This is a genomic window from Xanthobacter sp. (assembly GCF_041911315.1).
Classification (GTDB): domain Bacteria; phylum Pseudomonadota; class Alphaproteobacteria; order Rhizobiales; family Xanthobacteraceae; genus Xanthobacter; species Xanthobacter aminoxidans.
This window is the reverse complement of record NZ_JAYRPE010000002.1, coordinates 1-43,992: the sequence shown is the minus strand read 5'-3', so window position 1 is coordinate 43,992 and position 43,992 is coordinate 1. Positions and strand designations below refer to the sequence as shown.

Annotated in this window: 37 protein-coding genes and 1 pseudogene; 23 read left to right on the top strand and 15 right to left on the bottom strand. The window is 68.1% G+C overall.

Going from position 1 to position 43,992, the window contains the following annotated elements; genetic code table 11:
• Positions 1-58: 58 nt before the first annotated feature.
• The 4 genes from ACE3QW_RS00730 to ACE3QW_RS00715 form a co-directional block, all read right to left on the bottom strand.
• Complete coding sequence (locus ACE3QW_RS00730; RefSeq protein WP_374250030.1) at positions 59-2,074, bottom strand: MacB family efflux pump subunit; 2,016 nt, start codon at positions 2,072-2,074, stop codon at positions 59-61.
• A 13-nt stretch (positions 2,075-2,087) separates the two neighbouring features.
• A complete protein-coding gene (locus ACE3QW_RS00725; RefSeq protein WP_374250029.1) occupies positions 2,088-3,374 on the bottom strand; it encodes an efflux RND transporter periplasmic adaptor subunit in 1,287 nt (428 codons plus the stop codon).
• A 10-nt stretch (positions 3,375-3,384) separates the two neighbouring features.
• Positions 3,385-4,911: an efflux transporter outer membrane subunit gene (locus ACE3QW_RS00720; RefSeq protein ID WP_374250028.1), complete on the bottom strand. Its 1,527-nt coding sequence runs from the start codon at positions 4,909-4,911 to the stop codon at positions 3,385-3,387.
• A gap of 193 nt (positions 4,912-5,104) precedes the next feature.
• Complete coding sequence (locus tag ACE3QW_RS00715) at positions 5,105-7,318, bottom strand: PepSY domain-containing protein (RefSeq protein ID WP_374250027.1); 2,214 nt, start codon at positions 7,316-7,318, stop codon at positions 5,105-5,107.
• A gap of 272 nt (positions 7,319-7,590) precedes the next feature.
• On the opposite strand from ACE3QW_RS00715, the gene ACE3QW_RS00710 reads away from it, so the two are divergent.
• Positions 7,591-8,310: a response regulator gene (locus tag ACE3QW_RS00710; RefSeq protein ID WP_024281143.1), complete on the top strand. Its 720-nt coding sequence runs from the start codon at positions 7,591-7,593 to the stop codon at positions 8,308-8,310.
• A complete protein-coding gene (locus ACE3QW_RS00705; RefSeq protein WP_374250026.1) occupies positions 8,307-9,746 on the top strand; it encodes an ATP-binding protein in 1,440 nt (479 codons plus the stop codon). Before ACE3QW_RS00710 ends, ACE3QW_RS00705 begins: the two co-directional genes overlap by 4 nt.
• Positions 9,747-9,785: 39 nt before the next feature.
• On the opposite strand, the gene ACE3QW_RS00700 is transcribed toward ACE3QW_RS00705, so the two are convergent.
• The 7 genes from ACE3QW_RS00700 to ACE3QW_RS00670 all read right to left on the bottom strand — a co-directional run bounded on the left by ACE3QW_RS00700 (position 9,786) and on the right by ACE3QW_RS00670 (position 19,452).
• A complete protein-coding gene (locus ACE3QW_RS00700; RefSeq protein ID WP_374250025.1) occupies positions 9,786-11,255 on the bottom strand; it encodes a sulfatase-like hydrolase/transferase in 1,470 nt (489 codons plus the stop codon).
• A gap of 11 nt (positions 11,256-11,266) precedes the next feature.
• Positions 11,267-12,184: a formylglycine-generating enzyme family protein gene (locus tag ACE3QW_RS00695; protein WP_374250024.1), complete on the bottom strand. Its 918-nt coding sequence runs from the start codon at positions 12,182-12,184 to the stop codon at positions 11,267-11,269.
• A gap of 219 nt (positions 12,185-12,403) precedes the next feature.
• Positions 12,404-13,441, bottom strand: coding sequence for an AraC family transcriptional regulator ligand-binding domain-containing protein (locus ACE3QW_RS00690; protein ID WP_374250023.1), 1,038 nt, complete (start codon positions 13,439-13,441; stop codon positions 12,404-12,406).
• 218 nt (positions 13,442-13,659) lie between these two features.
• On the bottom strand, positions 13,660-14,514 hold the full coding sequence (locus tag ACE3QW_RS00685) for an alpha/beta fold hydrolase (RefSeq protein ID WP_374250022.1): 855 nt from the start codon (positions 14,512-14,514) through the stop codon (positions 13,660-13,662).
• A 73-nt stretch (positions 14,515-14,587) separates the two neighbouring features.
• Positions 14,588-17,122 carry an alpha/beta hydrolase gene (locus ACE3QW_RS00680; protein WP_374250021.1) on the bottom strand — a complete coding sequence of 845 codons (2,535 nt, stop codon included), beginning with the start codon at positions 17,120-17,122 and terminating at the stop codon, positions 14,588-14,590.
• 134 nt (positions 17,123-17,256) lie between these two features.
• Positions 17,257-18,507 carry an Hsp70 family protein gene (locus ACE3QW_RS00675; RefSeq protein WP_374250020.1) on the bottom strand — a complete coding sequence of 417 codons (1,251 nt, stop codon included), beginning with the start codon at positions 18,505-18,507 and terminating at the stop codon, positions 17,257-17,259.
• A 123-nt stretch (positions 18,508-18,630) separates the two neighbouring features.
• Positions 18,631-19,452: a hypothetical protein gene (locus tag ACE3QW_RS00670; protein WP_374250019.1), complete on the bottom strand. Its 822-nt coding sequence runs from the start codon at positions 19,450-19,452 to the stop codon at positions 18,631-18,633.
• Positions 19,453-19,941: 489 nt separating this feature from the next.
• Between ACE3QW_RS00670 and ACE3QW_RS00665 the strand changes: the two genes are divergently transcribed.
• Positions 19,942-20,982 (top strand): helix-turn-helix domain-containing protein, encoded by a 1,041-nt coding sequence (locus ACE3QW_RS00665; RefSeq protein WP_374250018.1) that lies wholly within the window; start codon positions 19,942-19,944, stop codon positions 20,980-20,982.
• A gap of 3 nt (positions 20,983-20,985) precedes the next feature.
• On the opposite strand, the gene ACE3QW_RS00660 is transcribed toward ACE3QW_RS00665, so the two are convergent.
• Positions 20,986-21,489 (bottom strand): helix-turn-helix domain-containing protein, encoded by a 504-nt coding sequence (locus ACE3QW_RS00660; RefSeq protein WP_374250017.1) that lies wholly within the window; start codon positions 21,487-21,489, stop codon positions 20,986-20,988.
• A gap of 65 nt (positions 21,490-21,554) precedes the next feature.
• On the opposite strand from ACE3QW_RS00660, the gene ACE3QW_RS00655 reads away from it, so the two are divergent.
• A complete protein-coding gene (locus ACE3QW_RS00655; RefSeq protein ID WP_374250016.1) occupies positions 21,555-23,843 on the top strand; it encodes a heavy metal translocating P-type ATPase in 2,289 nt (762 codons plus the stop codon).
• A 9-nt stretch (positions 23,844-23,852) separates the two neighbouring features.
• Here the strand turns inward: ACE3QW_RS00655 and ACE3QW_RS00650 are convergent, their stop codons facing one another.
• Positions 23,853-24,596: a TrmB family transcriptional regulator gene (locus ACE3QW_RS00650; RefSeq protein WP_245279313.1), complete on the bottom strand. Its 744-nt coding sequence runs from the start codon at positions 24,594-24,596 to the stop codon at positions 23,853-23,855.
• A 292-nt stretch (positions 24,597-24,888) separates the two neighbouring features.
• Between ACE3QW_RS00650 and ACE3QW_RS00645 the strand changes: the two genes are divergently transcribed.
• The 6 genes from ACE3QW_RS00645 to ACE3QW_RS00620 all read left to right on the top strand — a co-directional run bounded on the left by ACE3QW_RS00645 (position 24,889) and on the right by ACE3QW_RS00620 (position 29,620).
• Positions 24,889-25,707 (top strand): ABC transporter permease, encoded by an 819-nt coding sequence (locus ACE3QW_RS00645; protein ID WP_250164857.1) that lies wholly within the window; start codon positions 24,889-24,891, stop codon positions 25,705-25,707.
• Positions 25,708-25,717: 10 nt separating this feature from the next.
• Entirely contained in the window at positions 25,718-26,560 is an 843-nt protein-coding gene (locus tag ACE3QW_RS00640; protein ID WP_029556543.1) for an ABC transporter ATP-binding protein, read from the top strand.
• Positions 26,561-26,562: 2 nt separating this feature from the next.
• On the top strand, positions 26,563-27,615 hold the full coding sequence (locus ACE3QW_RS00635; RefSeq protein ID WP_374250014.1) for an ABC transporter substrate-binding protein: 1,053 nt from the start codon (positions 26,563-26,565) through the stop codon (positions 27,613-27,615).
• A 98-nt stretch (positions 27,616-27,713) separates the two neighbouring features.
• A complete protein-coding gene (locus tag ACE3QW_RS00630) occupies positions 27,714-28,400 on the top strand; it encodes a flavin reductase family protein (RefSeq protein ID WP_029556545.1) in 687 nt (228 codons plus the stop codon).
• 5 nt (positions 28,401-28,405) lie between these two features.
• Entirely contained in the window at positions 28,406-29,338 is a 933-nt protein-coding gene (locus ACE3QW_RS00625; protein ID WP_374250013.1) for a carbon-nitrogen hydrolase family protein, read from the top strand.
• A 90-nt stretch (positions 29,339-29,428) separates the two neighbouring features.
• Positions 29,429-29,620 (top strand): hypothetical protein, encoded by a 192-nt coding sequence (locus ACE3QW_RS00620; RefSeq protein WP_374250011.1) that lies wholly within the window; start codon positions 29,429-29,431, stop codon positions 29,618-29,620.
• Here the strand turns inward: ACE3QW_RS00620 and ACE3QW_RS00615 are convergent.
• On the bottom strand, positions 29,604-30,173 hold the full coding sequence (locus ACE3QW_RS00615) for a TetR/AcrR family transcriptional regulator (RefSeq protein WP_374250010.1): 570 nt from the start codon (positions 30,171-30,173) through the stop codon (positions 29,604-29,606). The genes ACE3QW_RS00620 and ACE3QW_RS00615 overlap by 17 nt on opposite strands.
• Before the next feature lie 264 nt (positions 30,174-30,437).
• Here ACE3QW_RS00615 and ACE3QW_RS00610 point away from each other — a divergent pair, with 264 nt between their 5' ends.
• The 6 genes and pseudogenes from ACE3QW_RS00610 (at position 30,438) to ACE3QW_RS00585 (ending at position 35,966) form a co-directional block, all read left to right on the top strand.
• Positions 30,438-31,259, top strand: a complete 822-nt coding sequence (locus ACE3QW_RS00610) for a phytanoyl-CoA dioxygenase family protein (RefSeq protein ID WP_024278070.1) — start codon at positions 30,438-30,440, stop codon at positions 31,257-31,259.
• A 93-nt stretch (positions 31,260-31,352) separates the two neighbouring features.
• Positions 31,353-32,516: an ABC transporter substrate-binding protein gene (locus tag ACE3QW_RS00605; protein WP_250164862.1), complete on the top strand. Its 1,164-nt coding sequence runs from the start codon at positions 31,353-31,355 to the stop codon at positions 32,514-32,516.
• 47 nt (positions 32,517-32,563) lie between these two features.
• Positions 32,564-33,472 (top strand): annotated as a pseudogene (locus ACE3QW_RS00600) (branched-chain amino acid ABC transporter permease); the annotation flags it as partial.
• A 165-nt stretch (positions 33,473-33,637) separates the two neighbouring features.
• Positions 33,638-34,540 (top strand): branched-chain amino acid ABC transporter permease, encoded by a 903-nt coding sequence (locus ACE3QW_RS00595; RefSeq protein WP_374250031.1) that lies wholly within the window; start codon positions 33,638-33,640, stop codon positions 34,538-34,540.
• Positions 34,507-35,265 (top strand): ABC transporter ATP-binding protein, encoded by a 759-nt coding sequence (locus ACE3QW_RS00590; protein ID WP_029556551.1) that lies wholly within the window; start codon positions 34,507-34,509, stop codon positions 35,263-35,265. The genes ACE3QW_RS00595 and ACE3QW_RS00590 overlap by 34 nt, the downstream gene beginning before the upstream one ends.
• Positions 35,265-35,966: an ABC transporter ATP-binding protein gene (locus tag ACE3QW_RS00585; protein ID WP_374250009.1), complete on the top strand. Its 702-nt coding sequence runs from the start codon at positions 35,265-35,267 to the stop codon at positions 35,964-35,966. Before ACE3QW_RS00590 ends, ACE3QW_RS00585 begins: the two co-directional genes overlap by 1 nt.
• A 160-nt stretch (positions 35,967-36,126) precedes the next feature.
• Here ACE3QW_RS00585 and ACE3QW_RS00580 read toward each other — a convergent pair whose 3' ends face one another.
• Positions 36,127-36,942 carry a GntR family transcriptional regulator gene (locus tag ACE3QW_RS00580; protein WP_081837540.1) on the bottom strand — a complete coding sequence of 272 codons (816 nt, stop codon included), beginning with the start codon at positions 36,940-36,942 and terminating at the stop codon, positions 36,127-36,129.
• Positions 36,943-36,987: 45 nt separating this feature from the next.
• Between ACE3QW_RS00580 and ACE3QW_RS00575 the strand changes: the two genes are divergently transcribed.
• From ACE3QW_RS00575 to ACE3QW_RS00545, 7 genes are all read left to right on the top strand, one after another.
• Positions 36,988-37,803 (top strand): ABC transporter permease, encoded by an 816-nt coding sequence (locus tag ACE3QW_RS00575; RefSeq protein ID WP_374250008.1) that lies wholly within the window; start codon positions 36,988-36,990, stop codon positions 37,801-37,803.
• Positions 37,800-38,555, top strand: coding sequence for an ABC transporter permease (locus tag ACE3QW_RS00570; protein ID WP_250164866.1), 756 nt, complete (start codon positions 37,800-37,802; stop codon positions 38,553-38,555). Before ACE3QW_RS00575 ends, ACE3QW_RS00570 begins: the two co-directional genes overlap by 4 nt.
• A gap of 30 nt (positions 38,556-38,585) precedes the next feature.
• A complete protein-coding gene (locus ACE3QW_RS00565) occupies positions 38,586-39,641 on the top strand; it encodes an ABC transporter substrate-binding protein (protein ID WP_374250007.1) in 1,056 nt (351 codons plus the stop codon).
• A 1-nt stretch (position 39,642) separates the two neighbouring features.
• Positions 39,643-40,398, top strand: coding sequence for an ABC transporter ATP-binding protein (locus ACE3QW_RS00560; RefSeq protein WP_374250006.1), 756 nt, complete (start codon positions 39,643-39,645; stop codon positions 40,396-40,398).
• An 8-nt stretch (positions 40,399-40,406) separates the two neighbouring features.
• A complete protein-coding gene (locus tag ACE3QW_RS00555) occupies positions 40,407-41,819 on the top strand; it encodes an MmgE/PrpD family protein (RefSeq protein WP_374250005.1) in 1,413 nt (470 codons plus the stop codon).
• Positions 41,816-42,910, top strand: a complete 1,095-nt coding sequence (locus tag ACE3QW_RS00550) for a DSD1 family PLP-dependent enzyme (RefSeq protein ID WP_374250004.1) — start codon at positions 41,816-41,818, stop codon at positions 42,908-42,910. Before ACE3QW_RS00555 ends, ACE3QW_RS00550 begins: the two co-directional genes overlap by 4 nt.
• A 33-nt stretch (positions 42,911-42,943) precedes the next feature.
• On the top strand, positions 42,944-43,992 hold a 1,049-nt coding region (locus ACE3QW_RS00545), incomplete at its 3' end, for a hydantoinase/oxoprolinase N-terminal domain-containing protein (protein ID WP_374250003.1).

Genomic DNA, 43,992 nt, shown 5'->3' with positions numbered 1-43,992 from the left:
CGCTGCCCGCGCTGCCCGCCCGCGCCGCGGCTTCGGGCGCTGGCTGCGCAGGCGCTGATCAGTCCCGCGCCAGCGCCGCCACCGGGTCGAGGCGGGAGGCGTTGCGCGCCGGCAGATAGCCGAAGCCCACCCCGATCAGGCTGGAGCACACCACGGCGGCGATGATGGAGCTGGCCGAATAGATCAGCGTGAAGTTCGAGCCCGAATAGGCGAACAGCACCCCGAACCCCAGCGCCAGCGCGATGCCGGTGACGCCGCCCACGAGGCACACCAGCACCGCCTCGATGAGGAACTGGTTGAGGATGTCGCTCTGCCGCGCCCCCACCGCCATGCGCACGCCGATCTCGCCCACCCGCTCCGACACCGACACCAGCATGATGTTCATCACCCCGATGCCGCCGACGATGAGGGAGATGACCGCGATGGCGGCGATCAGCACCGTCATGGTCTCGGTGGTGGCGGTGATGGTGTTGCGAATGTCGTCGGTGTTGATGATGAAGAAGTCCTTGGTGCCGTGGCGCTGCAGGAGGAAGCGCGTCACCTGCTGCTCGGCGACATCCATGGGCGCGTCGTCGGCCACCTTCACGGTGATGGAGCGCAGCGAGGTGGAGCCGACGAAGCGGGACTGCACCGAGGTGTAGGGCAGGTAGACGGAGAGGTTCTGGCTGGAGCCGAACCCGCCCTGCTGCGGCGCCGCCACCCCCACCACGCGGGCGAACACGTCGCCGATGAGGATGACCTTGCCGAGCGGGCCGCCGGGCACGTCCGCGAACAGGGTCTTGCGGGTGTTCTCGTCGATCACCGCCTCGAGGGTACGGGCGCGCACGCTGTCGGCGTCGAACAGCCGGCCCTGCGTCAGCCGCACGCCCTTGGCGGCGAAATAGCCCTCGCCGACGCCGTTGATGAGGGCGCTGGCCTCGGTGCCGCCGAAGCGCACGGTGGTGGATTTGGAGACGGTGGGCGTCACCGCCGCCACGTAATGCTGGCGGGCGAGGGCATCGGCATCCGCCACCACGAGCGTGGTGATCTTGCCCGATCTTGTATCGCCGAAGGTGCGGCCGGCGAAGATCTCCAGCGTGTTGGTGCCGAGGCTGGAGATGTTGGCGAGCACCTTCTGTCGCGAGCCCTCGCCCAGCGCCACCACGCACACCACCGAGGCGATGCCGATGATGATGCCGAGCATGGTGAGGAAGGTGCGCAGCCGGTGCGCGTTCATGGCCAGCAGCGCCATGATGAAGGCCTCGTAGAGCCGGTCGCCGAAGGCGCGCCAGCGGGCGATGCGCGAGGGCGGCGCGGCGGCGGCCCTGGGCACGCTCACCATGCGGGTGCGGGCGGCGGCAGAGGGGCGGTCGGCGACGATCTCGCCGTCGCGGATCTCGATCACGCGCTGGGCCCGCTCGGCCACCTTCATGTCGTGGGTGACGATGATGATGGTGCGGCCTTCCGCGTTCAGCTCGTCGAGGATGCGCAGCACCTCGGCGCCGCTCCGGGAATCGAGCGCGCCGGTGGGCTCGTCGGCGAGGATCACGTCGGCGCCGTTCATCAGGGCGCGGGCGATGGAGACGCGCTGCTGCTGGCCACCGGAGAGCTGGCCCGGCCGGTGGCCGGTGCGGTCCGCCATGCCGAGCCTAGCGAGAATGGCTTCGGCCCGCTCGCGCCGCGCCTCGGCATTGGCGCCGGCATAGACGGCGGGGATCTCCACATTGCCGAGGGCGGAGAGTTCGCCGAGCAGGTGGTAGCGCTGGAAGATGAAGCCGAAATGCTCGCGCCTGAGCGCCGCCAGCTCGTCCGGCTCCAGCGCCGCCGTCTCCTTGCCGCTCACCCGGTAGCTGCCGGAGGTGGGCCGGTCGAGGCAGCCGAGGATATTCATGAGGGTCGACTTGCCCGAGCCCGAGGCGCCGACGATGGCCACCATCTCGCCGCGGGCGATGTCGAGGTCGATGCCCTTGAGCGCGGCGATGGTGCCCTCGCCGGAGGGATATTCGCGCCACACGCCCTTGAGCTGGATCAGCGGCGCTTCGCCGGTTTCCGCCAGAGGCGGAGCGAGGGATAGGTTCATATTGGGCGCGTTCATGCCCGCCGCTCCCTCACAGCCCGCCCATGGGCGGGCGGCGGGGCGGGCCGCCGGCACCGCTGCCGGACGCGCCGGCCACGGCCTCGCCCGTCACCACCCGCTCGCCCTCGGAAAGGCCGGAGCGGATCTCCGCCGTCACCTTGTCGTTGAGGCCCACTTCCACCGGGCGGCGCTCCACCGTGCCGTCGCCATGGAGCACGCGCACGCGCCAGCCCTTGCCGGCCCGCTCCAGCGCGGTGGAGGGCACGGTGAGCACGTTCTCGGCGCGGCCGAGGATGATGTGCACCTCCGGCGTCATGTAGGTGCGCAGCCGGCCCTTGGGGTTCGGCACGTCGAACACGCCGATATAGTAGATGGCCACGGAGGTGGTGGCCGACGAGGAGGACGACGAAGAGCTGCTGGTGGTGGAGAAGCTGCTGTCGTTCTTCAGGCTCTCCGGCGCTGGCTCGATGAAGCCCAGCTTGGCATTGTGCCGTTCGTCCGGCGCGCCCACCACGGTGAACCACAGGGGCATTCCGGGCGCGACCTTGATGATGTCGGCCTCGGAGATTTCAGCCCGCACGGTCATCACGTCGAGCTGGCCGAGGATGGCGACGGTGGGCGCGGTCTGCGTGGCGTTCAGCGTCTGGCCCTGCTGCGCCACGAGGGCGAGCACGGTGCCGTCCGCCGGGGCGGTGATCTGCGTGTAGCCGAGATTGGCGCGGGCGGTGTCCACCGCCACCTGCGCCGAGATGATCTGCGCATCCAGCGCCGCGAGCTGCGCGCGCGTCACCTTCACCGCGGAATCGGCCGCCTCGAAATCCGCCTGCGAGACCGCCTTCTGCGCCACCATGGTCTTCTGGCGGGCCAGCGTCTGCTCGTTCAGCACGAGGGTCGCCTCCTTCTCCGCCTTCTGCGCGCGGGTGTTGGCCAGCGCCGCCTCGGCGGTGCGCAGGGAATTCTCCTGGGTCACGGAATCGATCTGGGCGATGAGGTCGCCCTTCTTCACCTCATCCCCCAGCTTCACCTTGATGGAGAGGATGCGGCCCGAGGCCTGGGAGCCCACCGCCACGAGGTTGGAGGGCTTCAGCGTGCCGGAGGCGAGTACCGTCTCCTCCAGATTGCCGCGGGTGACGGGCGCGGTCATCAGCCCGGTGCCGGGCACCGGGGCGGTGTAGCGGCTGTAGCCGTAGGCGCCGGCGGCGATCAGGAGCGCGAGCAGTCCCCAGCGCCACAGCCGGCGGCGGGGCTTCTTCTTCGGGCGGGTCGCGCCGGCGGCCGGCGCCGTGCGGGTTTCGTCGAGGGGAGGCAAGGCGTTCACGGCAGCACCGTCATGGCTGGGCGCTCCCGTCGGGGCGCGCGAGTGGCGCGATGCGGGCGAAGTGGGGGCCGGTGTTCTGGTCCACCACCTCAGGTCTGGAGGTGTCGATCCCCCCGTCCCAGCCGCCGCCGAGCGCCTTGTTGAGGGCGATGTAGTATTTCGTGGTCGCGACCCGGCTCTGGATGAGCTGGGTCTGTGCGGAATAGAGCGAGCGCTCCGCGGTGAGCACGTCGAGGAAGCTCGTGGAGCCGTTCTCGTAGAGCGCGCGGGAGAGCCGCGCCGCCTCCCCGTAGGAGGTGACGGCGATGGTCAGCTTGCCGGTCTTGAGGCGCTGCTGGGAGGGCGACACGGAGGCGTTCTCCACATCCTCCAGCGCCGTCAGCACGCTCGCCTTGTAGGCGATGAAGGACACGTCGCGATTGGCCTCCGCGAGGTCCACCAGCGCCTTCAATTGCCCGCCGGTGAAGATCGGCACCGTGAGCGTCGGCCCGAATGCCCAGCTGATGGACGAGGCGCGGCCGAGATCGCCGAGCCGCGAGCCGGTGGCGTTGATGTTGCCGGTGATGCTGATGGAGGGATAGCGGTTCGCCTCCGCCTGCCCGATGAGGGCGGTGGACTGGCCGAGCGCGCGTTCCGCCGCCCGCACGTCCGGCCGGTTGGTCAGAACGTCGGCGGGAATGCCGCGCGGCACCGGCAGGCGTGGGGTCGGGACCGGCTTGACCCGTGACAGGCGCAGCATGAGCGCCGCCGGCGGCTGGCCGGTGAGCACCGAGATGCGGTGGATGGCCGCCGCGAGGGAGGCCTCCAGCTCCGGGATGTTGGCCTCGGTGGAAGCGACGAGGCCGGAGGCGTTGGCGAGGTCCACGGCCGAGGCGGCGCCGGCATCGAGCTTGCGCCGGGTCAGCGCCTCCGTCTCCTTCTGCGAGGCGGCGGTGCTGCGGGCCAGGGCGATCTGCGCCTGATAGCCGCGCACGTCCGCATAGTAGGAGGCGACATCGCCCACCAGCGTCAGCAGCACCGCGTCGAGGCTGTTGACCACCGCATCCACATTGTAGGCCGCCGCCTCCACCCCGCGGCGGTTGGCGCCGAACAGGTCGACCTCCCAGCTGGCATCAAGGCCCGCCTGATACTGGCCGTAGCCGTTGGAGACGGTGATGTCGCCATTGGGGCTGACCCCGCCGCCGCTGTCGCCCCGCGTGCCGGAGGCATTGCCGGTGATCTCAGGGAACAGCGTTCCCATCTGCTGGTGGTAGGAGGCGCGGGCGGCCCGCACATTGGCCTTGGCGGTGGCCACATCGAGATTGCCGGCGACCGCTTCCGTCATCAGCGCATCGAGCATGGGATCGCCCATGCGCCGCCACCACGCCTTCAGCTGTGGCGCCGCCTCCGCCCGCTTCGCCGTCGCCCCCCAGTGGCCGGGGAGGGTCAGCTCCGGCGTGTCGTATTCCGGCCCGACCGCGCAGGCGGAGAGGGTGAGCGCGACCAGGACGCCCAGGGTCGCCCGCAGGGATCCCGCCCGCTGAGGCCGCCACCCCACCGGTCTCTCCCCCACGGGTCTCGCGACCGGGGGACATCCGGCCGGAGAGGGGGCCGCCGGGTCGGTCTGGCCGTCTAAACCATGCACGCGCAACCTGCCTTCCCGCCCCGAAATTGAATCTCGTCCCGAACCTGCACCGAATGCCGTCCTGACACCCACCTGACACCTGGTGAAAGTGCGCCAATATGCGCCATCAGTTGAACGTGTCCACGCGGACCCGCCCTTCGGCGACCCACTGCCCGATCTCCGCCCGCGCGGCCTCCGGCTTCAGCCCGCCCTCCGTCACCAGCACCTGCGCAAGGTTTTCCAATACCGCCTCCGCCATGGCCCGGCGACCGCAGATATAGACGATGGCCTTCGTCTCAACGAGCCATTCAAATACCTCCGCAGCATGCTGCCAAAGCCGGTCCTGCACCCGCGCGCCGTCGTCGGAATCGCGCGAGAATGCAGTGTCCATGCGGGTCAGCGTGCCATCGGCGAGGGCCGTCTCGAACATATCGCGCCACAGGAAATCGCCGGCACGATGGCGGTTGCCGAAGATCAGCCACGCCGGCCCCGCCCGCCCCGAGGCGCGCCGTTCCGCGATAAAGCCGGGGAAGGGCGCGATGCCGGAACCGGCGGCGATCATCATGATGGGCCAGGAGGGATCGGCCGGCGGGTTGAAGCCGGGATGCGGATCAAGCCGGGCCTCGACCATAACCCCTTGTTCTGCTTCACGTAACAGGAACCCGGAGACCCGCCCGAGATGCCGCCCGCCATCCTCTGCGGTCCATTCATGCAGCCGGACGGTGAGGGCGAGCCGGCGCGGATCGACCCGGCTGGAACTGCCCACCGAATAGGAGCGCGGCCGCTCTCCCGCACCCGCCGCGATCCGTACCAGATCGCCGGGACGGAAGGCGAGATCTTCCGCGCTCTGCAGAAAAATCTTCCATGTTTCTCGCGTGTTGTCGGTGCCGGGCACATCAAGGCGCTGGCGGTCGGCGACGGTGAGGGCGAGCGGCGGCGAGACCGCCGGCAGGCCGGCGATGGTGCAGTTCAGGGCGAGTTCGCCACGCACCGCGTCCACCCAGGCGCGGAAGGCGCCGGACGGATCGCCATCGGCCTCCCGAAGCGGCAGCGCCTCGACCGCACCCGCCGCCAGCAGAGCCTCCCGCAGGCGCCGGCCACCACCGCAGAAATTGGCGTAGCTGCGGTCGCCCAGGGCAAGCAGAGCGAAGCGTATCCCATTGAGATCACTGGCTTTCAGGCGCTTCAGCAAGGCCCGCGCGCCGTCCGGCACCTCGCCCTCGCCGGTGGTGGAGGCCACGATGAGGACCAGGGGAAAGCGGGCGATGTCGGCCGGCTTTAGCGCGCCGAGGGGCGCCAGCGTCGCCTTCTCCCCACCAGCGATCAGCCCCTCGAACACCGCCCCCGCCAGACGCGCGGCGGTGCCGGTCTGGCTGGCGTGCGCGACGAGGATATCGCCGCCGGCCGCCACCGGCCGCACCCGGTTGCGGGCCTTGCGTCGCACCCAGGAATACACCCCGGTGATGGTAAGGCCCAGAAGAACCAGTGAAATTCCGAAATTGAGCGCCCCCGACCACGCCCCGCCCCAGGTGCCCTCATGGATCTGCTTGACGAGGCCCGGGCCGCCGACAAGCGGCGTGACGCCGGTATCGGTGACCACAAAGCCGCCCCCGTTCCGGCCGGTCGCATCCGGCGCAATCTGCAGCATCACCGTGCCGCCCCGGAACCGGCGGGCTCCTGCGAGACGGCTCAGGTCGAGATCTGGCCCGGCGATGGCGAGCGCCTGGGTGATGCTCACCGGGCGTTTGGCACGCGGCAGTTCGGGCCGCGATCCGGTGCCGATGTGCAGCGAGAGCATCACCGCCGTCACCGGCGATGTCAGCGTGAGCGGCAGCAGGAGCCAGCCCATGGCGGTGTGCCAGCCCATCAGGCTGTTGCGGAAGCGCAGCCACGCCAGGAAGGGCCCGGCCACCATGATCCCGAGCATCAGGAAGCTTGCGATCTCCACCACGATGCCGAGGCCGAGCAGCAGCGTCTTGTGCAGTCCCTCGGCGGTGCGGAAGATGTCGATGCCGCCGGACGGCGCTGGGGTGTGGGCGCCGCTGGCGACGTCCCAGCGGCCCGCGACGGCCGGGTCCTGCGACAGCACCTGGAGCGCGCGGCCGCCCTCCACCACGCTGATTGCGCCGGGTTTTCCGGTCCTCTCGATGGTGCCGACGATCTGGGTGAGGGCGGCGACGTCCACGGTCGTGCCGGGCTGTGGTCCCTGTCCGTTGTTCACGATGGGCCGGAAGGACAGCACCGCGCCGGTGACGATGATGACGAGGAAGACGGGCGTCAGGATCAGTGCGATCCAGCGGTGGAGGAAGATCAGCGTGCGGCGCACGGCGGCAAACGACATCTTTGCAACTCCAGACGAAACCTGAGCGTGCTGGCTGGACGCGCGGGGCGGTCTGGCTACGGGGTTCGCTGCGGATGTTCATGCCTTATCCGCGTCCGGAAAATTTGTCCCGCAGCGGTCGCTTCGTAAATGTTCGTCCCACGCGGCGGCGCTGATACAGTTGGATACAATTTCGCGGTGGCCGGGCGCCTGCCGGTCGGCTCAAGTCGCACCGAAGGGAACGCGGCCGGCGCCCGCGTCCCAACCCGAGAGAACGGCAGCCCAACGGCAAGATGGAACGCACGCCGCACATCCTGGTCGTCGACGATCATCGCGAAATTCGCGAACTCCTGGCCAAATACCTGACGCGGAACGGGTTTCGGGTCAGCGTCGCATCCGGCGGCGTGGACATGCGCCAGCAGATGCGCACCGGCACCTTCGACCTCGTGGTGCTCGACATCATGATGCCGGGGGAGGACGGCCTGACTTTGTGCCGCCAGCTCCGGCAGGCGAGCGACATTCCCGTCGTGCTCCTCACCGCGGTGGCGGAGGAGACCGACCGGATCGTCGGGCTGGAACTGGGCGCAGACGATTACGTCACCAAGCCGTTCAATCCGCGCGAGCTGCTTGCCCGCATCCGCGCCATCCTGCGCCGGGCGCAGGGGCCGGCGCGGGCGCAGCAGGGCGATCCCGCGCTCTACCGCTTCGACCGCTGGCAGCTCGATCCCGGCCGCCGCGTGCTGCTGGACGAGACCGGCAGCGAAGTGCGTCTCGGCAGCGCCGAGTTCCGCCTGTTGCTCGCCTTCGTCACCCGCCCCTCGGTGGTGCTGTCGCGTGACCAGCTGCTCGACATCACCGCCGGCCGCCCGGCCCAGGTGTTCGACCGCAGCATCGACAACCTCGTGAGCCGCCTGAGGCGCCGCATCGAGCGCGACCCGCAGAACCCCACCCTCATCAAGACGGTGTGGGGCGATGGCTACGTCTTCGCCGCGCCGGTGGAGGTGGAGGCGTGAGAGGACTTGCGAACCGGCTTCTGCGGTTCCTCTGGCCCGGCAGCCTCGCCGGGCGGCTGGTGCTGCTGCTGGTGGCGACTCTGGCGCTGGCGCAGGTGCTGCTGGTGCTGGTTCTCCAGAGCGAGCACGACGCGGTGGTGGCAGGCATCGTGCGCGGGCAGGCGCTCAGCCAGACGGTGACGCTCACCCGCCTCATCGAATCCATGCCGCAGGAGCAGGCCGACCGGCTCGCAGGTGCCTTCACAACGCGCGGCACCTGCGCATGGGTTTCCGCCGACCCTCCCGACCCGCATGAGATGACCTCCACGGAAGAAGGGCTCGCCCGCCTCCTGTCGCGGCGCCTGCATGGCGTCGGCAACGGAGCGCCGGCGGTGCACATCGACACCGACGGCCAGTGGGACAGCCGCTGCCCCGAGCGCAGCAGCGAGGACTTTCCTTGGCTGCGCCGTGGCACGGGTGGGCCCAGTCGCCCTCTGCGGCCGGGTCTCGGCGTTGTGGCGCTCAGCGTGCCGCTCTCGGGCCAGCGCTGGCTGCATGTGGATGCGGTGGTGGGGCTGCCGGGCATCTGGAGCCGGCCCATCGTGCTCTCCTTCCTCATCTCGGCGCTGGCCGTCTCCCTGGTGACGGTGGCCTGCGTGCGGTTTCAGACCCGCTCCCTGCGTTCCCTTGCCGATGCCTCCGAACGGTTCGGCCGCGGCGAAAGTGTCCCGCCGCTCGACGTGCGGGGACCGTCCGAGGTGGCGGCGGCGACGCGCGCCTTCAACACCATGCAGCAGCGCCTCAGCCAGTTCGTGCGCGACCGCATGCGCCTGCTCGCCGCCATCAGCCATGACCTGCGCACGCCGCTCACCACCTTGCGTCTCAAGGCGGAGTTCGTGGACGACGTGGAGGTGCGCAACGACATCGTCGCGACGATTGACGAGCTGGTCGCCATCTGCGAGGCGACCCTCGCCTTCACCCGCGCCGAAGCGACCAGCGAGGAGACCCGGACGGTGGACATCGCGGATCTGTGCGCGGACGTGGTGGAGGAATTTGCTGGTGTCGGCGCAGATGCGGGGATGGCGGACCAGATGGCCGCTCACGTCCTGCTGCCCTGCCGGCCGGTCGCCATGCGGCGGGCCTTGCGCAATCTCGTGGACAATGCGGTGCGCTATGGGCGCCGCGCTGAAGTCACGGTTGGCCAGACAGGGCCGGGCACCGTCTCCATCCGGGTCGAGGACGACGGGCCGGGCCTGCCGGAAGATCGTTTCGAGGACGCGTTCCAGCCCTTCGTGCGACTGGAACCCTCGCGCAGCAGCGAGACCGGCGGCATCGGCCTCGGCCTCGCCATCGCCCGCAGCATCGTCAAGGCTCACGGCGGCGAACTGACCCTCGCCAATCGCCCCGGCGGCGGCCTCCGGGCCGAGATCGTGCTGCCGACGGCCATGCAAAGCTGAAGGCTCGCTCTTCAGCCCGGCCGCGGCGGCGGCAAGGCGTCAGTCGTCCTCCATTTCCAGTTCGTAGAGGCCGGCATCTGGCGTCGCGAGCGGGGCGGAGAGGGTGGCCTTGAGGGCGTTGGAGAAGAACAGGGGCGGCGCCATGGTGCGCGCGAGGGCGACCACCTTGTCCTTCAGCTCGGCCACCTTCGCGGGGTTCTGCATCGAGAGGTCGGTCTTCTCCTCGGGGTCGGCGTCGAGATCGAACAGCTCCACCTTCGGCGGCAGCAGGACGTGCCAGACGAGCTTCCATTTGCCGTCGCGCACGGCGCCCGTGGTCGGCTCCACGTTGTAGATCAGCTCGTCGCGGCCGGGGGCGCCGGCGGCGAGCGCCGCCCAGGCATCCTTGCCGTCGAGCGGCTTGGACTGCTTGAGGTCTGCCCCCGCGAGCTTCGCTAGGGTCGGCAGCATGTCGACGATGTGCATCACCCCGTCCGCCTGCCCCGGCTTGATGCGGCCGGGCCAATTGGCGAGCGCCACCACGCGGGTGCCGCCCTCGTAGAGGGAGCCTTTGCCGTCGCGATAGGGGGCGTTGTTGGGCGGCGGATCGCCGGCCAGCGCCCCTTCGCCCACGAACATCTTGTTGCGGGTGCCGCCATTGTCCGAATGGAAGACGATGAGCGTGTTTTCCCGCATCCCGCGGGCCTCGAGGGCCGCTACCACATGGCCGATCTGGTCGTCCATGGCGGTGACCATCGCCGCATAGGCACGCCGTGAGGGATCGGCGATGTGCGCATACATGTCGAGATAGCGCTGCGGCGCCTGATAGGGCGTGTGTGGAGCGGTGAAGGCGAGATAGAGGAAGAGCGGGGTCTTGGGATCATGGGCGCCCAGCACTCGCACCGCCTCGGCGCCGAACAGGTCGGTGTCGTAGCCCTCTTCCTTCACCAGCGTGTTGTCGCGGTACCAGTCGGTGACGCCGTGCGCCTCGTGCTTGAAATGGTCGATTTCGCCCACCAGCGGACCGTAGAAACTGTCGAAGCCGCGCTGGCGGGGCCAGTATTTCTGGTCCGCATGGCCGAGGTGCCACTTGCCCACGAGCGAGGTGCGATAGCCCACCTCCTTCAGCGCCTGCGGCAACAGGAATTCTTCGGTGGCGAGGCCGTAGGTGCCTCCGGACGGGATCACGCCCACCTGAAGGCCGTAGCGCATGGGATAGCGCCCCGTCATCAGCGCCGCGCGGGTCGGCGTGCAGAGGGGCTGGGTGTAGAATTGGGAGAGCTTGGCGCCGCCGGCGGCGAGGCGGTCGATGTTCGGCGTCTTGATGTCCGAGCCGTGGAAGCCCACGTCGGCGAAGCCGAGGTCGTCGGCGAGAATGTAGAGAATGTGCGGACGCGGCGTCCCCTGCGCCCGTGCGCCGGGGGCGAGCAAAGAGAGGCCGGCGACGGCCGCGAGGAAGCCGGCGCTTCCGGCCAGCACATCTCGGCGGCTCGGGACCTTCTCTTCAGTCTTCTCGTTACGATCAGTCACCTGATACCTCGTCAGCTGGTGAGGCGACGCACACATCGAAATCCGATGTGCACGGAGCCGGTATCGACGGATTGCGGCTGGCGCGCGGCCGGCCGATAGCGACGGCAATAGCTGGGCGCACAAAGATGCGAGCCGCCCTTGAGCACCTTGCGGGGCAGGGCGAGACCGGGGGCGGCCCATTCCAGGCTGTCTTCGATGGTCCCGCCGCGCGGGTTGCGGGGCAGGCAGCAGGATTTCTCCGCGGGAGCGGGATGGCGCGGGCGATACCAGTCGTCGGTCCACTCCCAGACATTGCCGATCATGTCGAGGAGGCCGTAGCCGTTGGGCGGGAAGGCCGCGACGGGCGATGTACCGACGAAGCCGTCCTCGGCGAGGTTCTCTACCGGAAAGCGCCCCTGCCATGTGTTGGCGCGGTGGACGCCGCCGGGGACGAGTTCGTCCCCCCAGGCAAAGGCGGCGCCGTCGAGCCCGCCGCGCGCCGCGAACTCCCATTCCGCCTCGGTGGGCAGCGCCTTGCCGGCCCATGCCGCATAGGCGGCCGCATCGGTGTGGCAGATGTGGACGACGGGGTGGTCCTCGATGCCGGTTAGATCGCTGCCGGGTCCCTGCGGGTGGCGCCAGCATGCGCCGGGCACGAATTGCCACCAGCGGGTCCAGTCGTCGGGATCGCCCGCGTCCATGGGCATGCGGAACACCAGCGAGCCGGGCACCAGCAGCGCGGGATTGGCGCCGGGATAATCCTCCGGCCGGGGCGCCTGCTCGGCGACCGTCACGTAACCCGTCGCGGCGACGAAGCGGGCGAAGGCGCGGTTGGTGACGGGGGTGCGATCCATGAGGAAGGCATCCACATGCACCTGATGGACGGGAGCCTCTTCCGGATAATGATCGTTCGAGCCCATGCGGAACAGCCCGCCGGCGATCCGGATCATGTCCGGATCGCCGGCCGCGGCTGGTGCGTCCTCGACGGAGCCAGTCCCCTGATGTGCGACGGCGCAGCCGCTCTGCCCGTGCATGACCTCTCCGCCAGTGACCGTTCCGCGCTCGGCCTGCGCCCGTTCATGTCCCCCGCATGTCACGGTCTTAGCCGGCTCTTGCTCTAGCGGGAGCGGCGTGGGCTTCTCAATTGCCATTTGGCGCCAACTCGGCGCTTACAGGTCGAGCCGTGCGGCGGTCCGGAAGGCGAGGGGTGTGCGGCCTTCCCAGCGCCGGAATGCCCGGACGAAATGCGCGGGATGGCCATAGCCCAGAGCGCGCGACACCGACGCGACCGGCACCGACGATCCGCCGAGGTGCAGCCGCGCCTGCGCGTGCCGCCAGAGGTCCAACTGCTCTTCGTAGGACGTGCCCAGCCGGGCGAGCCGCCGCTGCAGGGTGCGGGGCGACAGGCCGAGGCTGCGGGCCGTATCCACAAGGGAGAGGGTGCCGGTAAGGGCGGCGCTGTCGAACAGGGGCTCGATCATGCCGATCAGGGCGTCGTCGCTCAGCGTAACAGCGGCGAGTGGCGTACCGCCGCCATCGGGTGCCGGGGCGAACAGCACGTTTGGGCTGTCGAGCCATCGGGCATCGAACGTGATCTCGATCCCGTCTCCCGAACCGAAGCTGACGCCGGCAGTGAGACGATCCTCATAGAGCGTGGGCGGCGCCTTCGCGCGATGGGCGAAGCGGATGTGCAGCGGCGCCGCGTCCGAGCCTGCGATGGCGCGCATCGCGCGCAGGACGAAGGTGGCGACGCCCTCGTTCAGCACCTGCGCGTGCTCGGGATCGCTGTCGGCGAGACGGTGACGCCAGCGCGCGACGCCGTCGCGCTCCTCGATCGCGACCGAGACACCGCCCTGCAGGTCCGGCATCTGGTGGTGAAGGGCGGAAAAGCAGTCGCGCAGGGTGCGCCCGGCGAACAGGGCACGGCCGGCCAGGCCCAGCCGCGTGGGATCAGCGGCATCGGCGAGATCAAGCCCGATGGCGGCCTCCCCGCTGCGCCGGGCGAGATGGAACAGCAGGGTCGAGATCTGGCCGCGGGCCACCACGCGATCGCCGCCGAGCGAGGTGTCATCGAGCGCGCAATCGCGGGGCGTCGCATCGGCAAGCCCGGCCCGGCCGAACAGGGGTGCGAGCGGCACGCCCTGGACGTCGGCGACCTTGGGCAGCATGTGGACGAGCGAGAGCCGGATCGGATGGCGGTCCCACATGGGCTGCGGACTCCATATCGGCGGGCATCAGGGGCCGATGCGCCGGGCGGCTCGGCCCGCGATCGGTCTCCGGATGATCCGGCGCCCCCCTGCCTTTGAACCCCACCTGCGACGCGGTGGTCAAGCTCCGGTAGCGTCACCGGCTCGGGTTCGAGGTGGGCGAAGTGACCGGTTCCGGGACTGGACGCGCCCGGATACAGGCGCGGAGGGCGGCAGGGTCAGAGCCCGCCGAACCACGCGCCGAAATAGCCGGCGTAAAGCTCCGGCGCCTCCAAATTCATGGAATGACCGATGCCGGGCACGGCGACGAAGCGGCAATCGGGCATCACCGCAGCCATCTCCACCATGTCGGCTTCCTTGATGACGCCGTCACGCATGCCCCAGACCACGAGATGGGGATGGCGGATGGTCGCCATCTTCCCCTTCAGCTCGCCGCTCTTCGCCTCCTTGGTGAGGGTGTCGGGCGTGCCGAACCAGATGCCGTCGGACACCGCCCAGACCTGATCGACGATCCGGTCGAACAGGGCGGCACGCGGCCCGGCGTCGGGGATGAAGCGGGCAGGGCCCTTGAACAGCGTCTCATCCACGAACAGGCTGGGCGCGGTCGCGGCCATGATCTGGCGGGTGAGGTCGCGGCTTTCCTTCATCTGGCCGAAGAAGGCGGTCTTCTCGGGCGGGAAGTCGATGCCCTGCGGGCCGACTGGCGACAGGGAGAATACCCGGCCGAAGCGCTCCGGCTGCTTCAGGATCAAGCGAGTCGAGATGATGCCGCCCGTGGAGTGGGTGGCGAGGTGGCAAAAGGGAATGCCGAGCCCATCCAGCGCCGCGATCATGTCGTCGGCGTGCTGGGCAATGGAATAGTTGGAGAAGTCGGCGGCGGGCGCCGGCTTGTCGCTGTCGCCGCAGCCGCGCCAGTCCACCGCCACAGTGCGCACGCCGCGCGGGAAGTGGGGAGCTGCCAGCTCGATCCACTCTTTGCTGGCAAGATTGCCGTGGATGAAGAGGACGGTCGTGTCCCCCGCGCCCCATTCCCGGTAGGCGAGGCGAAGGCCGTTCACGTCGAGCGTCTGCATGGGGGCCTCTTGTCAGGGGCGCGCCGAGGGCGGTTTGCGCTCCGGGTCCGGAGCGCAAACCTTTTGGCGGCACCTACTTGTTCAATCCGGTCGGCGCCGCAGCCTTGGCCGGCGCGGCCTCTGCGGCGGCGGGTGCGCCGTGGATGAGGCGGTCGATGCTCGCCGGCGCGCCGGTGGGCACACGGCCGGTCTCCACAAAGTCCACCACATCCTCGGCGAAGGCGACCGGCTCGTCCGTGTGGATGAAGTGAGCGGTGCCGGGATAGATCTTCACCTGCACGTCGCGCCCCGCCGTGTTCATGCGGCGCATGAAGGGCAGGACCAACTGGCGGGAGAGGTCGGTGAGCCCGTTGAAGGCGGTGCCGGGGATGAAGGGTTCCTTGTCGCCGAAGGCGAGGAAGATCGGCACCTTGATCTCGGTTAGCCGCTTGTAGAGGCTCTTGGGGTCCTTCTCCTGAAGCTCCGCCACCATGGCGTAGATGTCGAAGGTGAACACGTCCACCCACTGCTGAAGCTCGCGCGGATCACCCTTGATCATGCCGATGCGCTGGGCGGTGTGGAGGCGGGCATATTCGCTGTCGCGCAGGAAGTAGCCGTTGCGCTGGGGCGTCACAGCTCCGGTCACGGGATCGCGGCTGCGGAAGTGGTAGAAGTCGTCGATCTGCTGGGCGGTGAGGTTCTTCTCCCGCTCACGCAGGCCGGTCTGGTCCCACGCCTTCTTCCAGGCGTCGAAATCGTGGGCGAAGGCGGGATCGAACAGATCGAGCTTCTTGCCCGGCGCGATCGTGACCTCGCGGGGATATTCCTCGAGGCCGGCCGGTGCTTCGAGGATCAGCTTGGTCACCGCCTCGGGCCAGGAGAGGGCGTAGCCGAGCACGATCTGCCCGCCCATGGAATGGCCGAGATAGGCGGCCTTGGTAACCTTCAGCTGGTTCACCACCACCTCGTGCAGCACGTCGCGCATGTCCTGCAGGGTGCGGGCCGGGCTCTTGTTGAGGTTGCCGGGGCCGGACATGCCGTAATGGGGCATGTCCACGGCGATCACACGCAGGCCACGCTCCAGCGCGATGCGCATGATGTTGCCGTAATGGCCGCCGAACGCGCCCTTGCCGTGGACGATGACCAGCACGTCGGGATTGGCGGCCGTGCCCGCATATTCGTCCATGTAGCCGATGTCCCACTCGACACCGCGGCTGTCCTTCGCCTTGGTCTTCTTCACCGGGAAGGGATAGGTGACGAAGCTGTTCCAGAACGACTTGTCGGGGGTGATGTCGGCCGCGACCGAGGGCGTGCGGTGTGTCTTCGCCGCCATCTCGCGATTGCGGGTGAGGCGCGACACGTCGCCGAGGAAGGCGGCCACGGTGGGATCGAACTGGCGGTTCTTCAGGATGGGGAAGACGCCGTAATGGGCGACCGGGCTCTTCTCATGCACGAAGTCCGCGCCGGGCACCTTCTCCACCGTGCGCTTGGCGCGGTCGAAAGTGAGCCACTGGTCGTTCTCGATGTGCATCACGAGGGTGCGCGCCTTGATGCGCTTCAGCTCGGCATTGATGTTGTAGGTCTCGCCGGCGCGGTTGCGCCACAGCAGGTCGACCGCATCGAACAGCAGCGAGCGGGCGGCGATGGAGGCGCCGGCCTGCGGGTTGGGCGGGTTCCAGTAGAAGACGTCCCGCTGCACCGTCGACCAGTCCTGCTGCGAGCGGTGCTGGAAGTCGAACCCGGTGAGGTTGAGGATCGACCAGCCGAAGGCGACGCCCTGGTTGGGGTGCTTGTCCTTGGGCAGGTTGTAGTAGTTGCCGCCGGTGGCGCGCCACTGGGGGTCGCTCTCGATGGCGGCTGACATGAGCTGGAAGGTCCAGTTGCCCACCGGGTCCTCGCCATCCGACTGGCTGGTGCCGCCGATGGGCATCAGGCCGTCCATGAAGTCGGGATGCATCACGCCCCAGACATAGGTCTGCGTCGCGCCCATGGAGACGCCGGTGACGAGCGAGGCGCGGGCGACCTTCAGATGGTCGCGCAGCATCCGGTAATTAGCCTGCACCATGTCCTGGTAGCTGTATTGCGGAAACTTCTGCCCAAGCCCTTCCGAGGGCTTGCTGGTGCCCCACAGGCCGAGGGCATCCACCAGCACGACGTAATACTGGTCGGTATCGATGGGTTTGCCCGGCCCGATCACCGAGCCGCCGGAAAGGGCCGTACCCTCCACCCACTGGGCGTACATGTCGGTGGCGTCGCCGGAATAGAAGGAATTGATCACCACGGCGTTGGTGATCTCGCCGGCGGCGTTGCGCTTCGGGGTGCCGAGCGCGATGTAGGCTGTCTTCGCCGGGCCGGCGCCGAGGGATTCCAGCGTCGTGCCGCCTTCCCCGCCGTTTGCCCATTTATCCGGGTTCGACAGGTCGTAGCGGCCGCCGATCCTGAAGTTGGCGACCTCGTAGAATTTCTTGAGCTGGCAAAGCCGCTGCTGCGAGCAGGTGCCGGTGAGGGGCGCTTGCGGCGCCTGAACAGCCTGGGCCGGTGCGGCCGGCGTCTGGGCGTAGGCGGCAGGGGTGGTCACGGACAGGGCCGTCGCGGCGAGCGCGAGGCCCAAGGCTATGGCGTACCTCATGTTTCCTCCTGCGGCCGGTCTTTGTCATCGCCGCCGTCCGGAGAGAGAACAGCATGCCCGCGCGCCCAAGGGAAGCATGGCTGTGAAGCATGGCCGTTGGGAGGATGCGCGCAACCTGTGGGCGGCGCGAACCCTTAGCCGCCGTAGCGCCGCGCCGCCTCGATGGCGAGACCGGTACCCACCGATCCGAAGGTGTCGCCCTCGATCACCCGGGCCTGCGGGACGCAGGCGCAGATGGCGGCGCGCACATGGGCGAGGCGGGTCGAGCCGCCGGTCAGGAACAGGGCATCGATGGCGTCCGCCGTCAGTCCGGCGGCGGAGAGGCAGGACGATATCCGCCCGGCGATTCGCTCGGCGAGGAGCCCGGTGTGGGCGATGAGGTCGTCATGGGAAATGCCGACCGAAAGCCCGGCCTCCAGCACGGCGAGATCGAGTTCCGTGGCGCCCTCCTCGGCCACGCGGATCTTGGCCGCCTCCACGTCGAGCGCGAGGCCGTGGCCGCGCTCTTCTTCGACGGCGCGCGCGAGGCGCGAGACCAGCTCCGGCTGCGCCGCCGCGCGTTCCAGCTCGCGGATGGAGCGCGCGGTGCGCCCGTCATAGAGCCGGTTGATGGCTGACCAGGTGGCGAGGTCGTGATAGAGCGCCGCCGGCATGGCGAGGCCCTTGCGCTTCAGCGGGCTGCCATGGCCCAGCAGGGGCATCACCACGGCCAGAGACAAGTGCCGGTCGAAATCCGTGCCGCCAATGCGCACGCCCTCGTTGGCGAGGATGTCGGAGGCGCGGTCGGCGCGGTTCTGGTGCCCGCGATCGATGCGCACGATGGAGAAGTCCGAGGTGCCGCCGCCGATGTCGGCGATCAGCGCCAGCTCCTCGCCGGCCACCTGCCGCTCATAGTCGAGGCTGGCCGCGATGGGCTCGAACTGGAAGGAGAGGGCGCTGAAGCCGATGTCGCGGGCAATGGAGCCCAGCGTCTCCTCGGCGCGCTTGTCGCCGTCCGCGTCGCCATCGACGAAATGCACCGGCCGGCCGAGGACGACCTCGCGCAGCGGCCCGTTGGCCTCGGCCTCGCCGCGCGCCTTTACCTCGGCGAGGAACTCCCCGATGACGCCCTTGAAGCCGAGCCGGCGACGGCCGACCGGCGTCGTCTCCTCGATGAGGGACGTGCCGAGCACGGATTTCAGGGCGCGCATCAGGCGGCCCTGCTCGCCGCCCACATAGGCGGCCATGGCGGCGCGGCCCACCAGCGGGGTGCCGGTCCAGGGAAAGAAGATGGCGCTCGGCAGGGTGTCGGATGCGCCCTCCAGCCGCGCGAGGCGCGGGCCGTTGGATCCGTTCAGGCCGAGGGTCGTGTTGGAGGTGCCGAAATCGAGGCCGCAGGCGGTCATCGGGCCTCCTTGCCGTATGCGGGTGCGGAAGGCCGGGCTAGCTAGACCAAGTCTCGCTGCAGCGCAAGAGAAAGCGCAGCCAGCGCCCGGGCGACTGCCGTCGCCCGGGCGCTGTGAGGGTGCTCAGAAGTGGTAGCCGATGCTCATGAACGGCCCATGCATGGTGGTGTTGTAGCGGAAGTCGCGGGTGGGCGAGGTGATGGATTCGTAGTCGGTGTAGAGGGCCCGATAGCCGAGCGCCGTCGACCAGGATTCATTCCAGTTGTAGCCCACCGCCACGAGGCCTTGCGCCGAGAGCTTGGAGCTCGCCGGCAATCCGAATCCGCCGACGTCCGCAAGTGCGTTCAGGAACCACTGCTTGTTGAGCTTCCACTGCAGCGCGAGACCGAAGGTCGGATCCAGCCAGTCCTTGGAGTCAGATTCGGAAATGGCGAAGGGCACGAAGATGGAGCTGAGGGAGGTGTTGGCCGACAGCCGCTGATAGCGGAAGCCGGCGGTTGCGGAGAGGTCGAAATCGTCGTCCCCCACCGGCAGCCGGTAGCCGGCGGCGCCGGACAGGATGAACAGGCGCTGGGAGAAATCGACGAGGGGCTGGCCGGCGGTCGACAGGTTCTTGCTGGTGCCGAGCTGCGACCAGAACACGTCCGCGAACAGGGTCCAGTTGTCTTTCTTGGCGATGAAGTTGCCCATCACCGCACCCTGGAAGTTCTGCATCACGTCGCCGAAGGTGATGTCCACCGGAATGGCCGGCAGGCGGCGGATGCCGATGTCGCCGTCGATGCCGGTCGCCCAAAGGTACAAGGTGGCCTGATACTGCCAGCTGGACGCCGCCGGGGGCTGCGCAGCGGGCGCCACGCCGAGGTCCGCAGCGTGGGCAGGACGCGCGGGTGCCATCGCCAGCATCGCGCCCGCGACCAGCATGGCGAGCGCGGCGCGCAATCCCACTCGCGCCCCCCGACGCGTGCGAGCTGTGCCGTCTGACCCGGCCGAGCGGTGTGCGGCCGTTGTTTCGAACTGATGCCCCCGGACCATAATTCCCCCGTCTTGAGCCGGCGCCGTCCTGGGGCGCCTCGCCGGGTCTTGTCATGCGCCGGCCGCGCCATCCTAGCGCAGCCGCGTGGGCGGAACTGCCCCGCCCACGCTATTCCCGGCCGGGTGTGGCCATGCAGCAACGGGAGTGTGGGCTTGCGCAAGGGGACTTCTGAAGGAATGCGGGTTTTCGTGTGCATCCTTGCAATCATTGACGTTTCGTAACAGGGCCTCCGTTCGCGCGGGTGTGAAGCCAAGTCCTCACGCCGTGCGGGTTTTGATCTTGCGCGCCACGGTGAAAGCGTGTGAACAGGCTCTGTTACTGTCCAGCTTGAGCGGTGGCAGCTACGTCGGGTCGCCGTAAGCCAAGCCGGTCGAGAAAGAGATTGGAAGACGAGGGCACCCGTGACCACGACACTGCCTCTGGTGCGCGCCGCGGCCATCGCGCCGCTCATGGTCTGGCTGCGCGATAGCGGTTACTCGCTCGACCAGATGCTGCTCGACGCCGGCCTACCGGCGGGGCTGATCGAGGACCGTGACCGCCCGATCCCGCTCATGGCCGGAATCCGCCTGCTGATGGAGGTCGTGGGGCGGGAGGGGCATGATGTGCCCTGCCGCATGGTCGCCCATGCCGGGATCGAGGAACTCGGTTTTCTGGGCCAGATCGTCATGACCTCCCGCACACCGCGGGAGGCTTTCACCAAGGTGGCGCGCGCCTATCTGCACCACGGCTCCCACGAGCTGTTCACCCTGACGCCCGATCCTGGCGGTGGCGCGGTACGCCACGCCTTTCGCGTGCCGGTGGATGCCGAGCACCTGTCCTTCGTGCACCAGTATGTGGCCGCATTGATCCGCACCGTGGCCCTGCGCACGGGCCATGAGGGTCCGCTGATCGAGCGGATGGAACTGACGCCTCACCCGCGCCACGGGGTTGAGGGCATGAGCGCCCAGTTCGGCTGCGAGGTGGTGCCGTCGGCGAACCGCACCGTGACCATGGTCTTCTCCGATGCGGTGCTCGACCGGCCTTATGTGAACGGGCGGCAGGTTGCCGACGTTGCCGTCCCCGCGGGTTCTGCGGTGATCCGCGGCGACGGCACGCTGGCCGGCTCCATCACCACCATCCTGCCAGCCCTCATGGAAGCCGGCACCGAGCCGAGCCTCGCCTGCATCGCCGAACTCGCGTTCATGAGCCGGCGCACCCTGCAACGCCGGCTGGCCGCCGAGGGGGCCAGCCTGTCCGAGCTGATCGACAAGGTGCGCGCCGAGCAGGCCATCGCCCGCCTCACCGCCACTGGCAGCGCCATTCGGACCGTGGCGGCGGAGGTGGGATACGGCTCCAACGCCAGTTTCAGCCGCGCCATCCGGCGCTGGACGAGCACTTCGCCGAGTCGCCTACGGCGCAGCGCGCTCGGCGAGAGGACGGACACCGGCAACGAGGCCGAGTAGTCGCTAACGTCGCCCCTTCGTCCTCGCGCGCACTTGCGTGGCCGGTTGGGGAGCCGTGTCGCGGGAGGTCTCGATGTCGCGGTGGAAGCTGCACCGACCATGGTCGGCAAGCGTCTCGATGACGCGGCATTCGGCGACCTGGCCGTGGGCGCAGGCCTGCACCATCTGCTCCAGCTCCGCCTCCAGCGCCCTCAGGGAGGAGATGCGCCGACGCACCTCGTCGAGGCGAGCGCCGGCGATGGCATCGGCCTCGGCGCAGGGCTGGTCGGGGCGATCCTGCAAGGTCAGCAGCGTGCGGATGGCATCGAGGCCGAAGCCCAGCTCGCGGGCATGGCGGATGAAGGCGAGGCGCTTCACCTGCGCATCGTCATAGAGCCGGCGGTTGCCCTCACTGCGCGGCAGGTGCGGCAGCAGGCCGGTCTCCTCGTAGAAGCGGATGGTGGGCACCTTCACGCCGCTGATACGGGCGGCTTCGCCGATTGTGAGGTGCGCGTGCACCGGAGCCATGGGGGTTGCTCCTCTAGTTACTAGAGCATTTAGGCTGCCACCATGACCAAAGGAAAGGCGGCATCATGACAGCCGGGCAGGTTCAGACTCGCTATCGCGTCTCGGGCATGGATTGCGCATCCTGCGCGGCGAAGATCGAGGCCGTGGCAAGCCGTCTGGACGGAGTGGCGGCGGCGAGCGTGTCCGTGGCGGCGGCGACCTTGGTCGTGCGGCACGTTTCCGGTGCCGATCTCTCGGCCTTGCCGGCGCGGCTGAAGCCCATGGGTTATGGCCTCGCCCTCGCGAACGTCGAGCCGGCCCGCACGTCCGCTCCTGCCGCGGCCCCCGAGGCGTGCTGCAATCATGATCATGGTGCCCATGGGGGCCATGATCATGGCGGGCATGATCACGCGGATCATCCCCATGCGGGGCACGACCACTCCAGCCATCCTCCGGATCGGGATGCGCCTGCCGGCGGCCACGATCACGCCCATGGTGCGGAACCGGGGGAGGGCGGGTTCTGGTCCAACGGCAAAGCGCGACTAACCCTTGCCAGCGGTGCCGCCTTCGCGGCGGCCTTCCTGGCCGGCCTCATCCTGCCGCAGGTTCAGACACCCCTGTTCATCGCCGCGATGCTGGTCGGCCTCGTGCCCATCGCCCGCCGTGCGTTCGCAGCCGCAGCGGTCGGCATGCCCTTCACCATCGAAACGCTGATGACCATCGCGGCCGTGGGCGCGGTCATCATCGGCGCGGCGGAGGAAGCTGCGGCCGTCGTGTTCCTCTTCCTTGTCGGCGAGCTGCTGGAGGGCTTCGCCGCGGGTCGGGCGCGCGATGGCATCAAGGCGCTCGCGGCCCTGGTGCCGAAGACGGCGCTGGTGGCGCGGGGCGGCGATTTCGTGGAAGTGCCGGCGGCGCAGCTCGCCGTGGGTGAAACCATCCTCGTGCGTCCGGGCGACCGCATCGCGGCCGATGGCGAGATCGTCGCGGGAGAGGGCGGGATCGACGAAAGCATGGTTACCGGCGAGAGCGCGCCCGTGACCAAGGGCGTCGGCGCGGGTGTGTTCGCCGGCACCGTCAACGGCGATGCGGCGCTCACCGTGCGCGTCACTGCGACGGCCGAGGACAACACCATCGCTCGCGTGGTGAAGCTGGTGGAGGAGGCTCAGGAGGCGCGCGCGCCCACCGAGCGGCTCATCGACCGCTTCTCGCGGGTCTACACCCCCGCCGTCGTGGTCATCGGCGCGCTGGTGGCGACCGTCCCGCCGCTGCTGTTGGGCGGCGACTGGGGCGAATGGGTCTACAAGGGCCTCGCCATCCTGCTCATCGGCTGCCCGTGTGCGCTGGTCATCTCGACCCCCGCGGCCATCGCCTCGGGCCTGTCCGCCGGCGCGCGCCGCGGGCTGCTCCTGAAGGGGGGCGCGGTGCTGGAGACGGCAGGCAAGGTCACTGTGGTCTGTCTCGACAAGACCGGCACCCTGACCGAGGGACGGCCGAAGGTGACGGATGTGATCGGCTTCGCATTGCCCGAAACGGAGGTGCTGCGCCTTGCTGCCGCTCTGGAGGGCGGATCGAGCCATCCCCTGGCGAAGGCCATCCTCGACCGCGCTGCCGCTGATGGCCTCTCCATTCCCGCCGCGAGCGATGGTCGTGCGCTGGGCGGCAGGGGGGTGACGGGGATCGTTGAGGGGCGCGAGGTGTTCCTCGGCTCCGTCGCAGCGGGGGTTGCGCGGGTTGCGCTCGATCCGCAGACGGAAGATCGCCTCGCAGGGCTGAACGACGAGGGCAAGACCGTGTCCCTCGTCATCGTCGGCGATGTGCTCGCGGGCGCCATCGCCATGCGCGACGAGCCGCGCGCGGATGCGGCGGCGGGACTCGCGGCGCTGAAGGAACGCGGGCTGCGCACGATGATGCTGACGGGCGACAACGCCCGCACCGCCGCCGCAATCGGCCGCGCGCTCGGCATCGAGGTGCGCGCCGGGCTTCTGCCGGAGGACAAGCAGCGCATCGTCTCCGAACTGAAGCGGCAGGGTGAGATCGTCGCCAAGGTGGGTGACGGCATCAACGATGCGCCGGCGCTGGCTGCGGCTGATATCGGCATCGCCATGGGCGGCGGCACCGACGTGGCGCTGGAGACGGCGGATGCCGCCGTGCTGCATGGCCGCGTCCGGGACATCGCCGGCATGATCGACCTGTCCCGGCGGACCATGCGCAACATCCGCCAGAACATCGGTATCTCGCTGGGACTGAAGGCGGTGTTCCTCGTCACCACCGTCGCCGGCATCACCGGCCTTTGGCCGGCCATTCTCGCCGATACCGGCGCGACCGTGCTCGTGACCGCCAACGCGCTGCGGCTTCTGCGGCGGACGGGGGAGTGATCCCCCGCCTCACGTCGGGATGCTGAGGCTCCACATGGCGTCGAACATCGACGCCTGGAACGCGGCGAACTCGGCGCTGTCGATGATCATGCCGTAGCTTTCGCGGGCGGACGAGATGAGCGCGACTTTGTTGCCATAGATGAAGCAGGTCATCGCCAGCTGGTGCGCGGGCGGCGCGTAGCGCAGTTCGCGCCGCTGCTCGTCGCTCGATGGCCAGATGGGGGCGATGTCGCGTTCCGCCGAGCGGATCACGTGCAGCCAGATGCCCCGCCGCGCGCGCTCGGTGAGGTACCGCTCCATCTCGTCGAGCCCCGGCTCGGCCATCAACTCCTTCATGGAGAGGGTGGCCCGCAGCACCGTGTCGCCGCCGGACAGGGTGTCCCACAGCGTGGTGCGGATGCCCTCCGGGCCGGGATGGAAGCGCACGTTCGGCTTGCCGGTCTCGTGGTGATACATGGACCGCAGGACCGGCATGACGTCTTCCAGCATCTGCCGGCGCGCCTCGATGCGCTCCAGCAGCACGCCGGGGTCCTGGGCGACCACGAAGCGCCGCTTGCCCTGGTCGACGAACCGGATCAGCCCCTCCTCCTCCAGCTTCGCCAGCGCGTCGTGCGCCGTGGTGCGCGCCAGGCCCGCCTTCGCGGCGACCTCGGTGATGGAGGCGCCGCCGAGGCCGACTGCCGTCAGATAGAGCTTGTAGAGCGTCCCGGTGATGCCGATCCGGGCCAGCTTCTCTTCGATGTCCGCCGTCACTGTCACTTTCCCCCGATGGATGCACCATGTCCGATCTGGCCGGTGAGGTCTAGCATCGGTTTTAGCCGATAAAAATTCGATGTCTGCGCTTAAAGAATGTGCGGCTTGCCGCCTCTTTGATCGCATTCGTCAGCGTTGCTGCCCGATCAATCACCATTTTTCCGGCATTGGCGAATTGACGGAATTGACCGACATATCTTAGCCTCTGGCCATGGCTGATCGCACGGACGAGCCGCCGGCAGGCGGGCTGAAGGAGGATGTTCCGATGGGAGCGAACGCTGAAGCGGGCGCAATGACGGCGGTTCCCGACAGGTCGGTGCCGGCGACGCGGAAGATGCCTTGGTCGCGGCTTCTCGCCGACAAGTCGGTCCGCGCCGGCCTCGGCCTCGCCGCCTTCTTCGCCTTCTGGCAGGCGGTGACGGGGCTTGGGCTTGTGGATGGCTTCCTCCTGCCGTCGCCATTCGCCGTGGCGCAGGCGCTATGGGACATGGCCGTGGATGGCTCCTTGTGGATCCATCTCGCCGCCAGCCTTCAGCGGGTCGCCGTTGGTTTCCTGCTCGCCTGTGTGGTCGGGCTGGCGCTGGGCCTCGTCTGCGGCTGGTGGCGCTCGGTGTCGGATTTCGTGCGGCCGGTGGTGGAAGCCCTGCGGCCGATCCCGCCGCTGGCGTGGATCCCCATCACCATCCTCTGGTTCGGGCTCGGGGATGCCGCGTCCTACTTCCTCGTCTTCCTCGGCGCGGTCTTTCCCGCCTTCGTCGCCACCTACACCGCGGTGCGTGGCCTCGACCGCAACCAGATGAATGCGGCCCTGTGCCTTGGCGCCAAGCCCTGGCAGCTGTTCTGGGACGTGCTGATCCCCGCCTCGCTGCCGATCATCCTGCCGGGCCTGCGCATCGCCCTCGGCGTCGGCTGGATGTGCGTGGTGACGGCGGAGCTGATCGCTGCACAGACCGGCCTCGGCTACCTGATCCAGCAGTCCCGGATGCTGTTCCAGATCAACAACGTGGTGGCCGGCATGGTCACCATCGGCCTCGTCGGCTTCGCCATGTCGGCCATCCTCGAGCGGATCGAGCGGCGGGTGAATGCCTGGGCGCCCTCCGAGCGCAATTGAGGAACGAGCCATGACCGCGAACGCCGCACTCATCTCTCCCGCCATCTCCTCCGGTCTCTCCTCCCAGTTCTCCCCCGAGGACGTGCAGATTGACATCCGCAATGTCGGGAAGGTCTACGGGTCCAAGACCGAGGAGCCCGTCGTCGCGCTCGATGGCGTGACGCTGCGCATCCGCCGCGGCGAGTTCATCTCGCTGCTGGGTCCGTCGGGCTGCGGGAAGTCCACGCTGCTCGGCATCATCGCCGGCTTCCAGTCCGCCACCAGCGGGCAACTGCTCCAGGATGGCCGGCCGATCACCCGGCCCGGTCCCTCCCGCACGGTGGTGTTTCAGGACTACGCGCTGTTCGGCTGGATGACGGTGCAGCAGAATGTGGAATTCGGGCTCAAGGCCAAGGGCATGGGCAGGGCTGAGCGGGCCGAGATCGCCCGCGCGCTCATCGCCATGGTCCGGCTCAATGGGTTCGAGGACAAGTTCCCGCACCAGATGTCCGGCGGCATGAAGCAGCGCGCCGCCATCGCCCGGGCGCTCGCGCCCGATCCCGACATCCTCCTGATGGACGAACCGTTCGGCGCCCTCGACGCGCAGACCCGCGTGCTGCTGCAGGAGGAGATCGCCCGCATCTCCTCGGAGGCCGGCAAGACGGTGATCTTCGTCACCCACGGCATCGATGAGGCGGTGTTCCTGGCCGACCGCGTGGTGGTGATGAGCCCCCGTCCGGGGCGGGTGCGCGAGGAGGTTCTGGTGCCGCTGCCGCGCCCGCGCACGGCCGAGATGCGCTCCGATCCATGGTTCGTCTCCACGGTCAACGACCTGTGGGAAACGCTCAAGCCGGAATGGCAAAAAGGGGAATAATCATGACCTCAGGACTTTCACGCCGCCGTTTCGGCCAGCTGGCCGCAGGCTTCGTCGCCACCCTTCCTTTGGCCGCCCCCTCCATCCTGCGCGCGCAGGATGGGGACGTGGTCCGCATGTGCTGGTTCAACACGACCACCGTGTCGGCCCAGATCGCCCACGTGCTGATGCGCACCGATATCGCCGCCCGCAACGGGCTGAAGATGGAGATGATCCAGCTCGCCGCCTCGCCGGCCATCACCGAGGCGCTGGTCTCCGGCGCGGGTGACGTGGGCACGCTCTCCGATTTCGCCGCCGTGACCACCATGGCCATCGGCGCGCCGGTGACGACCGTGTCCTCCCAGGCCCGCTTCCGCTCGGCCGTCCTGGCCACGAAAAAGTCCGGCATCACCAAGATGGCGGACCTGAAGGGCAAGCAGGTCTACGGCACCTTCGGCATCACCGCCTTCCAGAATGCGCAGGACGCCGTGCTGAAGGCCGGCCTCGTGCCCGGCAAGGACATGACCTTCGTGAACGTCGGCCCGGCGGAACTGGCCGATGCCGTGGGCGCCCAGCGCATCGACGCGTTCTTCACCTATGACCCCTTCGTGAGCTTCTTCGAGAGCACGGGCAATGCCGTGGTCGTCTCGGAAAACCTGAGCCCGGTCATCGTGCTCGCCGCCAACAACCGCTTTGTCCAGAAGCCGGACGTGCTGCGCCGTCTGCTGCTCGCCAATGCGCAGGCGCTGTTCTTCGCCGCGCAGAACAATGATCTGGCGAACAGCTGGTTCCGCTCGCTGGAGCCGGCCAAGAACATTCCCGAGCCGGTGCTCCAGAAGGCGTCGAGCTACGATCCGGCGTGGAGCGCGAAGACCTTCACCGACATCAAGGTCGCCCTCTCTCCGGCCCAGATCGCGCAGATGGAAACCCTCGCCAAATGGGGCGTGGAAGCCAAGCTCCTGCCACGTATGCCCGACGTGCCGAAGTTCATCAACACGGCCATCGCCGGCGAGGTGGACAAGGAGATCGCCGCCGGCAGCTTCGATGTGAAGAGCGTGAAGATCCTTCGCGCCTGAGGCCGCCGTCCGTCACCATGGAGACGATGGCCCCGCCCCGCGCGAGGGCCGTCGTCCGCCAGCTGGCCGGAGCGCCTGACGCCGGCCGCAGGGACATCATGACCGATACCCAGACACAGGCCGCGGCGCCCCCGGATGGCCCCGCCACGCGCCATTTCGACTTCAGCCTCCTCTCCGCCGAGATGCGCTACCGGCTGCTGGCCTCCACCGTCCTGCCGCGACCCATCGCGTGGGTCGTCACCATGAGTGCCGATGGCGTCGTGAACGCCGCGCCCTATTCCTTCTTCAACGTCTTTGGCGCGGACCGGCCGGTGGTGGCGCTCGGCATCCTCGCGCGGCCGGAGCCGGAGAAGGACACGGCCGCCAACATCCGCGCCACCGGGGAATTCGTCGTCAATCTCGTGCCCCACGCTCTCGTCGAGGCCATGAACGCGACCTGCGTGGATGCCCCGCCCGAGGTGGACGAGATCGCGCTGGCGGGCCTTTCGGCCGTCCCCAGCATCGGCGTGCGTCCGCCGCGCATCGCGCAATCCCCCGTCGCCCTCGAATGCCGGATGACCCATCTGCTGGAGACCGGCCCAGGCCAGCTTCTGGTCGTCGGCGAGGTGCTGCACGCCCATTATGCCGCCCATGTGCTGACCGGCGATCCAGCCCGGCCGCGGGTGGACGGCCTCGCCCTCGATCTCGTCGCCCGGATGCACGGCCCGACGGCCTACACGCGCACGCGCGACCTCTTCGATCTCGATCGCCCGCTGTGGAACGGCGCAGCACACAACAAGGAATGAGCGAAATGCCCAGCATCAAGGTGGCCGCTGTCCAGGCTGCAACCATCCCCTTCGACGGCCCGGCCGCCACCCAGCGTACCGTCGCCCTCATCGCCGAAGCCGCCGCCACTGGGGCGAAGATCGCGGTGTTCCCCGAGGCCTTCATCGGCGGCTATCCCAAGGGGCTGGATTTCGGCTGCAGCGTCGGCCGGCGGACGGCCGAGGGGCGGGCGGATTTCGTCCGCTACGTGCGCGGCGCCATCACGGTGCCGGGACCGGAAGTGGACCAGCTCGCCGCGGCCTGCGCGGAGCACGACATCCATGTGGTGGTCGGCGTCATCGAGCGCGACGGCGGAACGCTTCACTGCACCGTGCTCTATCTCGGCCCGGAGGGACTGCTCGGCAAGCATCGCAAGGTGATGCCGACCGGCTCGGAGCGCCTCGTGTGGGGCTTCGGCGACGGCTCGACCCTCACCGTGGTCGATACGCCCTACGGCAAGCTCGGCGGGGCGATCTGCTGGGAGCACTATATGCCGCTGCTGCGCGCCGCTTATTACGGCAAGGGCGTCGAGATCTGGGCCGCGCCCACCGCCGACGACCGGGAGACCTGGATCTCCACCATGCGGCATGTGGCCATGGAGGGCCGCTGCTTCGTCATCAGCGCCTGCCAGGTGATGCGTCGCTCCGACTTCCCTGAAGATTACGCGAGCCGCATCGAGGCCGCTTCCGATGCCTGGATGATGCACGGTCGCTCGGTGATCGTGGGTCCGCTGGGAGAAGTGCTGGCCGGCCCGCTGCTCGACGAGGAAGGCATCCTCACTGCCGATGTCGACCTCGACGACATCATCGGCGCCAAGCTAGATTTCGACCCCATCGGCCACTATGCGCGGCCGGATCTGTTCAGCCTCGATGTCGACGAAGCGCCACAGCTCCCAGTCATCGCCCGCGGCGAAGGCTAGGCACGTCGCTCAGCAAATTGCGCTCCCCGGCGCGCGGGTTCGCCAGCGATGCCGAGGACGGAGCAGGCCCCGTCGATCCGATAGAGCCACATGGGATATGTGGGTCTATCGGTCAGGCCGTCACTGGGCTCGCAGGAGAACGGTGCGGACTGCCTGACGGTGCCGCACGCGATGCTTGAGGGCATCTCGACCATCCTCGTGGTGGTCCCCGTCTTCCTGCCTGTGATGCAGCAGCTCCATATCGATCCGAACTTGAATTGGTCACTCATGCGCGTGCGCTGAGGACGCCCGCCGCAGCCGGCCGCAGGCCGTCGAAGACGTAATCGGCGAGGTGCCCGGCCCATTCCGGCGTCAATGGCGCGTGCGGGACGAGGATGCGGTACCAGATCGGCCCGTAGAGCGCATCGATCACCACGTCGAGATCGACATCGGCGCGCAGTTCGCCGTTGGCGATGCCGCGCAGGAGGGCCTTCTTCGCCTCTTCCCGGCGCGGCAGCACATAGCCGTCCAGAAGCGCGCGCAGCGCCTCCGGATCGCTTTGGCCCTGGGCCACCAGCGCGGAAATCGTGCGTCCGACCTTCTGGCCGTAGACCTCGGCGACCCGCATCATCTGGCTTTTCACGTCGGCAACGGCCGAGGCCGTCACCGGGTAGCCGATCTTTTGGGCAGTCTCCGCGAGAAAGCCGGCGATCGCCAGAGCCCCCCGATTTGGCCACCAGCGGTAGATGGACGAGCGCGCCGTACCCGACCGGGTTGCAACGGCATCGATCGTAAACCCCGAAAGTCCTTGCTCTTCGAGCAGCTCGTTCGCTGCCTTGAGGATGGCGATCTTCACTTCGTCACCTTGCGGGCGACCGCGGCGGCGAACGGTTTTATTGCTCGTGCTCAAATTTTGACGCCCATCATCGAGATTGTGCCCAGATTATCGCCGGCCCTTCAACTTGACAATCAACCGGGCTGATTAAAACTACACACTGTCGCTTTTATCCGGATTCAGAGAGCGAAGCCCATGGTGCGCGTCGGCCGGCGCCGCCTTCCTGTGAAGCCCCGAAACCGCCTGCACATGCGCAGGCATACGCAAACACAGCGAGGAAGCGCAATGACTGGCGTGCTCAGCCCCGAACAGGTCGCGCATTTCAATTCCGAGGGATACCTCTGTCCGGTCCGGGCCATCAGCGCGGAAGAGGCGCGCCTCTATCGCAATAAAGTCGAAGATTTCGAGGCCCAGTCGGGCGAGGAGGTCAACAAGCGCCTCAAGATCAAGGCGCATCTCGCCTTCCCATGGCTGGTGGAGCTGGCGCGGCACCCGCGCATCGTGTCGGCCGTCCAGGCCATCCTGGGGCCGGACGTGCTGCTCTTCGGCTCGTCCGCCTTCGCCAAGAATGCGCGTGATCCGCGCTTCGTCTCCTGGCATCAGGACTCCGCTTATTACGGGCTGAACCCGCACCAGGAAGTCACCGTCTGGCTCGCTCTGTCGCGTGCCAGCACCGAGAGCGGCTGCATGAAGGTTATCCCGAAGAGCCATCTCGGCCCGGATCTCGTCCACGAGGAGACGTTCGATGCCGACAACCTGCTGGCGCGCGGCCAGAAGGTGACGGTGGACGAGAGCCTCGCCGTCGACATGCCGCTCGAGCCGGGCGAGTTCTCCATGCACCACGAGCGCACGGTGCATGGATCGCCCGCCAACATGTCCGACGACCGGCGCATCGGCATCGCCTTCTTCTACATGCCGGCCCATTGCCGCTCGATGCTGGGGCGCCGTTCCGCCCTGCTCATCGCCGGCGAAGATCGCCACGGCCACTGGGACCAGGACCCCGAGCCGCGGTTCGATCTCGACCCTGAAAGCCTCGCCTTCATGGAGGAGGTTTGGGCGAGCTATCGCGACGACGCAACGACCGTTCAGGCCGCGCGCCTCGCCTGATTTTTTCCTCCGGCCCGGCTCATGCCGCGGCCGGAGTCTCAGCCATCTGGAAGCCGCGTCCGTCTGCCCCCTTTGAAACCGAGAGCGCATTCCATGAAAGCCAGCATTCTTTTCAGCACAGCCCTGTCCCTTCTCTGCGCCGCCCCCGCTTTGGCCGATCCGGTGAAGGTGGGCGTCATCCTGCCCCAGACCGGCGTCGGCGCGGTGCTCGCCAAGCAGATGCAGGCAGCGATCGAACTCGCCGTCGCCCACGAGGGCGGCAAGCTCGGTGGCCAGCAGGTCGAGTTTTTCTGGAGCGACAGCCAGGGCAAGGCGGACGTGGCCAAGCAACTGGCCGACGAGATGGTGAAGTCGAAGCGTGTGGACTTCCTCGTAGGTCCCGTCTTCTCGTCGGAGATGATGGCAGTGCACGGCGGCCTCGCCCGCACCGATGCCTTCGTGATCTCGCCCATTTCGGGACCGGCGCCCATCGCCGGCAAGTCCTGCTCGGCGAACTTCTTCAACGTGTCGTCCCAGAACGACCAGCAGGCCGAGGCGCTCGGCGCTTATCTCGAGAAGCTCGGCGTCAAGCGCGTCTATGTCATGACGGTCAACAACCAGGCCGGCAAGGACATGGTCTCCGGCTTCAAGCGCAACTTCAAGGGCGACCTCGTGGGCGAGGTCTACACGCGCTTCGGACAGGTGGACTTCGCCGCCGAGCTGAGCGCGCTGCGCACCGCCGCGCCGGAAGCCACGTTCATCTTCTACCCCGGCGACATGGGCGTGCAGTACGTCAAGCAATACGCCCAGGCGGGCCTTGCGAAGTCGACCCCGCTCTACACCGTGTGGACCGTGGATCAGGCGACGCTGCCCGCGGTGGGCGACGATGCCATCGGCGTGCGCTCGGGCAATGTCTGGAGCGTCGATCTGCCGAATGCCGCGAACGCCCGCTTCGTCTCCGATTTCAAGCAGAAGAACGGAGTCCTGCCCAACGACTACGCCGCCCATGCCTACGATTCCATTCTGCTCGTCTCCAGCGCGGTCAAGGCGGTGGGCGGTGACATGAGCCGGAAGGACGACATCCGAAAGGCGCTGCAGAAGGCCGACTTCGCCTCGAACCGTGGCAAGTTCGCCTTCAACACCAACCACTTCCCCATCGAGGACTACTATGTCCGCGAGGTGGTGAAGGCTGAGGACGGCACCCTTGTCACCAAGACCGTCGAGAAGGTGATGACCGACGCCAAGGACGCCTATTACCAGGAATGCCCGCTGAAGTGATCGCGGATGATCTCGAAAAGAACTCCTGACACAGCGGGAAGGCGGCCATGCAACTCTTGTTCGTCGAGCAACTCCTGAACGGAGTTCAGCTCGGGGTGATCCTGTTCCTGATGGCGGCGGGGCTCACGCTCACCTTCGGCATCATGAATCTGGTGAACCTTGCGCACGGCTCCCTGTTCATGCTCGGCGCCTATCTGGGCGTCACCTTCGCGCTGGTCACGGGCTCGTTCGTGGCGGGCTTCGTCGCGGCGGGCCTTGCCACCTTCGTCATCGGCCTCGTGCTGGAGCGGCTGGTGATCCGGCATCTCTATGCCCGCAGCCATCTCGACCAGGTGATGTGCACGGTGGGCCTCGTCTATGTGCTCAACGAGGCGACGCGGATGGTGTTCGGGCCGGAGCCGCTGCACGCGCCCATCCCGGCCTTTCTTGCCGGATCGGTGGAGCTCATTCCCGGCGCGCCCTATCCCGCCTACCGGCTGGCGATGATCGGGGCCGGCCTTGCCATCGCAGGACTGCTCTATGTCCTCATCGGCCGGACGCGGATGGGCATGCTCATCCGCGCCGGCGCCAGCAACCGGGTGATGACGAGCGTGCTGGGCGTCAATATCGGCGCCATCTATGCCGTGGTGTTCGGCATCGGCGCGGCGCTGGCCGGCTTCGCGGGCTACATCGCGGCGCCCATCCTCACCGTCTATCCGGGCATGGGCGACAACGTGCTCATCCTGGCGCTGGTGGTGCTGGTGGTGGGCGGCATGGGATCGGTGAAGGGGGCCTTCGTGGCGGCTCTGCTGGTGGGCGTCATCGACACCATCGGCCGGGCCTATCTGAAGGATCTCATGGCGCTGGTCCTCTCGCCGGTGGCCGCCAACACCGTGGCGCCGGCTCTGGCTTCCATGCTCATCTACATCCTGATGGCGGTGATCCTGTTCTTCCGCCCGCAGGGGCTCATCCCGGCCGCCGGCCTGCGCCGGCCCGAGGCGCCCCCGGAAGCGTCCGAACACGGCCCCTCCCGCCCCGGCGTGCTCGCCCGCTGGCGCGTGCCGGCCATCGGTCTCCTCTGCGGCGCCTTCCTTTTGCTCCCGCTGGTGGCCGGGATCGCCGACCAGCCGTTCTGGGTGGATATGGGGCTGCGCGTCATCATCTTCGCCATCGCCGCCCTGAGCCTCGATCTCATCCTCGGCCAGACCGGGCTCGTCAGCTTCGGGCACGCGCTCTATCTCGGCATCGGCGCCTACGTGGTGGGCATCCTGGCGGATGCCGGGGTGGAGAGCGGCTTCGTGCAGTGGCCGCTGGCCATGGGCCTCTCGGCGCTGCTGGCCGCGGCGCTGTCGGTGGTGGCGCTGCGCACCTCCGGCACCTTCTTCATCATGATCACCCTCGCCTTCGCGCAGATGATGTTCTACGGCGCCTCCAGCCTCTACGAATATGGCGGCGACGACGGGATGCACCTCGCTGTCCGCAGCACCTTCGGCGGGCTGGTCGACCTCTATGATTCCCGGCAGTTCTACTATCTGGCCCTCGCCCTTCTGGTGGTGCTCGCCGGCCTCAACATGCGCCTCGCGCGGGCGCGCTTCGGCACGGTGCTGAAGGGTATCCGCATCAATGAGCGGCGCATGGAGGCGGCAGGCTTTCCCACTTTCCGCTACAAGCTCGCGGCCTGCGTGCTCTCGGCGGCGGTGTGCGGGCTGGCGGGGGCGATGCTCGCCAATGCGGCGGAGTTCGTCGGCCCGCAATACATGGACTGGACCCGCTCGGCCGAGCTGATGATCATGGTCGTGGCCGGCGGACTTGCGACGCCCTTCGGCGCCATCATCGGCGCGCTCGCCTATCTCGGCATCGAGAAATATCTCTCCGATCTCACCATCCACTGGCGGCTCGGCTTCGGCGCGCTGCTCATCCTCCTCGTCTTCCTCGGCCGGGGCGGGCTCAGCGCCCTGTTCGCGCCGGGTCCGGCAGGGCAGCCTGCGCCTGTTCTCAAGGGATCATTCCGATGGGCAAGACCCTTCTTCAGACCGCGGGCGTGACCCGCAGGTTCGGCGGGCTCAATGCGGTCGATGCGGTGGATTTCGACCTCGCCGCCGGCGAGCTGGTGGCGGTGATCGGCCCCAACGGCGCGGGCAAGACCACCTTCGTCAATCTCCTCTCCGGTGCGCTCCGCCCCGATGCCGGCGCGGTGTTGTTCGAGGGGCGGGACATTTCCCGCCTGCCGATGGATGCGCGCGCACGGCTCGGGATCGCCCGCTCCTTCCAGATCGCCAGCATCTTTCCCGAGCTGAGCGTCGTCGAGAACGTGGCGCTTGCCGCCCAGGCCCACGCCGGCCACAGCTTCCATTTCTGGCGGGAGGTGGCGGACGAAGCGCCGCTGCGCCGCAAGGCGCAGGCGCAACTCGCCGGCCTCGGCCTGTCGGAGTGCGCCGAGCGGCCGGCGTCCCAGCTCTCCCACGGCGAGAAGCGGCTTCTGGAGATCGCCATGGCCCTCGTCGTCGAGCCGCGGGTGCTGCTGCTGGACGAGCCCATGGCCGGGCTCGGCATTGCCGAGGCGCGCCGCATGATCGACTTCATCGCCGGGCTGAAGGGGCGGTTCAGCATTCTTCTGGTCGAGCACGACATGGAGGCGGTCTTCAGCCTCGCCGACCGGGTCTTCGTGCTGGCCTCCGGCGCGCGGGTGGCGGACGGGCCGCCGGAAGTGGTGCGTACCGATCCGCGCGTGCAACTCGCGTATCTCGGCGGCGAAGGGGAGGATCTGTGATGCTGGAGCTGCGGCAGGTGGGAGCGGCCTATGGCTCAAGCCGGGTGCTGTTCGGCGTCGACCTTGCCATCGCCGAGGGCGAGGTGGTGACGCTGCTGGGCCGTAACGGCATGGGCAAGACCACGACGGTGAACGCCATCATGGGTCTCGTCTCCCTCACCCAGGGCGACATCAGTTTCCGCGGCACCCGCATTTCCGGATTGCCGGCCTACAAGGTCGCGCGCAACGGTCTCGCGCTGGTGCCCGAGGGCCGGCAGGTGTTCCCCAACCTCACCGTGGAGGAAAACCTCGTCGCCACGGCGGCGAACCGCGGCCGGGCACCATCCCCGTGGACGCTGGAGGCGGTCTATGGCCTGTTCCCGGCGCTCGCCACCCTCGCCCGCCGCAGCGCCGGCCTGCTCTCCGGCGGCGAGCAGCAGATGCTCTCCATCGGCCGTGCGCTGATGACCAATCCCCGCCTGCTCATTCTCGACGAGGCGACGGAAGGCCTCGCCCCCCGCATCCGCCGCGAGATCTGGGATGCGCTGGTGCGCATCCGCGAGCGCGGCCAGTCGGTGCTGGTGATCGACAAGAATATCGACATGCTGTGCCGCTTCGCCGATCGGCACCACATCCTGGAGAAGGGACGCATCGTGTGGAGCGGCAGCTCGCAGGACCTGATGGCCGACGAGGCCCTGCGCATGCGCTTCCTCAGCGCCTGACGGCAGTCTGGTGGCCTTTTAAATGAAGCCGGAACCGGTTGAAGCCGCTACGCGCAATTGGACCAAACAGCTGCCGCGGTAACTGCCCCGCATCACGGGCGCGCAGTTGTTTTCCATGTGGAATCCGGCATTGGCTTGGCTCGCCAGGAATGCCGCGCCGTCAAGAGCCATTGGGCTGCTGCTGAACCACATAGTCGATCTGAAAATCATTCCGGTAGAAGGACTCTCCCGTGATCAGCGGGCGCCGATCGGCACTGAAAAGGACATAGTCGCGGATCAGCAAGGCGCTACCACGCTTCACGTTCAGTTTCTCCGCGATCTGCGGCTTGGCGAGATCCGCACGGATCTTGCCTTCCACCCGGTGCACCCGCAGGCCGAAGTCTTCGTCCAGGATGCGATGGATCGACTTGGTACGCAGCATGTCCAGCGTCATGCGCCGGCCCAGTTCATCGGGAATGATGCGGCATTCCAAGCTCATGCGCCGCCCGCCCACGAGGCGCAGCCGGTCCAGCGCATAGACCTTGGCCTTGGCGGAGAGATGCAGCGTCTCGACCTCCCCCTCCGTTGCGGCACGATGGGAAAAGCCGATCATCTCATAATCGATGCTGGCGCCCTTGGCGGAGAGCTGTTCCTCGAAGGAGCGGACCCGCGTGAGATCGATGGGCGCGCTGATCGGGCGCGCGGCGACGAACGTGCCACTGCCCGGCCGGCGCACGATGACGCCCTCAAATACCAATTGCTGGAACGCCCGCGCCACGGTGGCGCGCGTGGTGTCGAAGCGCGCGGCCAGTTCGGGTTCGGACGGCGTGCGATCGCCTTCCGCCAACCGGCCGGACTCGATCTCCTCGCGGAGGAAGCGCTGAATCCGCACGTAGAGCGGAATGAAATCGGCTTGAGACAAAAATGCCCCCCGAAAAGCTGCATAGCCAACTAGACACGTAGTCAGATACGCATATAGGATCACTTTCAGCCGCATATTGCCAGCGGCACCGCGCCCCGAGAGCTGGAGGCCGATGCACCCATGAGCGACGTCGCCGTCCCCTCCCAGCCGCCCGCGCCGCGCAAGCTGCCGGCGCGCCTGGGGCAGCGCTCCCTCAGCATCGTGTATCTGGCGTCCCTGGTGGCCGGCCTGCTTGTGTGGCAACTGGTTGCGCAAGGATATTCCAGCTTTGTCCTCGCCTCGCCGCTGAAAGTGCTGGCCCGGCTGTGGCAGATGACGCTCTCCATGGAGCTGCCCCGCGCGCTCGGCGGCTCTTTGCAGCACATGGCGCTGGGCTATGTCATCGCCTGTGCCATTGCGCTGCCCGTGGGCCTGCTCATGGGCCGGATGCGCTTCGTCAACGATCTGCTCGATCCGGTGGTGAACCTGATCTATGCGGTGCCGAGCGTCGCCTGGGCCCCGTTCATCATGATCTGGTGCGGCCTCTACTTCGAGGCCCGCGTGGTGCTCGTGGTCATCATGTGCGTGTTCGACATGATCATCGTGGTGAGCACTGGCGCCCGCAACGCCGACCCCCGGCTTCTCGCCGTGGGCCGGGCCTTCGGCGCCTCTCCCTGGCAGCAGGTGCGCATGGTGCTGCTGCCCGAAAGCCTGCCCTTCCTGTTTACGGCGCTGCGCATCGGCGTGGTGCGCGCGGTCAACGCCATGATTACCGCCGAACTGTTTCTCGCCGCCGTCAATCTCGGGGCGATCATGAAGCAGTCCGCCGTGCGGCTCGATAGCGCCGCAGTGCTGGGTATACTTGCGGTACTCTGCCTGCTGGGCTTGGCGTTGCAGGAACTGCTGCTGCTGGCTGAGCGTCGCGTCTGCATCTGGCGGCCGGAGGGCCGGCGATGAGGACCCGCTCGCTGGCGGTCAACGCGCTCGGCATTCTCATTGTTCTCGCCCTGTGGCAGGTCGCCGGCATGCGGCTCGGCGAGGCCTTGGTGGCAACCCCGGTGCAGGCCGCCGTCAGCCTGGTCGCCACCTTGCGCGAGGGGGCCTTCTGGCCGGCGCTGTGGTCCATGCTGTGGCAGATGCTGATCGGCTATGCGGCGGCACTGCTCGTGGGCATCCCGCTCGGCATCGCCATGGGCCGCTCGAACCTCGTGCTGGCCATCGTGAAGCCTTGGGCCTCGTTGTTCATCGTGGTTTCGGCGGCGGCCATCGTGCCGCTGTTCATCATCCTCATGGGACGGGGCGTTCTATTCTGCACGTCCATCGTGTTCGTCGCCACGGTCTGGTACGTGGTGCTGACCATGACGGAGGCCGCGCGCGGCGTGTCGCCCCGCCTGCTGGACGTGGCCCGCGCCTTTGATGCATCCGGCTTCCAGCGGTTCCGGATGGTCATCCTGCCGGCCCTCTATCCCTATGTGCTGATCGCCGCCCGTATTGGCCTGGTCCACGCGTTGCGCGCCATGGTCACTGCGGAAATGTTCATCTCCGCCGGCTTCGGCGGGCTGCTGAACGATGCGGGCCTGGATCTGTCCACCGCGCCCTTGTTCGCGCTGATCGTGATGCTGATGCTCATCTCCATCAGCGCCACCGGCGTGCTGCGCTGGATCGGGCACCGCTCGGCGCCCTGGTACCGGAGCCAGACCGGCGGCTGACGACGCCTTCCAATAAAAAGGGGACCTTCCATGTTCGATATGCTCAGCCGACGTGACCTCTTGCGCACCAGCCTTTCCGCCGGCGCCGCCCTTGGTGGCATCCTGACCCTCGGCCCGGTGTCCCAGGCTTTTGCGGCTGCACCCCGCGTGCTCAAGGTCAACACCTTGGCCTCCGCCGCCGCTGTGAACGTGCCCATGCAGGCGGCGCTGCGCATGCAGCTCGGCAAGATCAGCGGCTTCGCTGACGCCGAGGTGCGCCCCACCGCCAAGATCCCGCAGATCGCCCAGGAGGTGATCGCCGGCTCCGCGGACATCGGCGACGCCGACGTGGCGTCTACCCTCGCCGCCGCGGAGGCCGGCGCGGACCTCAAGATCATCGGCCTGTCCTACAGCAACACCTCCCAGGTGATCGTGGTCAATGCCGACAAGACCAAGAGCCTGGAAGAAATCGCCACCAACGGCGGCACCATCGCCGTCAATTCCATCGGCGATTTCATGTACGTGATGCTGATCGGCGTCCTGCAGAAGCGCAACATCGATCCCAAGAAGGTCAATTTCATCGAGATGGGCAGTTCCGGCGACCGCGCCCGCGCGTTGCTCGCCGGTCGCGTCGATGCGGTGCCCATGCATATCGAGCAGGCCGCGCAACTGAAGGAGCGGGGCAACTACCAGATCCTGGTGCGCCCGTGGCAGGAATATCCCAACTGGTTCAGCGCGGTCATCATGACCACCGGCGCCTGGCTCCAGAAGGATGAGAACAAGCTCGCCGCCGTGGCGCTGCTGAAGGCCGTCCTGACCTCCTTCCGCAGCACCGATGCGGATTATGCCTGGTACAAGGCGCAGGTCGGCCAGTACGCCTCCTCGAAGGAGCTGAAGGCGGCAGGTGACGATTTCCTCAAGCCGATCTGGAAGACGCTCACCGAGGACATCAAGGCCTTCCCACCGAAGATGGAGACGCTGACCCCCGACGACGTCGCCAAGGTGATCCCGGTCTACAAGGCGGCCGGTGCGCTGAACGGCACGGTGGACCTCAACAAGCTGATCGACCGCACCTATCTCGAACAGGCGATCAAAGAGCTCGCCTGACATGGCACATCTCACGGTCTCGAACATCTCGAAGTCGTTCGCCGGCTTGCCGGTGCTGGTGGACCAGTCGCTGGAGGTCCAGGAGGGCGAGTTCGTCGCCCTCCTCGGCCCCTCGGGCTGCGGCAAGTCCACCCTGCTGCAGATCATCAACGGCCTGGTCAGCGCCGATTCCGGCCGTGTCGTGCTGGACGGCAAGGACATCACCGGCAGGACCGGCAGCGGACGCGGCATGGTGTTCCAGGGATCGGATCTGTTTCCCTGGCGCACGGCGCTGGAGAACGTGGCCTTCGGGCTGGAGGTGATGGGCGTTTCCAAGGCCGAGCGCACACGCCGCGCCATGCATTATCTGCACATGGTCGGTCTCGACGGCGCCGCCGACAAATGGCCCCATCAATTGTCCGGCGGCATGCAGCAGCGGGTGGGCATCGCCCGCGCCTTCTGCATCCAACCCTCCTTGCTGCTCATGGACGAGCCGTTCGGCGCCCTCGACGTCCAGACCCGCGACATCCTCCAGGATGAACTGGTCCGCATCTGGGAAGCCGAGCGCAAGATGGTGCTGTTCGTCACCCATGGCATCGAGGAGGCGCTCTATCTCGCCGACCGCATCCTCGTTTTCAGCAAGCGCCCGGCGCATGTGCTGAAGGAGATCACCGTTCCCTTCGAGCGTCCCCGCAGGGAAGACATGAAGCTCGCCCCGGAATTCCTGGAGCTGCGCCGCGAGATCTCGGACCTGCTTCGCCACGACATCAAGGCCTGAGCGATATCATGAGCATGCACACCCCCGGCACACCGGACATCGGCAGACGCCTCGCTGCCGATCTCGCGCGCCTTAGCTTCGAGGACCTGCCGCCGGACGTGGTGCAGCTCACCAAGCTGTTCACCCTGGATACGCTGGGCGTGATCGGCGGTGCCGCCAAGGCTCCCGGCATGGCGGAGTTGCAGGCGGCGCTGACCGAATGGGAAGCGAATGGCACGTCCACGCTGTTGCTGAGCGGGCGCACGGCCAATCCGGTCACCGCGGCGCTGGCCAATGGTGCGGCCGCGCACAGCCTGGATTTCGACGACCAGCACGACCCCGCCCGCGTCCACGTGTTCTGTGTGGTGCTGCCGGCGGTTCTGGCCGCGTTGGAAGCTGAGCGAAAGATCAGCGGGAAGGACGCCCTCGCCGCGATCGCGGTGGGTGTCGAGGTGTTCTGCCGGCTCGGCCTGGCCTGCTACAATTCGCTGGGCAAGGGCTGGCATCCCACCACGGCCCTGGGCACCATCTCCGCCGCCGCCGCCGTCGCCAAGCTGTACAAGCTCGACGCCGAGAAGACCCTGCACGCCATGGCGCTGGCCTTCGTGCAGTTGAGCGGCACGACGCAGTTCATTGCCGACGGCGCGCTCGCCAAGCGCATCGGGCCGGGCTTCGCCGCCCGGTCCGGCGTGCTGGCGGCGCAGATGGCCCGGCACGGCGTCACCGGCCCCTGGCGCTTCCTAGAGGGCAAGGCGGGCCTGTTCGAGCTCTACGAGCGCGGCGAGGTGCGGCCCGAGATCCTCTCCGACGGGATCGGTGAAATCTGGCGCGTACGCGAACTCAGCATGAAGCCCTATCCGTGCTGCCGCTGCGTCCACACGGTCATCCAGATCGCGCTCGATTACCGTGCAGAAGGCATCACCGGCGCCCACATCGCTTCAGGCACTATCGAGCTCAGCGAGGTGAACCGCCAGATCGTCGGTTCGCCGTTCGACCAGGACCACCACAATCCGGTGGTCCACGCCCAGTTCAATGCGGCCTATGCCTTCGCCGCCGCACTTATCGACGGCAAGGTGACCATCCCCACTTTCACGCCCGGTCGCATCCGCGCACCGGATGTGGCCTTCGGCTCGCTGTTCGAGACCATCGCCGCCGCCGACATGGAGCCCACCGCCGTCCCCCCGGCCCGCGTGCGGCTGCATCTGAAGGATGGCCGCACCCTGGAGCGCACCCGCTGGACCATGAAGGGCGCACCCGACGAGCCGATGAGCGAAGAGGAAGTGTTCGCAAAATTCCGCGCCTGCCTGGAGCACGGCTTCGGTACGGCACCGGATGACGCGACTGCGCTTCAAGAACAGGTGATGCGGGTGGACGAGGCGCCGGCGGCGCGTGATCTCATCGCATTGTTCCTCAGGTGCCGCCAGAACGGGCGCGCCGCATGACGCCGCACGCTCTCACCCCGCTCGACGGGATCGATACGCCGGCCCTGCTGGTGGACGTCGACGTGATGGAAGCCAACATGGCGCGCATCATCGCGCGTTGCCGGCAGGCCGGCGTCGGCTGGCGGCCCCATTGCAAGTCGCACAAGTCGCCCGACATCGCCCGGCTACAGATCGCCGCCGGCGCCATCGGCATCACCTGCGCGAAGCTGTCGGAGGCCGAGGCGATGGCGGAGGCGGGGATCACCGACATCCTCATCGCCAACCAGATCGCCGGCCCGCTCAAGATCGCCCGGCTGATGGCCCTGCGCCAGCAGGTGGATGTGGCCGTGGCGGTGGACGGACCGGACAATGTGGCCGCCTTGGCCGCTGCCGTACAGACCGCCGGCATGCGGCTGCGCGTGCTCATCGAAGTGGATACGGGCACGCGGCGCGCCGGGGTGCTGCCCGGCGCGCCGGTGGTTGAATTGGCGCGCATCATCGCGTCCCATCCCGGATTGGAGCTGGCCGGCGTGATGACCTGGGAGGGTCACACCACCCGCATTCGCGACCCCGCCGAGAAGCGCGCCGCCATCGCGCAGGCGGTGGGCGATCTGGTGCGCAGCGCCGACCTGTGCCGCGCGGCGGGCTTTCCCATTGCCATCGTCAGCTGCGGCGGCACCGGTACGTTCGAAACCTCCGCCGGCATTCCCGGCGTGACCGAGATCCAGGCTGGCGGCGGCATCTTCGGTGATGTGCGCTACCGGACCATCTACAATGTGCCGCTGGACTACGGGCTGACCGTGCTCTCCACCGTCACCAGCCGGCCGACGCCGCAGCGGGTGATCTGCGATGCCGGCAAGAAGGCCATGAGCACGGATGCCGGCATGCCGTTTCCGCTGGATTTGCCGCCGGTCGCCTCGGTGGGGTTTTCCGCCGAGCACGGCAAGATCGAATTGCAGGGGCCGAGCGAGGAACCGCGCGTCGGCGACCGCATCCGGGTGGTGGTCGGCTATGCCGACACCACCGTCCATCTCCATGACGAGATTCATGCCCTGCGAGCCGGGCAGATCGCGCACATCTGGCGCATTCCACGGGCCGCGCGCCTGCGCTGACGCGCCATCCCCCAACCAGCATCAGAGACTTGTATGACACGCGCAGCGGCAGACCCGTCCTATCGTCTCGGCGTCGATATCGGCGGCACCTTCACCGACGTGGTGCTGATGAGCACCGATGGCTCCATCTTCAGCAAGAAGGTGTTGTCCACCCCCCCCGATTATAGCGAGGGCATCGAGACCGGCGTCTCGGCGCTGCTGGCCGAGCTGAACATCGCCGCGTCGCAGATCCGCGAGTTCGTCCACGCCACCACAGTGGCAACCAACACCATCATCGAGCGCAAGGGCGCCAAGGTCGGCCTCCTCACCACGCGCGGCTTCCGCGACGTGCTGGAGATCGGCCGCTTCCGCACCCCCAAGCTCTATGACATGACCTACAAGAAGCCCGCCCCGCTGGTGGATCGCCACCTGCGCCTGGAGGTGGACGAGCGCATCGCCGCCGACGGCAGCGTCATCACCGCTCTCGACGAGGTCGCGACGACCGCGGCCGCCAAGGTGTTCGCGGCGGAAGGTGTCGAGGCAATCTCGGTGACCTTCATCAATTCCTACGCCAATGCCGCGCATGAGCGCCGCGCCGCCGAGATGCTGCGCCAATTTCTGCCGGGTGTTCCGGTGACCGCCTCGGTCGACCTGCTGCCGCAGCTGGGCGAATATGAGCGCACCTCCACCACGGTGGTGAACTCCTACATACGCCCGGTGGTGGAGCGTTATGTCTCGGCCCTCAAGGCCCGGCTCGATCGCCTCGGCATCCAGGCTCCGTTGATGATCATGCAGTCCTCGGGCGGCATCTCGCCCGGCGACGTGGTGGCCCGCCAGCCCATCGACATCATCGAGAGCGGACCGGCCGCCGGCGTGCTGGGCGGCCAGCGCCTGGGGGTGAAGATCGGCATCGGCGACATGCTGGTGTTCGACATGGGCGGCACCACCGCCAAGGCCACCGTCATCGAAAAGCACGCCTTCTCGCTGTGCCCGGAGACCGAAGTGGGCGGTGGCGCGGCGCTGGGCACGCGCATGATCAAGGGCGCCGGCTATCCGGTGCAAGTGCCCACCATCGACATCGCCGAGGTGGGCGCCGGCGGCGG

What these genes read in the sequence shown, in the direction of transcription:
- ACE3QW_RS00730 (WP_374250030.1), bottom strand. Translation starts at nt 2,074, where the DNA reads ATGAACGCGCCCAATATGAACCTATCCCTCGCTCCGCCTCTGGCGGAA.
- ACE3QW_RS00715 (WP_374250027.1), bottom strand. Translation starts at nt 7,318, where the DNA reads ATGTCGTTTGCCGCCGTGCGCCGCACGCTGATCTTCCTCCACCGCTGG.
- ACE3QW_RS00710 (WP_024281143.1), top strand. Translation starts at nt 7,591, where the DNA reads ATGGAACGCACGCCGCACATCCTGGTCGTCGACGATCATCGCGAAATT.
- ACE3QW_RS00695 (WP_374250024.1), bottom strand. Translation starts at nt 12,184, where the DNA reads ATGATCCGGATCGCCGGCGGGCTGTTCCGCATGGGCTCGAACGATCAT.
- ACE3QW_RS00690 (WP_374250023.1), bottom strand. Translation starts at nt 13,441, where the DNA reads ATGTGGGACCGCCATCCGATCCGGCTCTCGCTCGTCCACATGCTGCCC.
- ACE3QW_RS00685 (WP_374250022.1), bottom strand. Translation starts at nt 14,514, where the DNA reads ATGCAGACGCTCGACGTGAACGGCCTTCGCCTCGCCTACCGGGAATGG.
- ACE3QW_RS00680 (WP_374250021.1), bottom strand. Translation starts at nt 17,122, where the DNA reads ATGAGGTACGCCATAGCCTTGGGCCTCGCGCTCGCCGCGACGGCCCTG.
- ACE3QW_RS00675 (WP_374250020.1), bottom strand. Translation starts at nt 18,507, where the DNA reads ATGACCGCCTGCGGCCTCGATTTCGGCACCTCCAACACGACCCTCGGC.
- ACE3QW_RS00660 (WP_374250017.1), bottom strand. Translation starts at nt 21,489, where the DNA reads ATGGCTCCGGTGCACGCGCACCTCACAATCGGCGAAGCCGCCCGTATC.
- ACE3QW_RS00655 (WP_374250016.1), top strand. Translation starts at nt 21,555, where the DNA reads ATGACAGCCGGGCAGGTTCAGACTCGCTATCGCGTCTCGGGCATGGAT.
- ACE3QW_RS00645 (WP_250164857.1), top strand. Translation starts at nt 24,889, where the DNA reads ATGACGGCGGTTCCCGACAGGTCGGTGCCGGCGACGCGGAAGATGCCT.
- ACE3QW_RS00640 (WP_029556543.1), top strand. Translation starts at nt 25,718, where the DNA reads ATGACCGCGAACGCCGCACTCATCTCTCCCGCCATCTCCTCCGGTCTC.
- ACE3QW_RS00635 (WP_374250014.1), top strand. Translation starts at nt 26,563, where the DNA reads ATGACCTCAGGACTTTCACGCCGCCGTTTCGGCCAGCTGGCCGCAGGC.
- ACE3QW_RS00630 (WP_029556545.1), top strand. Translation starts at nt 27,714, where the DNA reads ATGACCGATACCCAGACACAGGCCGCGGCGCCCCCGGATGGCCCCGCC.
- ACE3QW_RS00625 (WP_374250013.1), top strand. Translation starts at nt 28,406, where the DNA reads ATGCCCAGCATCAAGGTGGCCGCTGTCCAGGCTGCAACCATCCCCTTC.
- ACE3QW_RS00620 (WP_374250011.1), top strand. Translation starts at nt 29,429, where the DNA reads ATGGGATATGTGGGTCTATCGGTCAGGCCGTCACTGGGCTCGCAGGAG.
- ACE3QW_RS00610 (WP_024278070.1), top strand. Translation starts at nt 30,438, where the DNA reads ATGACTGGCGTGCTCAGCCCCGAACAGGTCGCGCATTTCAATTCCGAG.
- ACE3QW_RS00605 (WP_250164862.1), top strand. Translation starts at nt 31,353, where the DNA reads ATGAAAGCCAGCATTCTTTTCAGCACAGCCCTGTCCCTTCTCTGCGCC.
- ACE3QW_RS00595 (WP_374250031.1), top strand. Translation starts at nt 33,638, where the DNA reads ATGGGGCTGCGCGTCATCATCTTCGCCATCGCCGCCCTGAGCCTCGAT.
- ACE3QW_RS00590 (WP_029556551.1), top strand. Translation starts at nt 34,507, where the DNA reads ATGGGCAAGACCCTTCTTCAGACCGCGGGCGTGACCCGCAGGTTCGGC.
- ACE3QW_RS00585 (WP_374250009.1), top strand. Translation starts at nt 35,265, where the DNA reads ATGCTGGAGCTGCGGCAGGTGGGAGCGGCCTATGGCTCAAGCCGGGTG.
- ACE3QW_RS00580 (WP_081837540.1), bottom strand. Translation starts at nt 36,942, where the DNA reads ATGCGGCTGAAAGTGATCCTATATGCGTATCTGACTACGTGTCTAGTT.
- ACE3QW_RS00575 (WP_374250008.1), top strand. Translation starts at nt 36,988, where the DNA reads ATGAGCGACGTCGCCGTCCCCTCCCAGCCGCCCGCGCCGCGCAAGCTG.
- ACE3QW_RS00570 (WP_250164866.1), top strand. Translation starts at nt 37,800, where the DNA reads ATGAGGACCCGCTCGCTGGCGGTCAACGCGCTCGGCATTCTCATTGTT.
- ACE3QW_RS00565 (WP_374250007.1), top strand. Translation starts at nt 38,586, where the DNA reads ATGTTCGATATGCTCAGCCGACGTGACCTCTTGCGCACCAGCCTTTCC.
- ACE3QW_RS00560 (WP_374250006.1), top strand. Translation starts at nt 39,643, where the DNA reads ATGGCACATCTCACGGTCTCGAACATCTCGAAGTCGTTCGCCGGCTTG.
- ACE3QW_RS00555 (WP_374250005.1), top strand. Translation starts at nt 40,407, where the DNA reads ATGAGCATGCACACCCCCGGCACACCGGACATCGGCAGACGCCTCGCT.
- ACE3QW_RS00550 (WP_374250004.1), top strand. Translation starts at nt 41,816, where the DNA reads ATGACGCCGCACGCTCTCACCCCGCTCGACGGGATCGATACGCCGGCC.